35 protein-coding genes (1 of these 35 only partly in view) are annotated in these 43,277 nt (G+C 65.0%); 14 read left to right on the top strand and 21 right to left on the bottom strand.

Translation table 11 applies throughout. The annotated features are described in order from the left end of the window. Positions 1-493 precede the first annotated feature (493 nt). The 5 genes from LJ737_RS24920 (at position 494) to LJ737_RS24900 (ending at position 5,962) form a co-directional block, all read left to right on the top strand. On the top strand, positions 494-2,536 hold the full coding sequence (locus LJ737_RS24920) for a BatA domain-containing protein (protein ID WP_227769485.1): 2,043 nt from the start codon (positions 494-496) through the stop codon (positions 2,534-2,536). Positions 2,537-2,607: 71 nt separating this feature from the next. Further along, entirely contained in the window at positions 2,608-3,117 is a 510-nt protein-coding gene (locus LJ737_RS24915) for a DUF4199 domain-containing protein (protein WP_227769484.1), read from the top strand. Positions 3,118-3,150: 33 nt separating this feature from the next. Continuing rightward, entirely contained in the window at positions 3,151-3,684 is a 534-nt protein-coding gene (locus LJ737_RS24910) for a DUF4199 domain-containing protein (protein ID WP_227769483.1), read from the top strand. Then, on the top strand, positions 3,677-4,657 hold the full coding sequence (locus LJ737_RS24905) for a glycosyltransferase family 2 protein (RefSeq protein WP_227769482.1): 981 nt from the start codon (positions 3,677-3,679) through the stop codon (positions 4,655-4,657). The genes LJ737_RS24910 and LJ737_RS24905 overlap by 8 nt, the downstream gene beginning before the upstream one ends. 162 nt (positions 4,658-4,819) lie before the next feature. Continuing rightward, on the top strand, positions 4,820-5,962 hold the full coding sequence (locus LJ737_RS24900) for a glycosyltransferase (RefSeq protein ID WP_227769481.1): 1,143 nt from the start codon (positions 4,820-4,822) through the stop codon (positions 5,960-5,962). A 307-nt stretch (positions 5,963-6,269) separates the two neighbouring features. Here the strand turns inward: LJ737_RS24900 and LJ737_RS24895 are convergent, their stop codons facing one another. From LJ737_RS24895 to purB, 9 genes are all read right to left on the bottom strand, one after another. Next, on the bottom strand, positions 6,270-6,632 hold the full coding sequence (locus tag LJ737_RS24895) for a hypothetical protein (RefSeq protein WP_227769480.1): 363 nt from the start codon (positions 6,630-6,632) through the stop codon (positions 6,270-6,272). After that, a complete protein-coding gene (locus LJ737_RS24890; protein ID WP_227769479.1) occupies positions 6,632-7,732 on the bottom strand; it encodes a glycosyltransferase family 9 protein in 1,101 nt (366 codons plus the stop codon). The genes LJ737_RS24895 and LJ737_RS24890 overlap by 1 nt, the downstream gene beginning before the upstream one ends. A gap of 83 nt (positions 7,733-7,815) precedes the next feature. Then, on the bottom strand, positions 7,816-9,498 hold the full coding sequence (locus tag LJ737_RS24885) for a T9SS type A sorting domain-containing protein (protein ID WP_227769478.1): 1,683 nt from the start codon (positions 9,496-9,498) through the stop codon (positions 7,816-7,818). A gap of 86 nt (positions 9,499-9,584) precedes the next feature. After that, positions 9,585-11,291, bottom strand: coding sequence for a T9SS type A sorting domain-containing protein (locus LJ737_RS24880; protein ID WP_227769477.1), 1,707 nt, complete (start codon positions 11,289-11,291; stop codon positions 9,585-9,587). A gap of 219 nt (positions 11,292-11,510) precedes the next feature. Beyond that, complete coding sequence (locus tag LJ737_RS24875; RefSeq protein ID WP_227769476.1) at positions 11,511-11,723, bottom strand: PID-CTERM protein-sorting domain-containing protein; 213 nt, start codon at positions 11,721-11,723, stop codon at positions 11,511-11,513. A 65-nt stretch (positions 11,724-11,788) separates the two neighbouring features. Then, positions 11,789-18,370 (bottom strand): DUF8693 domain-containing protein, encoded by a 6,582-nt coding sequence (locus tag LJ737_RS27030; RefSeq protein WP_262908035.1) that lies wholly within the window; start codon positions 18,368-18,370, stop codon positions 11,789-11,791. Between the two features lie 106 nt (positions 18,371-18,476). Next, a complete protein-coding gene (locus LJ737_RS24860; protein WP_227769475.1) occupies positions 18,477-19,211 on the bottom strand; it encodes a helix-turn-helix transcriptional regulator in 735 nt (244 codons plus the stop codon). A 579-nt stretch (positions 19,212-19,790) separates the two neighbouring features. Beyond that, positions 19,791-21,407, bottom strand: coding sequence for a T9SS type A sorting domain-containing protein (locus LJ737_RS24855; protein ID WP_227769474.1), 1,617 nt, complete (start codon positions 21,405-21,407; stop codon positions 19,791-19,793). A gap of 87 nt (positions 21,408-21,494) precedes the next feature. Then, positions 21,495-22,847: an adenylosuccinate lyase gene (gene purB, locus LJ737_RS24850; RefSeq protein WP_227769473.1), complete on the bottom strand. Its 1,353-nt coding sequence runs from the start codon at positions 22,845-22,847 to the stop codon at positions 21,495-21,497. A gap of 239 nt (positions 22,848-23,086) precedes the next feature. Here purB and LJ737_RS27225 point away from each other — a divergent pair, with 239 nt between their 5' ends. Then, positions 23,087-25,267, top strand: coding sequence for a transglycosylase domain-containing protein (locus tag LJ737_RS27225; RefSeq protein WP_227769472.1), 2,181 nt, complete (start codon positions 23,087-23,089; stop codon positions 25,265-25,267). Between the two features lie 110 nt (positions 25,268-25,377). Here the strand turns inward: LJ737_RS27225 and LJ737_RS24840 are convergent, their stop codons facing one another. The 5 genes from LJ737_RS24840 to hemG all read right to left on the bottom strand — a co-directional run bounded on the left by LJ737_RS24840 (position 25,378) and on the right by hemG (position 30,679). After that, positions 25,378-26,535 carry an FAD-dependent oxidoreductase gene (locus LJ737_RS24840; RefSeq protein ID WP_227769471.1) on the bottom strand — a complete coding sequence of 386 codons (1,158 nt, stop codon included), beginning with the start codon at positions 26,533-26,535 and terminating at the stop codon, positions 25,378-25,380. A 33-nt stretch (positions 26,536-26,568) separates the two neighbouring features. Then, a complete protein-coding gene (locus LJ737_RS24835; RefSeq protein WP_227769470.1) occupies positions 26,569-27,321 on the bottom strand; it encodes a helix-turn-helix domain-containing protein in 753 nt (250 codons plus the stop codon). 136 nt (positions 27,322-27,457) lie between these two features. Next, positions 27,458-28,402, bottom strand: coding sequence for a TerC family protein (locus LJ737_RS24830; RefSeq protein ID WP_227769469.1), 945 nt, complete (start codon positions 28,400-28,402; stop codon positions 27,458-27,460). Between the two features lie 49 nt (positions 28,403-28,451). Next, complete coding sequence (locus LJ737_RS24825; RefSeq protein WP_227769468.1) at positions 28,452-29,249, bottom strand: polyprenol monophosphomannose synthase; 798 nt, start codon at positions 29,247-29,249, stop codon at positions 28,452-28,454. A 98-nt stretch (positions 29,250-29,347) separates the two neighbouring features. Continuing rightward, positions 29,348-30,679 carry a protoporphyrinogen oxidase gene (gene hemG / locus LJ737_RS24820; RefSeq protein ID WP_227769467.1) on the bottom strand — a complete coding sequence of 444 codons (1,332 nt, stop codon included), beginning with the start codon at positions 30,677-30,679 and terminating at the stop codon, positions 29,348-29,350. A gap of 112 nt (positions 30,680-30,791) precedes the next feature. Between hemG and LJ737_RS24815 the strand changes: the two genes are divergently transcribed. Continuing rightward, positions 30,792-31,415, top strand: a complete 624-nt coding sequence (locus tag LJ737_RS24815) for a D-glycero-alpha-D-manno-heptose-1,7-bisphosphate 7-phosphatase (protein ID WP_410779967.1) — start codon at positions 30,792-30,794, stop codon at positions 31,413-31,415. A gap of 120 nt (positions 31,416-31,535) precedes the next feature. Here the strand turns inward: LJ737_RS24815 and LJ737_RS24810 are convergent, their stop codons facing one another. The 3 genes from LJ737_RS24810 to LJ737_RS24800 all read right to left on the bottom strand — a co-directional run bounded on the left by LJ737_RS24810 (position 31,536) and on the right by LJ737_RS24800 (position 33,632). Beyond that, positions 31,536-31,688: a hypothetical protein gene (locus LJ737_RS24810; protein ID WP_227769466.1), complete on the bottom strand. Its 153-nt coding sequence runs from the start codon at positions 31,686-31,688 to the stop codon at positions 31,536-31,538. A gap of 221 nt (positions 31,689-31,909) precedes the next feature. Further along, on the bottom strand, positions 31,910-32,056 hold the full coding sequence (locus tag LJ737_RS24805) for a hypothetical protein (protein ID WP_227769465.1): 147 nt from the start codon (positions 32,054-32,056) through the stop codon (positions 31,910-31,912). Positions 32,057-32,231: 175 nt separating this feature from the next. Further along, positions 32,232-33,632 (bottom strand): type III PLP-dependent enzyme domain-containing protein, encoded by a 1,401-nt coding sequence (locus LJ737_RS24800; RefSeq protein WP_227769464.1) that lies wholly within the window; start codon positions 33,630-33,632, stop codon positions 32,232-32,234. 268 nt (positions 33,633-33,900) lie between these two features. On the opposite strand from LJ737_RS24800, the gene LJ737_RS24795 reads away from it, so the two are divergent. From LJ737_RS24795 to LJ737_RS24770, 6 genes are all read left to right on the top strand, one after another. Then, positions 33,901-34,875 (top strand): arginase, encoded by a 975-nt coding sequence (locus LJ737_RS24795; RefSeq protein ID WP_227769463.1) that lies wholly within the window; start codon positions 33,901-33,903, stop codon positions 34,873-34,875. A gap of 135 nt (positions 34,876-35,010) precedes the next feature. After that, positions 35,011-35,445: a YbaY family lipoprotein gene (locus LJ737_RS24790; RefSeq protein WP_227769462.1), complete on the top strand. Its 435-nt coding sequence runs from the start codon at positions 35,011-35,013 to the stop codon at positions 35,443-35,445. Between the two features lie 276 nt (positions 35,446-35,721). Continuing rightward, on the top strand, positions 35,722-37,512 hold the full coding sequence (gene argS, locus LJ737_RS24785) for an arginine--tRNA ligase (RefSeq protein WP_227769461.1): 1,791 nt from the start codon (positions 35,722-35,724) through the stop codon (positions 37,510-37,512). An 86-nt stretch (positions 37,513-37,598) separates the two neighbouring features. Beyond that, a complete protein-coding gene (locus tag LJ737_RS24780) occupies positions 37,599-38,180 on the top strand; it encodes an LOG family protein (protein WP_227769460.1) in 582 nt (193 codons plus the stop codon). Between the two features lie 86 nt (positions 38,181-38,266). After that, positions 38,267-38,860, top strand: coding sequence for a glutathione peroxidase (locus LJ737_RS24775; protein ID WP_227769459.1), 594 nt, complete (start codon positions 38,267-38,269; stop codon positions 38,858-38,860). Between the two features lie 143 nt (positions 38,861-39,003). After that, positions 39,004-39,939 carry a 1,4-dihydroxy-2-naphthoate polyprenyltransferase gene (locus LJ737_RS24770; protein ID WP_227769458.1) on the top strand — a complete coding sequence of 312 codons (936 nt, stop codon included), beginning with the start codon at positions 39,004-39,006 and terminating at the stop codon, positions 39,937-39,939. Between the two features lie 86 nt (positions 39,940-40,025). Here LJ737_RS24770 and LJ737_RS24765 read toward each other — a convergent pair whose 3' ends face one another. Beyond that, entirely contained in the window at positions 40,026-40,469 is a 444-nt protein-coding gene (locus LJ737_RS24765) for a hypothetical protein (RefSeq protein ID WP_227769457.1), read from the bottom strand. Positions 40,470-40,706: 237 nt separating this feature from the next. Between LJ737_RS24765 and LJ737_RS24760 the strand changes: the two genes are divergently transcribed. Further along, on the top strand, positions 40,707-41,108 hold the full coding sequence (locus LJ737_RS24760; RefSeq protein WP_227769456.1) for a hypothetical protein: 402 nt from the start codon (positions 40,707-40,709) through the stop codon (positions 41,106-41,108). Between the two features lie 21 nt (positions 41,109-41,129). Here LJ737_RS24760 and LJ737_RS27220 read toward each other — a convergent pair whose 3' ends face one another. The 3 genes in view from LJ737_RS27220 to LJ737_RS24745 are tightly spaced (at most 16 nt apart) and all read right to left on the bottom strand, a layout consistent with a single transcriptional unit that may run on beyond the window. Further along, positions 41,130-42,257 carry an ATP-binding protein gene (locus tag LJ737_RS27220; RefSeq protein WP_227769455.1) on the bottom strand — a complete coding sequence of 376 codons (1,128 nt, stop codon included), beginning with the start codon at positions 42,255-42,257 and terminating at the stop codon, positions 41,130-41,132. Between the two features lie 16 nt (positions 42,258-42,273). Beyond that, complete coding sequence (locus LJ737_RS24750) at positions 42,274-42,720, bottom strand: response regulator (protein WP_227769454.1); 447 nt, start codon at positions 42,718-42,720, stop codon at positions 42,274-42,276. Continuing rightward, positions 42,721-43,277 carry the end of an ATP-binding protein gene (locus LJ737_RS24745; RefSeq protein ID WP_227769453.1) on the bottom strand. Its footprint extends 1,759 nt past the window's final position, so the window shows 557 of its 2,316 coding nt (coding positions 1,760-2,316); its start codon lies beyond the right edge, outside the window; it ends in the stop codon at positions 42,721-42,723. It abuts the gene before it with no gap.

Here is a 43,277-nt window from a genome sequence, read left to right as displayed (position 1 = left end):
GGCTCAGGCGCACTCCTCGCGCGTGAGCTGCTCGTTGCAGCTGATGCCCGCCTGCGCCCCCTCCGCCGCCGCCACCAACGCCTGCTGCGCCGCCGGCGTCGTGTCGCCCGCCGCGTACACGCCAACGACGGACGTTTGAACGCGCTGGTGAAGACGAAGACAATATTGGTTATTGATGAAACCGTTTTCCGGTCAAGCCATAACGAACTAGATAAGCTCATGACATGGGTTGACGATTAACTACTTCAGGAATAGTGTTTTGAGTTGGTAAGGAATAGATTTTTGGTTTAGCTGTGCTTGAGAAAGAGCCTAATGGATACGCTGTATTAGTTGACTATCGACGTACCACATACTCCTGATACAGGAAGCATTTGGGATGAGTTATAAGTGGTCGATGTCACACCGCGATATTTAGTCTCTTGAAGGAGATAGGGGCGTCTTTTCTTATGGTTTCGCGTTATTTGATGTATCAGGTGATATCCTGAACAGGTTTATGACGCTAACGCATCCTTGGTTTTTGCTGGGTCTGTTGTCTTTGGCAGTACCGGTACTACTACATCTGTTTGAGCTGCGCAGGCCGCAGCGAGTATTATTTACCAACGTTGAGTTTATCCGAGAAGTAAAGCTATTGACCGCCAAGCAGCGTCGGCTGCAGCATTTGTTGGTACTAGCGTTGCGCCTGGGCTTTCTGACATTGTTGGTATTGTTGTTTTGTCAGCCTTTTATCCCTGCTCCCCACCAAAGCACACACGCGGATGTCGAAGCGAATGTGGTAATGGATGATTCGCCTAGTATGGCGGTGGAAACTGGTAGTGGCAAGCCGATGCTGGAGCAGAGCGTGAATGAAATGCAGCGGATTGTGCATGCTTTCCCCAAAACGGCGCAGTATCGGTTATGGGCTGGCCGTACGCCGCAAGCCAGCCTTTCGGCTAATAAATTGGTGGAAGAGCTCAGCCAGCTGAATCCTTCGGCTGCTAGTGCTGGCGTGCGGACAACATTGCGGCAGTTGGAAAATCGGGGTGGAAATGCCAAGCAGACTACGTTTGTCACTTCTGATTTCCAAAAGTCAAGCTTTGCCGCGGCCGACATACAGGGGCTTAGAAGTGCTGGAGAGGTATTTTTGCTGCCCTTGACGACGCGCGCAACCGCAAATGCTTACGTGGACAGCGTTTTCTTAACGGAAGAATTTGTACGCACTGGGGTGGATTTGCCCTTGCATATACGTCTGCGTAACGGCGGAGCTAAAGAAGCCACTCAGGTACAGGTGCGCGTATTCATAGGCCCGCGGCAGGTGGCAACTTATACCAGCAATGTGGCGGCTGGCAATACCGTTGAGAATATCGTGCGTATTCGGCTCGCGGAGGCGCAGACGCAGTTTGGGCGGGTTGAATTGGAGGAGCAGCCGGTTACGTATGACAACACTTACTATTTCACCCTAAAGCCCTCGGGGCGCATTCGCGTAGTGGATGTGAGCAGCGGAGGAACTGCTACGCAAAAACTGTATCCCAACGAAGCGGTGTTTGCTTATAGCCCTCTTCGGCCGGAAAGTAGTCCGGGGACACTCGAGGGAGCCGACTTGTTGATTGTGCAAGGCAACAGCAGGCTTACGCCTGGTTGGCAATCAGCGGCGGCCAAGTTTGTGGAACGGGGCGGAACGCTGGTGGTAATTCCACCCTCGGCAGCTGGTCTGCGGGCGGGGTATGATCAGCTATGGGCGTCGTTGGGGCTGACGTCGATGCGTTGGGCCACCGGGAGTACGGCGCAGGAACTGGCTGTACCCAATCAGCAGAACCCGTTCTTTAAGGATGTGTTTGCGCAGCAAACCCGGCAGCCAGACATGCCCCGCGCGACGCCCGTGCTCAGCTGGGGCCGGTCTACTACCGACGTGCTGCAGTTCCGGGATGGGCAACCATTCTTATCCGGATTCCGCAGCGGGCAGGGCATGGTATACGTATTTGCCTCGCCCTTGCAGGCTGGTCTTTCCACGTTTGCCGAACACCCGCTGTTCGTGCCGGTAATGTACCGGTTGGCGACACTAAGCAAATCCAGCGAGCAGCTGCCGGCGTATCGACTGACCAATCGGGCGGTGGTGCTGCGGCCGCTGGGGGCCCCAACCAGTGGCGCGGAGCAGGTATACAAGCTGCGCAACGACAGCAACTCGTACGTGCCGGCGCAGCAGCTGCGCAACGGGCGGCTGTACCTGCAGCTGCCTGCGCCGATGCGCCAGCCGGGATACTACCAGCTGACGCTGAACGATAAGGTGCTCACGACGCTGGCCTTCAATGTCGATAAGAAAGAATCAGAACTGGCGCAGTACTCGGCCGAGGAGCTGCGGCAACTGACCGCGGCTTACCCCAACGTGCACGTGTACGAAGCGGGCGGGGAGCGGAGCGCCGCCCAGCAGCTGGCCGAGGAGCGCAACGGGACGCCGCTGTGGCGCTATTGCCTGGTGGGGGCGCTGCTGTGCCTGCTGGGCGAAGTACTGGTGCTGCGCTTTGGGCAGCGCCGGGAGCGACTGGAGCCGCAAGCTGCATAAGCAGAGGGCTAGGCGTTGGCAAAAAGACGCCTAACTTGCCGCTTCGGTATGCAAGCAAGCCGGTAGGGAACATGAATAATCAAGCGGTAATCCGGACGGCGTTGCGCGTGGGCGTCATTGCCGGTATCATCTGCGTGGGGTGGATTGTGTTGTTGTACGCCACGGGCCAAAACCCTTTCGGGCCGAAACGGCTGATGAGCTTCTTTGTGTCGCCGGCGGCGGCGGTATGGGCCGAGTGGCAACTGCGGCAACGGCACCGCGACCTAGCCAACCTGGGCCGGCAGCTGCTGGTGGGCGTGGTGACGGTGGGCATGACGGCATTGCTGGCGGGCACGGGCATGTACGGGGTGGCCCGCGTGGCCGGTCCCGGCGCCATTGAGCGCAACCGCCGCGAGATGGAGCAGGTGGTGCGCGCCGAGCGGGCCCGGTTTCTGAAAGAAAAAGGCGGCAAAGAGCAGTACGAGCGCACCTTGGCCGGCATTGCTACCACGCCGCAGGGCTTGGCCACGGATGAATTCAGCAAAAAGCTAATATTAGGGCTGTTGCTTGCCGTGCCCGGAGCTATTTTCTTACGGCGCTAACTTCCAACTCCACTCAACCCCAACGCCTACCCCATGGAAAACACGACTACCTCCACCGTAACCACCACCGCTGCCGGCCTGCGCTACGGCGTGCTCACGGGCATTGTCAGCATCATTTACGCTTTCATTTTGATGATGACGGGCATGGAGCAGAACTCCGGCATGAGCATCATCACGTTCCTCATTCTGATCGGGGGCATTGTGCTGGCCCATCGGTATTACAAGGAACATAACGCCGGCTTTATGTCCTACGGCCAAGGCCTGGGCATTGCCGCCGTGTTGGGAGCTGTTACCGGGCTGCTGAGCGGCATCTTCCGCTACATCTACATCACGTTCATCGATCCGCAGTACATGGAAAACACGATGAACGCGATGCGCGCCAAGCTGGAAACCGAGGGCAAGTTGAGCGACGAGCAGATTGATCAGGCCGTGCAAATGGCGCAGAAGTTTAGCGGCTCCGGGCCCATCGGTATTTTGTTTGCGGTGCTGGGCACGGCCCTGTTTGCCCTTCTTCTCGCGCTGATTATTTCGGCCATCACCAAGCGTAACCGCCCCGAGTTTGAGTAACCCCGCTTCGAAATCATTTCCCGTCGAGCTGTCCATCGTCATTCCGCTGCTCAACGAGGCCGAATCCTTACCGGAGTTGACGCAGTGGATTCGGCGGGTGCTGCAGGCCCGCGGGCTCACGTACGAAGTCATCTTGGTCGACGACGGCTCAACGGACAACTCCTGGGAAGTCATCGAGGAGCTGGCGGCCACGGATACGGCCCTGCGCGGCATTCGCTTCAACCGCAACTACGGCAAATCGGCGGCGCTGGACACGGGCTTCCGGGCCACGCGCGGCCGGGTGGTGTGCACCATGGACGCCGACCTGCAGGATTCGCCCGAGGAATTGCCCGAGCTCTACCGCCTCATCACCGAGGAGCAGTACGATTTGATCAGCGGCTGGAAGAAAAAGCGCTTCGACCCGCTCTCGAAAACCATTCCGACCAAGCTGTTCAACGGCGTGACGCGCTGGATTTCGGGCATTCAGCTGCACGACTTCAACTGCGGCCTCAAAGCTTATAATCACCGCGTGGTGAAGAGCATCGAGGTGTACGGCGAGATGCACCGCTACATCCCCGTCATTGCCAAGTGGGCCGGGTTTCGGCGCATCGGCGAGAAGGTGGTGCAGCACCAGGAGCGCAAGTACGGCGTGACTAAGTTCGGCTTGGAGCGCTTCGTCTACGGCTTTCTGGACTTGCTGAGCATCACCTTCGTGAGCCGTTTCCGGCGGCGGCCCATGCACTTTTTCGGTACCATGGGCGTGCTGGCCTTTTTCATCGGGACCATCATTGCCCTGTGGCTGACGGGGGAGAAGTTCTGGCTGTCGATGCACAACCTGCGCGCCCGCTCGGTAACGGACCAGCCGCTGTTCTTCTTCGCGCTGGTGGCGGTGATTATCGGCGTGCAGCTGTTTCTGGTTGGGTTCCTGGCCGAAATGGTGCAGCTGAACGGGCAGCGCGAGTACTTGGTGCGCGAGCGACTGAATTTAGATTAACCGCTTTATTTGTCATCCTGAGCCTGAGCGAAGGACCTTTCTCGAGCCCCGCACCAACGTCACAGTCTTAGCCAAGACTCAACCGGCGGTGCAGGCAAGGAGGAAGGTCCTTCGCTCAAGCTCAGGATGACGTTTTGTTTTCCCTTCCATACCGATTCACCCATGCGCGTAGTCATCATCGGGCCGGCGTACCCGCTGCGGGGCGGGCTGGCCACTTACAACGAGCGGCTGGCGCGGGCCTTCCGCGAAGCCGGTGACGAGGCGCGCATCGTCACGTTTAGCCTGCAGTACCCCGAGTTTCTGTTTCCGGGCACCACGCAGTACAGCACCGACCCGGCGCCCACGGACCTCGACATCCAAGCCAGCATCAACTCGGTGAACCCGCTGAGCTGGTGGCGGGTGGGGCGGCAGCTGCGCCGCGAACGGCCCGATTTGGTGATTTTCCGCTTCTGGTTGCCGTTTATGGGCCCCGCGCTGGGCACCATTGCCCGCTTGGTGCGCGGCAACCGGCACACGCGCCTGGTGACCATCACCGACAACGCCATTCCGCACGAAAAGCGCCCCGGCGACCGGCCGCTGACGCGCTATTTCCTGCCCCAGAACCACGGTTTCGTGACCATGAGCCGGGCCGTGCTGGCCGATCTGCGCCGCCTGGGGCTCAAGCAGCCCGCCCGCTACCAGGCGCATCCGCTCTACGACAACTTCGGTCCCATCGTGCCCAAAGCCGAGGCCTTGCGCCGCCTGGGACTCGACCCGCAGTTCCGCTACCTGCTGTTTTTCGGGTTTATCCGGGCTTACAAGGGCCTCGACGTGCTGCTGCAGGCCTTTGCCGACGAGCGGCTGCGCCAGCTGCCGGTGAAGCTCATTGTTGCCGGCGAGTTCTACGAGGACGCCGCGCTCTACGAAGAACTGATTCGCACGCACCACCTGGAAAGCCGGTTGGTGCGCGCCACCGACTTCATCCCGAACGAGCGGGTGGCCGACTACTTCTCGGCCGCCGATATGGTGGTGCAGCCCTACAAGCACGCCACTCAGAGCGGCGTGTCGCAGATTGCCTACCACTTCGAGCGCCCCATGCTGGTAACCGACGTGGGGGGCCTCGCGGAGCTTATTCCGGACGGCGAAGTGGGCTACGTGGTGGAGCCCACCCCCAAAGCCATTGCCGACGCGCTACTGGATTTCGCGACGCACCCTGAAAAAGAGGCCGTGTTCGAAGCCGGTACGCGCCACTACAAGCAGCAATTCTCGTGGAGCGAAATGGTGAAGGCGCTCAAGGCCGTAGCTCAGCCGGAAGGTAAGCTCTAAGCGTGGCCGTCTGACGCCGCTGCGGAGCCTGGTCGTCAGTCCTAGCTACACAAAAACAATGGTTTCCGGGCACCAGGAACGTTCCTGGTGCCCGGAAACCATTGTTTTTGCATGCACGGGACGTTCCATGCGCCTGGAAACCATCGATTTCGAGCACTTGGGAGTTTCTACGTGCCCAAAAACAATGGTTTTTGCCCATGTAGGGAATCCCATGAGGCCCCAAACCATCGGTTCCGGGCACATGGGACGTCCCATGTGCCCGGAACCGATGGTTTGGAGTGAGGTGTCATGCGGCTGGCCGGCAACCTCAGTCAATGTTGGCGGGCGGGTACCAATCGACCACGAACAGCCAGCCGGCCAGCAGCAGCGGCCAGAGTAACCACAGCAGCCAAGCTACGCGGACCCGGCGGTCGGTGCGCCGCTGCTGACGTCGGGCCAGCCCGTAAATCAGCAGCGGCAGCAGGGCCAGCCGCAGTACGTGCCAGATAACGTAGCCGGCCGTGCGAATCTTGGATACGGGGTGGTAGCCCACCACGGCGTGAATGTGGCCGTTGGTTTCGTCGTACTCGGCGCTGCCGGGCGGGTAGGCCGTGAAGCACATGCCCACAACCAGCAGCGCTAGCAGCAGGCCGCCGAGCAGGGCCCGGGTGTTGCCGTCGGGCCGGGGCATTAGGTCGGCAGGCTTTCCTGCACCGCCCGGAAGACTTTGTCGGCCGGCAGCTCTTCCATGCAGCTGGTGCCCAAGCGGCAGCTGCCGCGGTAGAAGCACACGCAGGGGCGGTCGGGCTGCACGATCTGGCCGCGGCCGTAGAGGTCGAATTCGTAGGGGTTGAAGATGTTGTTCATCAGCACCGTGGGCTTGCGCAGGGCAATGCTGATGTGCATGGCCATGGTCACCTGCGTCACGATGAGGTCCATCTGATCGAGCAGGTTGATGAACTGGGGCAGCGAGAAGTAGCCGGGGTAGGTGGCGCCGGTGGCCGCGTGCAGGCGCTGGTTGCGCTCATCCTCGGCTTGGCCGCCGAGCAGCACGGGCTGGTAGCCGGCCGCGCGCAGTTGCTGAATCAGCGCAATCCACTTCTCGTCGGACCAGAGGCGGGTGGTCCACCGGTCGCCGCAGCCGGTGTTGAGGCCCACGCGGCGGCCAGCCGGGGGCAGCAGGGGCCAGCGGTAGCCCTTGTCGGCGTGGGTGTCGAACACGTACTCCTCGCCGCGGAACTCGAAGCCGCAGAGCTCGAAGATTTCCTGCACGTAGGGCTTCTGGTTTTGCAGGCTCAGCTCGTCGAATACACCAGTGAGGTACTTGTGCTCGGCCAGCTCGTTCTGGGGCCACACCACGCCGTCGTAGGGGCGCAGGGCGTAGCCGAACTTCTGCCGGGCCTTGATCGAGTTCAGCAGCGCGCCGGCTTCCTTGTCCTTGTCGAGGTTGTAGACGATGTCAAACTCCCGACCCTGCAGCTGCACAATGCTGCTCAGCTCAAACTTGAGCACCTCGTCGGGGCCGTCGTGGGCGGGCAGAATGGCGGGCGTGTGGGTGAGCCAGGTGATGTAGCACTGCGGAAACTCCTGGCGCAGGCGGCGCAGCAGCGGGGTAGTGCGAATCACGTCGCCGATGGCGCCGAGCTTGATGATGAGCAGGCGCTGCTGCACCGGGGCGTACACCGGGCAACCGCCGCACTGGTAGCCGTGCTCTTTGTTGGGGCGGCAGGGCAAATCACCGCGAAAGTGGCGGCAGTCGGGATGAACGGTGATGCCGTGGAGGTCGGGCATGAAGCGGGGCAGAGTGAAAAAGCGGAGGCTAAAATTAGCAGCCGCCAAGGAAAGCGACGCGCTACGCCGCCGCACGCGCTGGATTATTCCACCAGCAAGCGGGCCGTTGCGCGCCCGCTGCGCAGCAGGTATACGCCCGGGGCCAGGCCAACCAAGGGCAAGACCGCCTGCGTGGCCGCCGCCCCGACGTCCCAGCGCCGCACTTCCCGCCCCAGGCCGTCCAGCAGCTGCACGCCGGGCGCGTGCGGGCCGCGCCCAAACGTGAGCCGCACCTGCTGGCTGGCCGGGTTGGGCGCGAGACTGAACGCGGACTCCACGGCCGCTGCCTGGGCCGCCGTGACGGTGGCATCGGTCCGCAGAACGAACGGGGCCGCGTGCAGGACCGGGTCCGCACTGGCGTTGGCCAGGGCCTGCGCCCCCGCCGCCAGGGTCGAGCTGCCGAACCCGCCGACCACGGCGCAGCGGCCCTGCGCGTCGGCGGCCATGCCCGCGGGCAAGTCGTCCCCGCCGCCCCCGGCCTGCAGGATGTACTGCCAGGTGCCGGCCGCCGACAAGCCCGCCACGAACACGTCGGCGTTGTTGTTGAATTGGTTGAAATTCGTGAGGAGGGCGGTGCCGCCGTACAACCACTTGCTGCGCGTAAAGCCGGCTACCAGCACGGTGTTCTGATTGTCGACGGCCAGGCCCACCACCTTGTCTTCGTTGTCGCCGCTGAGGCGGGTGGCTTGCACCCACGTATTCGTGGCCGTGTCGAGGTGGGCGACGAAAATTTCCTCGTAGGGCGCGTTCGAATTGTAGAGCGTGGGCAGGCTGCTCAGGTTGATGCTGTACTGGTACACGCCGGCCACCACCAAGCGGCCCTGGCGGTCCAGCGTGACGGCGTCGGCGCGGTCAACGCCCGCGCTGCCGATGGCGAGGGCGCGCGTCCAGCGCCCCGTGGGCAACATGCTGGCGACGAACCCCTCACTACGGTACGCCAGGCTGGTATTGACCACTTGCTTGGTGCCGAAGTTGACGCGCGGGCTTTCGTAGCTCCCGACCACGGTGGCCGTCCCTTGCGCATCCAGCGTCACGCCGAAGGCCCGCTCGTACTGCGTCCCGCCAATGCTCTGCGCCTGCGACCAAACGCCGGTCGGATTGAGGCGGGCCACAAACAGGTCGGTGGTGGTGCCCGTGGGGTCGGCGTTAGGCAGCGTAAACGCCCCAAGGGCCAGTGCTGGGCCGTCGAAATGCCCCACCACCGTGGCCGTGCCGGCTGCATCCACCGCCAGCGAGGTTGGTTCGGTGTTGTACCCCGAGCCGAACTGCGCGGCTTGCGTCCATGCTCCCGCGGCACTTAGCCGGGCCACGAAGCCGTCTTTGCTGCCCAGAGAGCGGGTCAGCGTAGCGGCGCCAAACGTCACGCTCAGCGTGAAATTACCGGTAATCGTGATGTTGCCCTGCGCGTCGATGGCTAGGTCGCTGGGGAATACGGCGTCGCCGGGCGCCTGCACCAGTTGGGTGCACACACCGGCGCTGGTAAAGCGGGCCACGTACAAGCCCGGGCCGGTCAGTGGCGCAAAGGGCGGCAGGGTAAGGCTGCCCTCAAAATAACCCGCCACCACCGTGCTGCCGTTGCGCACATCCACGGCCGAGGCCCGGCCGCCCATCTGGCTGCCGCCGCGCGCCCATTGCCAGTTTTGGGCGTGGGCGGGCGGGGCCAGCAGCCAGATGGGCAGCCACATAAGGAACGTCAGCAACCGGTGAACGGCCGAAAATGTGCGCATAGCTATAAAGATGAACGCGCAAGTTACAGCCCAAGGCGCGGCCCGAAAAGGGCGCGCGGGAGCCGCCGGGAAGCTGGCGGCGCAGGCTACTCCACTACCAGCCGGCCGCCGGCGGCGCCGCAGCGCACCCCGTACACGCCCGCCGGTAGGCCCCGTACGTCGAGCATGGCAGTGCTGGCGTGCGCAGGCACGGCCACGCGGCGCACCGGCCGGCCCAGCGCATCGGTTACCACCACCTCCGGGCCGGCCGCGGCGCCGAGGTGCAGCCGCACCAGCTCGCGCGCGGGGTTCGGTGCCAGGCTCAGCGGCTCCCGCACGCGCGGGCCTGTCGTGGCGTTGACCAAGCCGCCCAAGCGGCCCACAAAACAAGTGGTGGAGGAGGCATCGACGGGCAGCGAGCCAAACCCGAACGGGCCGCTGGCAGTGGCGCCAATAAAGCCCGATACGATGGCCGAGGTGCCCGTCAAGATGACGTTATTGGCCCCGTCAGTAGCGTTGCCGCCGGCGCGCACGCCGTAGGTCCAAACGCCGGCTGTGCTGAGGCGGGCCACAAAGACGTCGACGCCGGTTGAGTTGGGGTGGTCCAGCGCCACGGTGCCGAACTGCGCCGTGGGGCCAGCCAGCTGGCCCGCAATGGTGGCGTTGCCGTCGGTATCGAGGGCTACGGTGGTGGGGTAGCACAGGCTCGACGAGGTGGCACGCACGGCCTGCGTCCAGGTGCCGCCGGCGCTCAGCCGGGCCACCAGCGGGTCATAGTTGACGCCCGGGGCGGGGGCACTGAGCGTAGTGGTGCCGATGGTGGAGGCGCCGCCTTGGTAGAGTCCGGTCACCACCACGTTGCCATTGCCGTCGACGGCCAGGGCGTTGAACTGGTCGTTGCTCTGGGCGCCCCCGGCGCGCACGGCCTGCGTCCAAGTGCCGCCGGTGCCGGCCGCGCCGCCCAGCGTGAGCTTGGCCACGAAGGCGTCAAAGGTCACGCGGCTAGCGTCGGCATTGGTAAGGGTGGTCGGGCCGAAGGCCACGCTGGCGCTGGTGAAGATGCCCGCAACGTACGCCGTGCCGGCGGCGTCTTGCACCAAGTCCAAAATGTTGTCGTGGTCGATGCCGCCGGCGCGCACGGCTTCGGTCCACTGCCCCGCGGCCGAGAGGCGGGCCACGAAAATATCCGCGCTCAGGCCGGCGGCGCTGGCGTTGGTCAGCGTGAGCGAACCGAGCGTGAGCGTGGGGCTCAGAAAGAAGCCCGCCACGGTGGCTCGGCCGGCGGCGTCCAGGGCCAGGCCCCGCGGCTCGTCGTTGCCGGGGCCGCCCACGCCGATGGCCTGCGTCCACTGCCCGGCGGCGTTCAGGCAGGCCACGAAAATGTCGTTGGTGGTGCTGGGGCCGGCGTTGGTGAGCGTGAAGGCGGTGCCAAAATCCAGCGTGGGGCTGGCAAAGCGCCCGGTCACCACGATGTTGCCCATATTGTCGACGGCCACCTTGGTGGGGTAGTCGCTGGCTGCGCCGCCCGCGCTAGCCGCCTGCAGCCAAGTGCCGCTGGGGCTGAGCCGGCCCACAAACAGGTCCTGCCCGCCGGCGCTGGTCAGCAAGGTAGTACCCAGCACGACGGTGCCGGAAATCGTGCCCGCTACCACGATGTTGCCGCTGGCATCCAGGGCCGAGGCCGTAATCTGGGAGGTGCCGCCGGTGCGGGGCTGGGTGGTGAGCCACTGCCAGGTTTGGGCTTGCAGGCCGAGCGGCGCGGCCAGCAGGGCGCACAACGCGGCGCCGAAGCCTTGGGTAAGAATGCGTTTCATATCGGATGAGAAAACAACAATGCGGTGGCAAGATAGGTAGCCTAGTGCGGGTGCTGACCGGTAAAATGGGCCTGCAGCGCAACTGATTGTCTGCCCGGCCTGCAAAAAAGGAAAACCGGGAGGCGGCCGCGGAAGCAGACGGTGGACCTGGCCGCCCGCAAAAAAAGCCGCCTCCCAGCGGGAAGCGGCTTTTGCCAAGGCCGAGGTGCATCCTCGTTACTAGCTCGTCCGGCGGCGCAGAGCCCGAAGGCCTACGCCGGCCCCGGCCAGCAGCAGCAAGGAGGCCCCGCCGTCGAGGGGCACGGCCGTGGGGTCGGCGGCCGGCGTGCCGGGCGTGGGCCCGCCCGAGCCGGGCGTCTGGGCCAAGGAAGCGGGGCCGGTCAGCAGCAGTAATAGCAGCAGCGCAGCCCCACTACCCAAGCCGGTGGTCAACTTGCGTATGTGAGCGGAGAAAGGAGAACGGGAAACGGCAATTGGGGAAGCGAACGAAGAAGTCATCATTGCTTGATAAGACGTTTGGTAAGGAAGGTGCCATCGGCCAGCGTCAGGCGCAGGGTGTACACGCCCACCGGCAGCCCGGCAGCGCTGAATTCGGCCTGCAGCCCGGTCGCCAGCACCGATACCGGCTGGCGGCGTACCACTTGGCCCAGCGCATTGTACAGCGTGGCGTCGGCCTGCTGGCCAGGCACCGCGGCCGCGAGGCGCAGCGTAAACGAGCCCGTCGTCGGGTTGGGGAATACGCTGAGCTGGTCGGCCTGCCGGGCGCTGGCCGTGGCCGTCACGCCGCTGGGGCGGAACATCAGGCTGAAGCGGCCGGTGGCCGCTAGGCCGTCGTGTACGAAGGAGTAGCTGGTCAGCGGCTGCAGGCTGACGTCTTGACCGGTGAGGGCATCGTGCAGGTACACCTGAGTGCCGGACGCAAGGTTCAGCAGCTGGGCGGCTTGCAGCGCGTAGGTGCCGGCGCGGGGCACGGCCACGTGCAGCGGCACCACGGTAGCCCCCGTCAGCAGCGGCAGGCCCGATATGGCCAGCGGACGGCTGCCCGCCAGGGAGGCGAGGCTCAGGCCGGTGCTGTTCGGCAGCTTGAGCGCGTCGTACTCGGCGTCGACGCCGCTGGTGGCGCCGGCTTCAACGTACACGTAGGTCGCATCGGCCGTGCCGGCCCCCAGCAGCTGCAGTTCGAGCTGCGGACGCAGGTCGGCCGTGCCGCGCAGCAGGGGCGTGGCGTCGGGGGCGGTCAGGCGGTGCCCGTCGCGCAGCGTGAGGCGGCCCGTGGCTGCGGAGTCAGCAACGCGCACGAAGAAGCCCTGGCCCAGCGGTACGATGGGGTTGCCCACGCCGTTGACGTAGCTGCGGTAGCGGCCCACGTACGGACCGGTGCTTTCAAACACGTGCATGGCCCCGGTCAGGCCGCTGCGGTCGGCAGACGGCACGCGGCTCCAGTCGAGCGGGGCGGGGTAGGGGTTGCCCACCAGCTGCCAGCCGGCGTCGGCCCCGGCGCCGCGCGCGAAGCTCAGCGGCAGGGTGCCGGTGTTGAGCTGGCCCACGAAGTCGACGGTTTGCGCCGCCGGCAGGTTCACGGTGTAGCCGCGGCCCGGCTGCAGCGCATCGGTCAGCGTCGCGGGCGACACCCAGCCTTTGTCGAAGGTGCTGTACCCGGTGGCGGGGCTGGTGGCCTGCCGCGCCGGGTCGTAGCCGAATACCGTCGGGAAGGGCGTCACCTGGTTGGGCGTAGCCGAGGTGTTGTAGGCCGGGTTCACCACGGGCGCAAACCCGCTGGTGGCCAGGTCCGCCACCGTGGTGCTGGCCACCGGGGCCGCGAGGTGGCGGTAGCCGGTGCCCGGGTTCAGGGCCGGGCTGATGTAGCGCTGCACGGTAGCCGTACCGTTGACCACGCCGTTGGTATTGACCACCAGGGCCGTGCTGGCCGCCGAGGAAAGCAGAGTCAGCGCCTGGCCGTTGGTGTTCAGGTTGCCGGTGGTCAGCGTCAGCACCTGGCTTAGGCCGAGCGGCTGGCTCAAGGTTACGCCGGCGGCGTTGTTGACCGTCAGGTTGCGCACCTGAGCGGGCAGGCCGCTGCCGGTTACTTGCGCCACCGAGCCGTTGTACACGTAGCTGGCGTCGGAGCTAAAGGAGCGGGTGCCCGTCAGCTGCACGGCGCCCGTGGCGCCCGAAAGGGTGATGCCGGCCGCGTCGCAGATGCTGAGCGTGGCGCCCGCCGGCAGGGCGAAGCTGCCGCTGCCGGTCAGGGCCTGGCAGTTGGTGGTGAGCACGCCGCCGCTCTGCACCGTCAGCGTGCCACTCACCGCGAGCGGGCCGCTGAGCGTGGCGGCGCCCGTGCCGGTGATGGTCACGTTGTTGTACGAGCCGCTGATGTTCTGCGCGGTGCTGACGGTCAAGTCGGCCAGCGAAGACGTTACCTGCACCGGGGCCGAGGTGACAGTGCAACCGCTGCCGTAGCTGGCCGTGGCCGTATAGCTCCCCGCCTGCGTCACCGTGAGCGTGGGGCCGGTGGTGTTGCCGGGCGTCCAGGTGTAGGTGGCGCCGGCAACGGGCGTGGCGGCAGTGTTCCGACTGCCATCGGCGTTGAGGGCGAACAGGTAATCGGGCGTAGCGGCGTTGCCGTTGTAGGCCGTGAAAAAGCCTCCTACTAGTACTCTGCCACTGGTCAGCAGGTCCAGCGCGTACACGTAGTTATCCAAGCCGCCGTTTGAGCCGTTGAAACTCACGTCGCGGCTTCCGTCCGCATTCAGTCGAACGAGGTGGTCGGGTACCGGCTGCGTGGGGGTCGTTTCTTCGACTTTGTTGTAATCTCTAAACGCCCCACCCACCAGCACTTTGCCATCGGCCTGCAACGCCAGCGCAAACACTTGGCCAACCGCTACCTGTCCAGGGGTCATCGTGAAACCAGCGGTACCTACATTGGCGCCGTTGAAGCTTGCATCGTAGCTGCCGTTGGCATTGAGGCGCACGAGGCCATCGGGTACGTCGGCGTTGTTGTAAATAGAAAATGCACCGCCGACCAACACTTTCCCATCGGGCTGCAACGCCAGCGAAATCACATCGCGGTTGAACCCGGCGTTTACCCCGATATAAGCGTTGAAGGTAGCATCGCGGCTGCCGTTAGGGTTAAGCCGGATAAGCCCGTTGGGCACCTGTTCAATGATGGTACCGGATGGTTCTTCGCCGTTGTAGTCGAAGATAATCCCGCCGATCAGGATTTTGCCATCGGGCTGCACGGCCAACGTGTTCACCGTTCCACCATTAACGCCGGAGTTGCTGCCGTTGAAAGAAGTGTCGCGGCTACCGTCAGTGTTCAGCCGGACCACGCCGCGCGGTACGCTCACCGCGTTGTAGGTGATAAAGTTACCGCCCACCAATACTTTGCCATCCGACTGCAAGGCTACACTTAGTACGTTTCCACCAGCCACATTGAACCCGGCATTGGAGCCGTTGAAGCCGGTGTCGCGGCTTCCATCGTCGTTAAGACGGATGACGCCCCAGGGCGTAGCAGCGTTGTTATACGAGTTTATATCTCCGGCCACCAGTATTTTGCCGTCTGCCTGAACCGCTATGCTCCGCACAATCCCGTTGTCAAAACCGGAGTTGGTCCCGTTGAAGCTCAGGTCCCGGCTTCCATCGGCATTGAGGCGGATAAGACCCCGCGGCACGTTCACGCCGTTGTAGGCCTGGAAGCTTCCGCCTACCAGCACCTGCCCGTTGGGCAGCCGTAGCGCGGCATAAACCAACCCAGTAAAGCCGGCCGCGTTGAAAGCCGGCTCCACAGCTTGCGCCGTGAGCGTGACGCTGCCCCCGCCGGGCAAGCTCACCGGTCCGGTCGGCGTTACCGTGACCTGGGCCGTGCAGGGCACGGGCAGCGTCACTACGAAGCTACCAGCGGTGCTGGCCGTGCCGCTAGGCGTGCTTAGGCTGATAGCACCCGTGGTGGCGCCCGTGGGCACACTCACGGTAATCTGCGTATCCGAATTAACGGTAAAGCCGCTGGCAGCCGTACCGTTGAAGCTCACGGTTGTAGCACCCGTGAAGCCCGTACCAGTAAGCACTACGCTGGTGCCCACCGAGCCGCTGGCCGGGGTGAAGCTGGTGATGGTGGGCGTGGTGCCCACCCGGATCTGGCCCAGAAAATTGATTTCGATGCCCGTAGGGTTCGTCAGCGAGCTGCTGCCGAAGGTGGTCGGGGCGGTGGTGCTAGGCATGACCTCGCCGACTACGTACACGTAGCTGCCGCCCACGGCCACTGCGCGTCCCGCATCCATGCCCGGGCCGCCGCCGCTCACCGCGCCGCCGTCGGTGGCGGTGGCGCCCGCGTCGACGTACTTCGCCAGGAACACGTCGTCGCTGAAGTTTTCGTAGTTGTAGGGGCTGGACGAGCCGGCCAGCGCCGTACCCGCAATGGTGGCGCTGGTGTTGCTGCTGAAACGGCCCGTCACGTACACGTTGCTGCCGCTGACAGCCACGGCCAGGGCACCGTCGTCGTCGGTGCCGCCGCCGGTTTTCAGCCAGGTGCCGCTGCCCGTAGCGCCGTTGTCGGTGTACTTGGCCACGAACATCTGGTGGTTACCCGCGTTGGGAATAGCAGTGCCCGCAATGGTGGCGTTGCTGCTGGCCCACACCTGCCCCACCGCGTACACGGCGCTGCCGCTGGCGGCAATGCCCGTGCCCGCGTCGGCGTTCGGGCCGCCACCGCTGGCGGCCCAGCCGGCCGCGGCGCTGCTGCCGTTGTCGGTAAATTTGGCCACGAACATATCCGTGCCGCCGGCGCCCGCCAGTGCCGTGCCGGCAATGCTGGCGCCGGTAGCACTGGTAAAGCTGCCCGTCAGGTACACGCTGGAGCCATTCACGGCTACTGCGGCGCCCGCGTCGGTGCCGGTGCCGCCGCCGGCCACGGCCCAGCCGGCCGCGGCGCTGCTGCCGTTGTCGGTCCATTTGGCCACGAAGGCATCGGTGCCGCCGGCGCCGGCCAGGGGCGTGCCCGCAATGGTGGCGCTGGTGTTGCTGGTGAAGCTGCCCGATACGTAGAGGGCGCTGCCGCTGGCGGCAATGCCCGTGCCCGCGTCGGCGCCGGTACCGCCACCGGCCACGGCCCAGTTGCCGGTAGCCGTGCTGCCGTTGTCGGTGTACTTGGCCACGAATACATCGGTGCCGCCGGCGCTGGTTAGGGCCGTGCCGGCCATTGTGGCCGGACTGGTGGCGGTGCCTTCAAACGAGCCGGTTACGTACACGTTGTTGCCGCTCACGGCAAGACCAGTGGCCACATCAAGGCCCAAGCCGCCGCCGCGTACCGCCCACGCCCAGGTGTTGGTGCTGGGGCTCCACTTGGCCAGGAAGATATCGGAGCCCGAGCTACCCGAACCCAGCGCCGACAATACCGTGCTGCCGAAGCCCATGCTGCCGCTGAAGCTGCCGGTTACGAACACGTTGCCGGCGGCATCGGTAGCCGTGGCCCGCGTAATGGAGCGCCCGCCCGACAGCGGAAACTCGGCCCGCTGCCAGCTACCGTCGCTTGTGGCCAGCTGGCCCAGCACGCCCACGAGCCTAGGCGTCAAGGTTACCGGCGTGGTGTTGAAAGTGCCGTTATTCTCGATGTAAAGGCCGGCAAATACGCTGTTGCCGCTCACAGCCACGCCGTTGCCACGGTCCCCGTTGCCGCTGCCGCTGCTGCCGGCGCTTTTCACCCAACCCTCGCTGCCGCTGGCCGTGTACTTAACCACGAACGCGTCGTCGGCGCCGTTGCCGCCCGTGCTGGGTAGGTTGGTGGAGCCGATTTGGGCCGTCGTGCCGTAATACTCACCCACCACGTACACGTCGCCGCCGCTGGTGGTGATGGCGTTGCCGGAGGCATTGGCGCTGGAGTTGGGGTTGCTTGCGGAGCCGGAGCTACTGCTCACGCGCAGCCAGTTGCTGGTCGTGCCGGCACCGTTGTCGGTGAACTTGGCCACGAACAGCTGGCTGGAGCCGCCAAAGCCGGGCGCGGGCATGGCCATGCCGCCGATAACGGAGGCATTGTTGACGCTAGTGCCGACGCTGTGGATGTATTCACCCGTGATGTACACGCTGCTGCCGTCCACGGCCACGCCGTTGCCGGTGTCGTAGTAGTCGCCCCCGCCGCGCAGGCCCCACGCGCCCGTAGCCGAGGAGCCGTTGTCGGTGTACTTGGCCAGGATAATATCGGTCGCAGAGCCCGACTGGCCCTGCTGGCCGGTTCGCAGCAGGGTGCCACCCGCCACGATGTCGCCCGCGGCTTCGCCCGTGATGTACACGTTGCTGCCGCTGACGGCAATGGCCTTGCCTTTGGCAACGCCCGGCTTAGCACTGGAAGCCCCGCTGGAGGCGGCCGCCCAGTTGCCCGTTGCGGTTGCGCCGTTGTCGGTGTATTTGGCCGTGAACAGGGCCTCGTTTGTGTAGGACGGCGTCAGGGTGGTGCCCGCTACCGTAAAAGGGCTGCCCAGGGTGGAGAAACTGCCCGTCACGTACACGCTGCTGCCGCTCACGGCAATGCCATTGCCTTGGTCTTGGCCGGAGCTGGTGCCCTGGTAGGCCCAGTTGCCGGTGGCGCTGCTGCCGTTGTCGGTCCACTTGGCCACGAAAAACTCGTTCGAGGACTGGGTGGACGTGCTGGGGTTGGTGAGCGTGGTGGCGCCGAAGGTGCAGGTAGCTCCTTGGTAGAAGCCCGTCACGTACACGCTGCTGCCGCTCACGGCAATGGCCTGCGGCCAGGCGTCGCTGCTACGGATGGCCCACACCCAGCTGTTGGTAAGGGTGCTCCACTTCGCCAGAAACATAACGTTGCCACCAGATGAAGGCAGTCGAATGCTGCCGAACGTGGCGTCGCCGGAGACGCGGCCCACCACGTAGATGTTGCCCGCCCCGTCGGCGGCCGTAGCTCTGATTTCCGAATTGGCTTCGTAGCTGGTCGGCTGTAAAGCGTTGCCGCTGAACGCCTGCTGCCAGGTCGGCGCTGTTTGAGCCGCGGCCGGCACGGCCAGTAGCCACGGGGCAAATAACGCGGGCCATAACGGCACGCCGGTACGGCGCACTATCCGGGTAAAGTTGTACATAGGCGGTGGAAAAGTGAGGATACGAAACCTCAAAGTTCCTACCGATTCCTGTCATAGCACAATACCTGGAAGTAGGTATTTCCGGGCCGCCACCAGCGGACCATGCCTAGATCAGGTCGAAGGCCCGTGCGTACTGGCTGAGCTCAAATACCGAATCCGCGCCGAGCTTCTGGCGCAAATTGCGCCGGTGCGTTTCGGCCGTTTGCGGAGAAATGTGCAGCGTCGCCGCAATTTCGGGCGCGCTGTGGCCCAGGGCCAATAAGCGCAGCACTTCCCGCTCGCGGGCGGTGAGCGTGGCAAAGCGCGGGGCGTTCTGGCGCAGAAAATTGTTTTCTTCCAGCAGCCGGCTCACCTTGTGGGTGACGTGGTGCAGCGGGTCGATGGGCACGGAAGACGTGACCAGCAGCAGCGGCTGGCCAGTAGGCTCGTCGCGCAGCAGCACCCGCGTGGCGCTCAGGTGCCACACGTAGCCGCCGTCCGGAGCGGTGCGCACCTGCTGAAAGATGCTCACCGAGGCCCACGGGTCCGGGTTCTGAATCATCTCGTACACCTTGGGCAACAGGTCCGCGGAGTCGGTGGGGTTGAAGTACTTTTCCCAGTAGCCGGGGCCCAGTGCCTGCAGCTCGGGCAGGGTGGTCCGCAGTTCCGTCAGGCCGCGCCGCGACATGTATTCCACGCGGTCGACCAACAGATTGGCAATGATGATAACGCCGGGATGCAAGTCAGCCGTAGCCGCAATTTCTGCCACGGCGGCGGCCATGCGCGCCTGCTGTTGGGCCGTAGCAGGGTGCTGCTCGGTAGGGGGCACGAGCAGGGGAGCGGAAGAATCGGAATGGGACATAAGGAGGGGAAGCAACAAAAACGAGGTGTGGTTTTGTAGCTGAGATGCACAACGTCGTACCTGGGCGTAGGCGGAATGACCGGCACCGGCGGACGCAGCCCCACTTGCGGCAAGGAGTGGTAGTCGCAGACTGTCCCAATCTTCATGATTAAATTAGGTATACCAAATGTTCTAACTAAATTCTGTCTTAAAAACAATATAATTTATTGGATTTTTTCCATAGAAGCGGCCCTTAGTGATTCAGCACTAGGGTTATACAAATCATGCGCCCCGCTCGGCAGTAACGGGGCATTTGGAAAAGGAAGAAGCGCCAATTAACTCCAACTTCCACGCAATCCAGAGCGTGCTACCGTACAGCTCCGCTTGCACCGCTTCGCTACGGGCCGTCCCTCCGCAAACGCGCTGCAGCGGAACAAACACCGAGCAGCTGCCGCACTGGCGGCCGTACTTTGAGTTGGCAAAGCGCAGGTCAAGGTCCAGACCATCTGGCAATGAGCCTCAAGCGGAGGCGAGATGAGCGGCCGCAAAAAAGCCGCTTCCCAGCGCGGAAAGCGGCTTCAAGCAGGAGGTAAGTACGAATTACTCCACCAGCAAGCGGCTGTTGGCGTCGCCGCACCGGACCAGGTAGAACCCCGGCGCCAGGCCCTGCACGCCGAGCGTCGCGCTGGTAGCACCGGCCGCGACGGGTTGCTGCCGCACGGTACGACCGTAGGCATCGAGCAGCAGCAGGGTGCGGGGCGTTGTTGCGGCTGCCAGCGTCAGGTGAGCGGTGGTATGGGCCGGGTTGGGGGCCAGCCCCAGTGCCGGCTGGCCGCTGCGCGCGGGCAGCGCCTGCCCCGACAGCCGCGCCAGAAACCCCGCCGAAAACATACCGGGCATCGGCAACGTGGTGCTGCCGAACACCGCCGCGCCGGTATAATCGCCGGCCAGGAGTAAGTCGCCGCCGGGCAGCAGTTGTACTTTAAAGCCGTACTCCACGCCCGGTCCGCCCGCGCCCACCGCCTGCGTCCACTGCCCGGCCGCGTTCAGGCGGGCCACGAACAAGTCGTCGGTATTTGGGGCGGCGTTGGGGAGCGTGGCCGGGCCGAAGCTGGCCGTAGGCCCCCGGAAGGAGCCGGCCACAAAGGCGTTGCCGTTGCCATCGACTGCTACCGCCAAGGCGTTGTCGTCGTTGGTGCTGCCGCCGCCGGCCGCTTGCGTCCAGACGCCAGCCGGGCTCAAACGCGCCACAAACACGTCGGCCAGCCCAGTGGTGGTCAGGGTGGTGGCGCCGAAGGTGGAGCTGGGGGCTTGGTAGGAACCCGCCACGGTGGCCGTGCCGCCGGCGTCGACGGCCAGTGCCAGGGGCGACTCGGAGCCTGAGCCGCCGCCGCGCACAGCCTGCGTCCATTGGCCCGCGGCGTTCAGACGGGCTACGAAGACGTCGTATTGGAAGCTAAAGCCGCTGAGCGGCGGCAGGCTGGTGAGGGTAATGGCGCCAAATGCGATGCTGGGGCTGTTGAAGGCGCCCAGTACGGTGGCCGTGCCCGCCGCGTCGACGTGCAAGCCACGAACCACTTTGGACCCCGAGCCGCCGCCCGATACCGCCTGCGTCCACTGACCAGCGGCGTTCAGGCGGGCCACGAATACATCCTCGGCGCCGTTGCTGGCCAACGAGAAGGACCCGAAAACGGCGGGCGAGTTGTCGAGCCCGAAGGAGCCTGCTACCACCGCATTGCCGCTGGCGTCCAGGGCGAGGCCCGCAATGGTTTCCGCGCCGCTACCGCCGGCGCGCACCGCCTGCGTCCACTGACCGGCCGGGCTTAGGCGGGCCACGAAAAGGTCTGGGGTGTTCGGTTGGCCGGCGTTCGGCAAGGTGAACGGCCCGAACGTGGTGCTGCTCGCATTCGAAAAAGTGCCGGCAATGATGATGTTGCCGGCCGCATCGAGGGCCAGGCCAGCCGGCGCCTCGTGCCCGGGCCCGCCGGCCTGGTAGGCCCGCAACCATTGGCCGCTGGGGCTGCGCCGCGCCACGAACACGTCCCGGTCGCCCGGGGTGCGCAGCGTGTCCGAACCCAGAATCAGCGTGCCGGCGAAACGCCCGGCCACCACCAGATTACCGGCCGCGTCGAGGGCCGTCAGGCTCAGGCCGGGAATGGCGCTTGGCGCAGGCGCTTCGGCCCATTGCCAGGTCTGAGCCGCCAGCAGCCGGGGCATAGCAAGCAAGAGCGCCAGGATAGCTTGGCGCCAAGGAGTAACTATTGCGCGGAGCATGCAAGGAGCTAATTGTAAATGTAGTGAGGCTTATGCTCCGGTGTAATTCCAGGGCGTGATGCCGCGCAGCTCGGCCTTCACGGCCTCGCTTACGTCCAGGTCGTCCACAAACGCGCCGATGGTGGCGGCCGAAATGGCGCCGCCGGTGCGGGTGAGGGCTTTGAGGGCGTTGTAGGGGTCGGGGTACCGCTCCCGGCGCAGGATGGTCTGGATGGCCTCGGCCACCACGGCCCAGTTGGCTTCCAGGTCGCGGCGCAGAGCGGTTTCGTCGAGGGCCAGCTTGCCCAGGCCGCGCTGCAGGGCCGTGAGCGAAATCAGGATGTGGCCCAGCGGCACGCCCAGGTTGCGCAGCACGGTGGAGTCGGTCAGGTCGCGCTGCAGGCGCGAAATCGGCAGCTTGGCCGCCAGGTGCTCCAGCACGGCGTTGGCCAGGCCCAGGTTACCCTCGGCGTTTTCGAAGTCGATGGGGTTGACTTTGTGCGGCATGGCCGAGGAGCCCACTTCGCCGGCCTTCACCTGCTGGCGGAAGTAGCCCAGCGAAATGTACTGCCACACGTCGCGCGCCAGGTCGATGAGGATGGTGTTGAGGCGCTTGAGCCCGTCGCAGGTGGCGGCCAGGTGGTCGTAGTGCTCGATCTGGGTGGTGGGGTAGGAGCGCGAAAGGCCCAGCTGCTCGTTCACAAACTGATTGCCGAACTCGTGCCAGTCGATGCCGGGGTAGGCCACGTGGTGGGCGTTGAAGTTGCCGGTGGCCCCGCCGAACTTGGCTCCGTACGGCACTTGCTTGAGCAGGCCGAGCTGGGCTTCGAGGCGCGCCACGAACACGTCCAGCTCCTTGCCCAGGCGGGTGGGCGAGGCGGGCTGCCCGTGGGTGCGGGCCAGCATGGGCACCTCCTGCCACTGCGCCACGAAGGCGCGCAGCTGATCGGCCAGCTGCTCGTAGGCGGGCAGAATTTCGCGCTGCAGGGCCTCGCGCAGGCTCAGCGGCACGGCGGTGTTGTTCACGTCCTGCGAGGTCAGCCCGAAGTGAATGAACTCCAGGTACTCGTCCAGCCCCAGCCCCGTGAACTGGTCGCGCAGCCAGTATTCCACGGCTTTCACGTCGTGGTTGGTCACGCGCTCGTGGGCCTTGATGGCTTCCGCATCGGCCTCGGCGAAGTCCTGGTAGAGGCGGCGCAGCGGTTCGTACACCTCCTGCTCGACGCCCGCCAGCTGGGGCAGGGGCAGCTCGCAGAGGGCAATGAAGTACTCCACTTCCACCAGCACGCGGTAGCGGATCAGGGCCAGCTCGGAGAAATAGGCGGCGAGCGGGGCGGTCTGGCGGCGGTAGCGGCCGTCGAGGGGCGAGAGGGCGGAGAGCGGGGTCAGCGCGTCGTGCAGCATGGAGGGCGGAACTGCGGAGCCCGCGGCCGGGGTTACAGGCGCTGAAGCACTGGCTTCGGCCCGCCGGCGCGGCGCTCCGGCTCGATTCACGGGCGAAGGTAGCGAGGCCCGGCGGCCCCGGCAACGCAAAGAAGCTCGGCGCGTAGGGGCAGTTTATGGTACTTTTGTTTCGGCGGCCTGCCGGCTCCGGCACGAAAGTGGCCTGAGTCGCCGCCCAATACCCTCTCTCGACCCCACGCGTGAAGCCGAAGACCAAGAAAATATTGTACTGGAGCCTGGGCTCGGTAGCGGCCCTGCTGCTCATCGGGCTGGGCATTTTTCTGCTCAAGCGCGAGCAGTTGCTGCGCTACGCCCTGGGCGAAGTCAAAACCAAGGTGGAGCGCAAGTACCCCGTGACGCTGGGCCTGGGCCCGGCCGCCTTCACCGACCTGAACACGGTGCAGATCAACGGCGTGAGCCTGGTGCCCAAGGAAGGCCTGCGCGACACGCTGCTCACCGCCCAGCGCATCACGGCCAGCATTTCGCTGCGCTCCTTGTTTGCCCGCCGCCCGGTATTCAGCGACCTGCAGATTCACCAGGCCCGGCTGCGCGCCCGCAAAACCGCCGGCGGCCAGGACAACTACGGCTTTCTGCTCAAAAAGCGCGGGGCCGCCACCGCCGTCAAGCGCGACACGACCAAGGGCACCAACTACGGGGCCGTGCTCAACCAGCTGCTCGACGCGGGCCTCGACAACATTCCCGGCCAGGCCGATTTCCGCGACTTTCTCGTCACTTACCAGAGCCCGCGCCACACGGCCCAGCTCACCATGCCCCAGCTGGCCATTGAAGACGGCGACCTGACCGGGCAACTCACCGTGGTGCTCGACTCGGTCACGAACCGCATCGGCCTGACCGGCCACGTGGAGCAGGGCGACGAAGACCTCGACGTGCAGGTGTTCGGCCAGAACCGGCAGCCGGTGGTGCTGCCCTTGCTGCAGCGCCGCTTCGGGGCGCGGGTGCAGTTCGATACCCTGCACCTGAGCCTCGCGGGCAAGGAATTCGACGACGAGCAGCTGACCGTGCGCGGGGCCGCCGCCGCCAGCAACTTTCGCCTGAACCACCCCAAGATTTCGGACACCGACGTGGTGGTGCGCCGCGGCGGCATCGACTTCGTGGCCACCCTGGGCCAGAACTACCTGGCCCTGGACAAGGGCACCAAGGTGCGCCTCAACAAAATCGAGGCTTACCCGCAGCTCAGCATCAAAATGCGCACGGCGGCCGACCTGAAGGGCCGCTACGACGAGAATACGCGCAACTACAGCCCGCGCCTGCGCGGCCTGCTGGTGGCGGCCAACGTGGAATCGGCCGCGACGCCGGCCACCGACTTCTTCGCCTCCTTGCCGCAGGGCGTGTTCGAGGCCGTGCAGGGCATGCAGGGCACCGGCACTCTGCAGTACCGCATGAACCTGGCCCTGGACATGCAGCAGGTCGACAGCCTCAAGTTCGACTCCTCGCTGAAGAAGAGCAACGACTTCCGCATCACGCGCTTCGGCAAAACCGACCTGCGCATGCTCAACCAGGAGTTTCCCTACACGGCCTACAACGACAAGGGCGACTCGCTCAAGACCTTTCTCGTGGGCCCCTCGAACCCCGAGTTTGTGCCCTTTGATCAGGTATCGAACTACCTGAAATACGCCATCATCACGGCCGAAGACCCGCGCTTTTTCACCCACCATGGCTTCATGGAAAAGGCCTTCGTGAAGTCGGCCATCCAGAACATCAAGGAAAAGCGCTTCGCCCGCGGCGGCAGCACCCTCTCCATGCAGCTGGTGAAAAACGTGTTTCTGACCCGCCAGAAGACCATTGCCCGCAAGGCCGAGGAAGCCCTGATGGTGTGGCTGATCGAAAACACCCGCCTGGTGAGCAAGCAGCGCATGATGGAGGTGTACCTGAACATCATCGAGTGGGGCCCCAGCAAGTACCGCTGGCCCGGCGGCGAGCGGGGCGTGTACGGGGTGGCCGAAGCCGCCAAGTTCTACTACGGCAAGGTACCCGCCGACCTCAACCTGCAGGAAAGCCTGTACCTGGCCAGCATCATTCCCAAGCCCAAGTACGCCCGCCAGTCGTTCGACGCCTACGGCGACCTGCGGCGCAGCACGCGCTACTTCTTCCGCCTGATTGCCGACATCATGGCCGCCCGCGGCTACATTCCGGAGTCCGAAGCCGATGGGCTGAGCCGCTCGGTGAACCTGACCGGGCCGGCCCGCGGCTACATGAGCTTCGCGCCGCGCCCCGACACCACCCGCGTCATTGCCACCGACAGCAGCCAGTTCGACCCCATCAACCTCATCGATCTGCTCAACACCGGCGGCGCCGCTCCCGACGCCGGCGTCAACGCCACGCAGCCCGAAGCCGCCCCGGCCACGCCGCCGAAGCAGTAAGGCTGCCGTACGCCGCCCAACGCGAAGGCCGCCCGGTTCTGCCGGGCGGCCTTCGCGTTTGTAGCCCGGGCCGAACCGAAGCAAGGCGTAGCCACGCCCGCTGCGCGTGTTTAGGCCTCGGTTAGCTGACTCATCCAAGCCATGGCGCCCGGGGAGTGCAGCTGCTGCATGGCCTCGACGGAAACGGCGGCTACGGTGCTGCCGCGCTGGCGCATTTCGGCTTCGTAGTGACCAATGGCCGCGTGCAGGTCGGCAAAGCGGCCGTCGGTCAGGCAGCGGCTCAGCTCCAGCGCGTCGAGCATGGCCATGTTCACGCCTTCGCCGGCGTAGGGCGGCATCAAGTGGGCGGCGTCGCCGAGCAGGGTGAGGGTGGGCTGGGTTTCCCACGTCTGGTCCAGGGGCATGCAGTACTGCGGGCGGGGCACCAAGTACACATGCTCGGTGGCAAACAGCTCCTGCCAAGCCGGGCTCCAGGCGGCGAAATCCTGGGCAAACCAGGCGGCTACCTGCGGCGGGTTCCGGAAGTCGAGGCCGCTGCGCTGTACCCAGTCCTCGGTGCTGGCCTGGCAGGTGTAGAAGGAGAGGCTACCGTCGCCCTTGGCGCTGAGGATGATGCTTTGGTCGTGAGCCAGGGCGAAGACCTTGCCGCCCTTGGTCAGCGCCCAGAGGCCCGGCGCGTGGCGGGCCGCGTCGTCGATGGTGCCTTCCACCAGGGTGTAGCCGGTAAAGAAAGGCGGCCGCGGCGTCACCATGGGGCGCACCTTGGAAGTGGCCCCGTCGGCCCCGATGACCACATCGGCGTAGGCCGTGCGGCCATCTTGGAAGTGCAGGTGCCAGCCTGCGCCCGCCCGCGTCAGCTCGCGCAGCTGGCTGTTCCACGCCACGGTGCCCGGCCGCAGCGCGTCGAGCAGCAACTCGCGCAGGGGGGCGCGGTCGATTTCGGGGCGGAAATGCTCGTGACCGAACGAGAGTTCCTCGGCCTGCTCGTGCTGGTCGAACAGAATGCGGGCCTGTCCGTCGGCGAGGCGCAGCCGGTCGGCGCCGGGGCGGTAGTGCCGGCGAAAGGCGTCGAGCAGCCCGGCCTCGGTGAGGGCGCGCAGCCCCGAGTCGGCGTGTAGGTCGAGGGTGGCGCCCTGCTGCCGGGCCGTGCGGTCCAGGTCGCGTTCGTACACCGTGACGACGGCGCCTTGCAGTTGCAGCAGGCGGGCCAGCGTCAGGCCGCCGGGGCCGCCGCCGATGATGGCGGTTTGTTTGTGGGTGAGTAGCATGGTCCTCGTAGCGAATGGGTTACGAAGGCAAAGCTAGGGCACGGGCCAGGCGGAAAATTGAATAAATCGGTCATTCTCGTTGCGCGCCAGATCCTTGGGGCGCACGCCCGCCAGCCGGCGCACCTCCCGGATAAAATGAGCCTGATCGGCAAACTGCTGCTCCGGAAACAGTCGCCCTGCCTTGAGCTGCGGAAACGCCGCCCGAAACCGCAAAATGCCGCTGTACGCCTTAAGCGGCAGGCCGAGGTAGTGCTGAAAGTAGCGGTTGATCTGCCGGCTGCCCCAGCCCACTTGCGCCGCCAACTCCCGCACCGGCAGCCCGCCATCGGCGGCGTAGAGCAGCTCCGACAGCCGGCGTTTGCGCGGGTCGAGCGCGGGCGCGAGCAGGGTGGGAAGCAAGGCGTCGAGCCGGGCGCAGCAGGCATCGAAGTCGTCGAGGTCGGCCGGGGCAAAGCCCCAGAAGTCGGCCGGCAGCGGGCGCACGCCGTTGAGCAGGTCGGCCACCGGGGTGCGTAGCAGGTATTCGGGCGCCAGCAGCCGCAGGCTCACCCCGATGATGTGCGCGTCGGCGGCCAGCGGCGCCGCTTCGGCTTCGGTGCCCAGGCCCATGAGCGTGACGTGGCAGGGCTCGACCCGGGCGCGGGAAAAGAGCACGTCGATGCGGCCGTCGGGCAACAGCCAGACGGGCCGCGCGGGGCCGGGGTTGCGCAGCAGCCAGTAGCTTTCGACCACGGCCGCCAGGGCCGGCGTCGGCGCGGCCGTGCGGTAAGTCAGCTCGTTGTTCATTGGGAAAAGCGGCCGGGGATGCGGCTCCGGTCGGCATGTTCCCGGGTCGACGCAGCAGCGCGCGGTTTACTTTACGAGGTGCGAAAGGCGGCCCGCCGGCAAGGTCCTCTGGCAGCTGCCCCGTCCTCGGAGCGGGCTACAGCTCGTCGGGCATGTCCACCGGCACTTCCTTTTTCGGCAGCAGCAGCGACACCACCACCGACAAGGCCAGCAGCGCGGCCACCACGCCCAGCGCCCACTCCGTCGGCACCACGAAGAAGTCGTGCAGCAGCAGCTTGCCGCCGATAAACACGAGAATCAGGGCCAAGCCGTAGTGCAGGTAGTGAAACAGCGTCATCAGCCCGGCCAGGGCGAAATACAGGGCGCGCAGCCCAAGCAGGGCAAACACGTTGGAGGTGTAGACGATGAACTTGTCCTGAGTAACGGCCAGAATAGCCGGAATGGAGTCGGCGGCGAAGACCACGTCGGTGGTTTCGACCATTACCAGCACCACAAACAGCGGCGTGGCAAACAGCAGCTTTTCGCGCCGCACGAAGAATTTGCCGCCCTCGTAGCGGTTGGTGATGGGCAGGTGCCGGCTCAGGAACTTCACCACCGGGTTGTTTTCCGGGTCGATGTCCGGGTCGCCGCTGCTGCTGGCCATTTTCACGCCGGTGTACACCAAGAAGGCCCCGAGCAGGTAGAGCGTCCAGCTAAACTTGCTGATGAGCGCCGCCCCGAGCACGATAAACGCGGCCCGCAGCACCAAGGCCCCGAGCACGCCCCAGAACAGAATGCGGTGCTGGTATTGCGGCGGCACTTTGAAGTAGGTGAAGATGAGCAGGAACACGAACAGGTTGTCCACGCTCAGGGCCTTTTCCAGCAGGTAGCCGGTGAGGAAGTTCATGGCCGACTCGCGGCCCAGTTCCCGGTAAACCAGGTAGTTAAACGCCAAAGACAGCGCAATCCAGAAGGCGCTCCAGCTCAGCGCTTCGCGCATGCGCACCACGTGGGCTTTGCGGTTGAACACCAGCAAGTCCAGCAGCAGCATGGCCAGCACGAAGAGGTTGAATCCAACCCAAAACCAGGGAGTAATCGTCATGCAGCGCGCCCGTAAGAAGAGGACCGCCGCCGCGGTCCGTTGCCCACCCTTACCGCGTTTCCCCGGCCGGGGTTGCGGCCGTCGGGCTTGGCGCAGCGGCGGTGCTCTGCGGGCCGCGCTGCGGGAAGCGGCGGAACCAGCTGTCGACCTTCATCTGCACCACGCCCAGCAACGCTTCCTTGAAAATGCCCTTCGACATCTTCGAGGCGCCGCGGGTGCGGTCGGTGAAGATAATGGGCACTTCCTTGATGCGGAAGCCGTACTTGAAAGCCAGCCATTTCATTTCGATCTGGAAGGCGTAGCCCACGAAACGAATCTTGTTTTCCAAGATGGCGCTGAGCACGCGGGCGGTGTAGCACTTGAAGCCCGCGGTGGCGTCCATAATGGGCATGCCGGTGATGAAGCGCACGTAGGCCGAGGCAAACCACGACATAAGCACGCGGTCCATGGGCCAGTTCACCACGTTCACGCCGGTGATGTAGCGCGAGCCGATGGCCATGTCGTGGCCTTCCACGGCGCAGGCTTCGTAGAGGCGGATCAGGTCGTCGGGGTTGTGCGAGAAGTCGGCGTCCATCTCGAAGATGTAGCCGTAGCCGTGCGCCAAGGCCCAGCGAAACCCGTGGATGTAGGCCGTGCCCAGGCCCAGCTTGCCCCGACGCTCCTCCAAGTGCAGGCGCCCCTGAAACTCGTGCTGCAACCCGCGCACTACGTCGGCGGTGCCGTCGGGCGAGCCGTCATCGATGATGAGCACATCGAATAGCTTCGGCAGCGAAAACACTTTGCGGATGATCAGCTCGGCGTTTTCCCGTTCGTTGTAGGTCGGTATGATGACGAGCGAATCGTTCATTAGGCCAAAGGTAAGAATTCGGCCAACGCGTAGCCAAGTAAGCCACCGAGCCGAAGCTCGGCGGAAGAAAAAGAATTGCGGACGGCCCAAAAGCGCGCCTACGCGGGCGTCAGGGCCGTGGCCACTTGCTCGGCGCGGCGCAGGCAGTCGGGAATGCCCACCCCGGCCCGCCAGTTGGCCACCGTCCAGATGCCGCGGGCTGCCAGCCGGTCGGCAGCCGCGTGTGCCGGTAAGATGCCGGAATCGAACTGGGGGATGCTTCGGGGCCAGCGAAAAATGTGCTGCAGCTGCGCCGGCGCCCCCGGCCGCAGCCCGTAGAGCCGCTCATGCTCGGCGCGTACTGCCGCCAGCAGCTGCTCGTCGGGCAGTTGGGCCAAGGCCTCGTACTGCGCCCCGCCCACAAAGGAGGTCAGCAGCACCTGCCCGGCCGGCGCCCGATCCGGGAACAGCGAACTGCTCCACAACGTGCCGGCGGCCACGGGTTGTTCCGCTTTCGGGCTCAGCGCCCCGAAGCCGTTGAGCGGGTGCTGCACGTCGGCGCGGAGGTAGGCGGTGTGCACGGCCGTCATGGGCGGGTAGTGCACCGCGGCCAGCGCCTCGCCCGCGTCGGCGTCGAGCGGGGCGAGCAGCGGGGCGGCGGCGTAGGCGGGCAGGGCCAGCACCACCGCGTCGAAGATTTCGGCCAGGGCGGGCTGGCCCGCGAGGCGCAGGCGGAAGCGGCCGTCGGGCTGGGGCAGCAGGGCTTCCACCCGGGTGCGCGGGTGCACGTGGCGCAGCTGCTGCACCAGCGCATCGGTGAGGGCCTGCAGGCCGCCGCGCAGCGAGATGATGCGGCGGCGGGCCGCGCCCTTCATGGTTTTGGCAAAGCCGCGCAGCACCGAGCCGTGCTGCTGCTCCAGGGCCGGCAGCTGCGGAAACGTCTGGTGCACCAGCAGCCGGGTCGGGTCGCCGGCGTAGATGCCCGACACGAACGGATTGACCGCGTAATCGACGATTTCCTGGCCGAAGCGGCGTCGGAAGAAGTGGGCAATGGTTTCCTGCGGGTCGGCGGGCTGAGCGGGGCGGCGCAGCTCGCGCAGCACGTTGAGCTTGGCGCCGAGCGAGAAAAAGCCGCTCAGCAGCAGTTGCTGGGGCTTGGCGGGCAGCTCGCGCACCCGCCCGTCGCGCACCACGTAGCGGCGGCTGCTCACGGCTTCGGGCTCCTGAATCTGGTCTTCCAGGCCGAGGCCCTTGAGAAGTTCCGCCAGCTCGGGGCTGAGCTGCAGGGAGTTGGGTCCCAGCTCCACCACGTAGCCGCCGGGCAGGTGCCGGCTGCGCATGTTGCCGCCTACTTCGCCCGCCTCGTACACGTGGGCCGTAGCGCCGCGCCGCTGCAGGTGCCAGGCCGTAACCAACCCCGTAATTCCCCCGCCGATAACTGCTATGTTCATGGTAGTGCCTCTGCCGCCCGAAACCGCAAAAATAGCCCACCGCCGCCGGTAATGCCGCATCGGCGCGGCTGAAGTACGTCAGGACAAGCGGCGCGGCGGTTACCTCGGGGCGTTGACGGCAAGCACAACCGGATGCCCGCCGTCCCACCGGGGCTTCTTTCCCCGGCATGCGTACTGCGGCCGGCTGGCTATTTTTGCCCGCATGACTACCCCTGCCGCGGCCAAGGCCGTGTTTCTCGACCGGGACGGCGTGCTCAACGCCGAAATTGGCCACTACGTGTGGCGCCTCGACGAATTCCGGGTGCTGCCCGAAGTGCCCGCCGCCCTGCAGCGCCTGCACGCGGCCGGCTACCGCCTCATCGTCGTCACCAACCAGGCCGGCATTGCCAAGGGCCTCTACACCCGCGCCGACATGGACGCCTGCCACCAAAAGCTGCAGCAGGCCTGCGGCGGGCTGATCGATGCCTTCTACTTCGCGCCCGGCCACCCCTCGGTGTCGGAGTCGTTGTCGCGCAAGCCCGGCTCCCTGATGCTGGAGAAGGCCCTGGCCCGCTTTCGCCTCGACCCGGCCCGGTGCTGGCTGGTTGGCGACCGGGCCCGCGACCTGGAGGCGGCGCACCGGGTGGGCGTGCGGGCCATTCTCGTTGGCCCCGAGGAAACGCTGGCTTACGAGCCGCGCACCGCCAACCTGGCCACTGCCGCCGACTTGATTCTGGCCGCTGAGCAGCCGGGATAAGGGGCAAAAGAACGGGACGGACTGCCCCAAAAAGGTGGCGTCCCGGCCGGGCAGCTCCGTAGCGAAGCGCTGCCTGCCGGGACGCCCAGGTTGCGCCCCTAACGCAACCTTATGGGGTAATTACTGCCGTTCGACGGCGGGCTGAGCCGCGCTAGCCGTCACGGCTACGGATTGCCGGTTTGGGGCCTTGTGGGTGTAGGCGGGGCACTTGGTTTGGCAGGAGCCAAGCCCGGCAACCAACGCTACCAAGGCCAGCGGTGCAAGCTTTTTCATGCAAAAGTTCAAAAGAGGTAAGCGGTATTAGTTGCGCAAATGCCTCAGTAGAACGGCGTGATATCAACCTTTAGTTTGTGGGGGTATTAGAAATTTTTTATTTGTAATTATCCCGTAGTCAAATTGACCAGCGCGGCGCGGTGGTGCTATGTGGCCCTAAAAAAAGCCCGCCGGGCGCCCCTTGCGAGGCGCCCGGCGGGCTCGTGGCAACTCAGTACGGATTACTGACGGGCTTGCGGGGCAGCCGCCGAAGCCACCGGCTCGGCCGTTTGGTTGTCGGCTTTCGAGTAAGCCGGGCAGGTCGTCTTGTTGCAGGCGCCCAGGGCCAGCGAAGCGGCGGCCGTCAGCAGGAGTACAGCTTTTTTCATGGTAGGGGAGATGCTAATGGAATGTGAGCTTTACAAACTTACGACTTCCCCGCCCTACACTCCAACCAAGTGGGCAAATTTCACGGCAACAAGCAGATATAGCGCAGCTTGCGGGGCCGCGGCAACAAAAAGCCCGCCCTGCCGAAGCAGGGCGGGCCGGATCGGGCCGCCGACCTTATTCGGTGTAGCCCAGAATGCGCATCATCGACTCCGGGTCCTGCTCCGGGGCAAACTCCCAGTCGCGCAGGGTGCCGTCCTCGTTCACGTCGAGGATGACGTGTTTGGGCGCGGGGATGAGGCAGTGCTTGATGCCGCCGTAGCCGGAGAGCTGCTCCTGGTAGGCGCCGGTGTGGAAGAAGCCCACGTACAGCGGCTTTTGCGGGCTTTGCTCGGGCAAGAACACCTGGTAGATGTGCTTTTCGGCGTTGTAGTAGTCCTGCGAGTCGCAGGTCATGCCGCCGAGCTGAATCTTCTTGTAGCTCCGCTCCCAGCCGTTCAGGGCCAGCATGATGAAGCGCTGGTTCAGGGCCCAGGTGTCGGGCAGGTTGGTGATGAAGGAGCCGTCAATCATGTACCACAGTTCCTTGTCGTTCTGCAGCTTCTCGTCGAGGATGTGGTAGATGTGCGCGCCGGACTCGCCCACCGTGAAAATGCCGAATTCGGTGAAGATGTGTGGCTCGGGCACGCCTTCCTCGCGGCAGATGCGCTGAATCGTGCGCAACACTTCCTCCACCATGTAGGCGTAGTCGTACTCGGGCTGAATGGAGGTCTGAATGGGCAGGCCGCCGCCGATGTCGATGGTGTGCAGGGTGGGGCACACCTTGCGCAGCTCGCAGTACTTGTGCACGAAGCGGCGCAGCTCCGACCAGTAGTAGGAGGTATCCTTGATGCCCGTGTTGATGAAGTAGTGCAGCATCGTCAGCTCGAAGCGCGGGTCCTCCTTGATCTTCTCCTCGTAGAGCGGAATGGCGTCGGCGTAGCGCACGCCGAGGCGCGAGGTGTAGAACTGGAAGCGCGGTTCCTCGTCCGAGGCTAGGCGGATGCCCAGGTTGGCGCGCACGTCCTCGCGCACGTGCTCCTTGTAGTAGTCGATTTCGTTGAGGTTGTCGAGAATCGGCATGCAGTTCACGAAGCCGTCGTTCATGAACTCGGTCAGGTAGCGCTTGTACCGCTCGCGCTTGAAGCCGTTGGCAATGATGTAGGTGTCCTTCTTGATCTTGCCTTTGGCGTGCAGGGCGCGCACGATGTGCATGTCGTAGCCCGACGACGTCTCGATGTGGATGTCGTTTTTCAGGGCTTCCTCCACCACGAAGGCGAAGTGCGAGGCCTTGGTGCAGTAGCAGTAGGTGTACGAGCCCTGGTAGCCAATTTTCTCGATGCCCTGCTGAAACCACTGCTTGGCGCGCTGGATGTTCTGGCTGATTTTGGGCAGGAAGGTCAGGCGCAGCGGCGTGCCGTGCTTCTCGATGAGCGGCATCAGGGGGAAGCCGTGGAAGTACAGCTCGTTGCCGTCGACGGTAAACTCCTGGGAGGGAAAATCGAAGGTTTGGCTGATCAGGTCGTGGTACGTGTCCATGGGCATTAGCTGGGGTGCCCGCGCGAAGGCCGGCGGGCTCGGAAAAGCAGCGAAGAATGGGTAAATTATGGGACAGCAGCCGGAAGCGCGGCTTTTTCGCGAACTTCAGGCCCGCAAAGATACCCCTGCCGGGGTGTTTTGGTTGTTGATTGTACGTCGGAGAATAACAGAGTGGAAAGTCCGCTCGCTCCGAGCCTGGTTGAGTGCCCATTCCCACCCACCAATCGGCAAACAACACCTTTTAACCTTTCTGCCCATGTAAGACTGTATGCGACGCATCAAACTGATCGAAGTCCGATCCGAACTCGGCGCTGGCACCCGCGGGGCCAGCCTGGGCGTTGACGCCCTTAAAGTGGCCTGCCTCAACAAAGGCTCCGACTATTTCCGCCGCTTCAACTCGGTGGCAGTGCCCGACCAAAACCAGGTGCTGTTCGACAAAAACCACTTCCCCTACGCCAAGCACATCGACTCCATTTACACCGTGCTCAAGGGCATCAGCAGCACGGTGGAGCAGACGCTGCGCTTCGGGGAGTTTCCGCTGGTCCTGGCCGGCGACCACAGCAACGCGGCGGGCACCATTGCCGGCATCAAGGCCGCCTACCCGCACAAGACCCTGGGCGTCGTCTGGATCGACGCCCACGCCGACATTCACTCGCCCTACACCACGCCCTCCGGCAACGTGCACGGCATGCCCCTGGCCATGAGCCTGGGCGCCGACCACCGCGAGCTGCAGCGCAACGAGGTGGAGCCGGAAACCGAGTTTTTCTGGCGCAAAATCAAAAACTTGGGCGAGGAAGGTGCCAAAATCACGCCCGAGCACCTCGTGTACGTGGTCGTGCGCGACACCGAGCCGGAGGAAGACGCCATCATCGAGCAGCACCAGATCCGCAACTTCAAGCTCGACGAGTTTCGCGCCAAGGGCGCCCGGCAGGTGGCCCGCGAGATTTACGAGCAGCTGCGCTTCTGCGACCTGGTCTACATCTCGTTCGACGTCGACTCGCTCGATTCGCGCTTCTCCAAGGGCACCGGCACGCCGGTGGAGCTGGGCCTCGACGTGGGCGAAGCCATGAGCCTGTGCCGCTACCTGCTCGAAAACGACCGGGTGGTGTGCTTTGAAATGGTGGAAATCAACCCCACGCTCGACTCGGAAAACACCATGGCCAGCAACGCCTTCGACATTCTAGAAGTAGCCACCGACGCCATTCAGGAGCGGCTGCGACTGGATACCGTAACCGGGCGCTGACGACCGAGCCGTCGGGAATCGGAGGCCTGCTGTCCGTAAAAAAGAATATTCGCTAGCAGAAATAGTGCAACCGCGGCGAAATCGGCTACATTCGTGAGTATCAGTCACGTTTGAGCCGGTTTTGCCGCTGTTGCCATGAAAACCACCGTTCTGCCTGCTGTGTTGCTGCTGTTACTGGCCGCCTGCGCCAAGCCCACCGCCCGCACCAGCGCGGCCGCCCGCGCCGTGGCCGCGGTGCAGGACTCCATCACCGGCACCGTGACCTACCGCGAGCGGCTGGCCCTGCCGCCCGGCGCCGTGCTGAACGTGCAGCTGCAGGACGTATCCCGCCCCGGCGCGCCCGCCACGGTGGTAGCCGAAGCCACCGTGCTGGTCCGCGGCGGGCAGGTGCCCCTGGCCTTCAGCCTGCCCTACGACACGCTGCGCATCGACCCGACCAACACCTACGCCGTGCAAGCCCGCATCGGAGCCGAAGGTCAGCCCCTGCTGGCCAACGCGGCGGCGTACCCGGTCATCACCCGCGGCAACGCCAAGCGCGTGCAGATGATGCTGCGCCGCGTGGCGCCGTAGCCCGCGGTTTTTCGGGGGCGGGGCTGGCATGTCCGGCCCGGCTGCCTACCTTTGCGGCCGTGAAACCGCTGCCTTTCTTTGTTTTGATACCGGTGGTGCGGTCGTTGCGGAGCCGCAACGAGCGACGAATGTAGCGTAAGCCTGCCGCCGACGCAGCAACGGGTGTTGCCGCGGGCGAGGTTTACGCCATAGTCTGCTTTTTAGCTCCCTAACCCCATTGTTTTTCAGCGCGCCCGCGGCGTTTGGCCCGGCGCGGCTACGTAAAATTCGCACCCCGTGCAACAACTCGAACAAGACCTCAAAGCGGCCCTGAGCGCGGCCATTCAGCAAGTGTTTGGCGCCGCCGTGCCGGCCGAGCAACTCACCATTCAGCCCACCCGCAAGGACTTCGCGGGCACGTTTACCCTCGTTACGTTTCCCTTGACCAAAGCCCTGGGCAAAGGCCCGGAGCAAATCGGGCAGGCGCTGGGGGAGTGGCTGACCCAACACGAGCCCCGTGTGAGCGGCTTCAACGTGGTGAAGGGCTTTTTGAACCTGGAGCTGGCCGACGCCGAGTGGCTGCGGCTGCTGCGCGAGCTGCGCAGCCAGGACATTGCCGCCCCGGTGCAGACCGGTGGGCCGCAGCGCGTGGTGGTGGAGTACTCCTCGCCCAACACCAACAAGCCCCTGCACCTGGGCCACCTGCGCAACAACTTCCTCGGCTACTCGGTGGCCGAAATCCTGAAGGCCACCGGCGCCGAAGTCACCAAGGCCAACCTGGTCAACGACCGCGGCATTCACATCTGCAAGTCCATGCTGGCCTACCAGGAGTACGGCCACGGCGAAACGCCCGAGTCGGCGGGCATGAAGGGGGACCACCTCATCGGCAAGTACTACGTGCTGTTTGAGAAGCACTACCGCGAGCAAATCAAGCAGCTCGAAGCCGAGGGCGTGTCCAACGAAGTGGCCAAACGCGAGGCCCCGCTGATGCGCCACGCCCAGGACATGCTGCGCGACTGGGAAGCCGGCGACGAGGAAGTGGTGAGCTTGTGGCGGCAGATGAACGGCTGGGTGTACGAGGGATTTAATGACACCTACCAGCGCATCGGGGTGGATTTCGACAAGTTCTACTACGAGTCGGAAACCTACCTGCTGGGCAAGGAGCGGGTGGAAGAAGGCCTCGCGAAAGGCGTGTTCTTCCGCAAGGAGGACGGCTCGGTGTGGGTGGACCTCACCGACGAAGGCCTCGACCAGAAGCTGCTGCTGCGCGCCGACGGCACCTCCGTGTACATGACCCAGGACCTGGGCACGGCCGAGCTGAAGTACCAGGATTTCGGCTACGACTCCTCGGTTTACGTCATTGCTGACGAGCAGAACTACCACATGCAGGTGCTCAAGCTCGTGCTCAAAAAGCTGGGCAAGCCCTACGCTGACGCCATCTACCACCTGAGCTACGGCATGGTGGACCTGCCCTCGGGCAAGATGAAAAGCCGCGAAGGCACCGTGGTGGATGCCGACGAGCTGGTGGTGGAAGTAACCGAAGCTGCCAAGGAAGCCACCCTGGCCAAGGGCAAAACCGAGGGCCTGAGCGACGCGGAGCTGGACCAGCTCTACCACATGCTGGGCCTGGGTGCGCTGAAGTACTATCTGTTGAAGGTGGACCCGAAGAAGCGCATGCTCTTCAACCCCGAGGAATCGGTGAAGCTCGACGGCGACACCGGCCCCTTCATCCAGTACACCCACGCCCGCATTGCCCAGCTGCGGCGCAAGGCGGCCGAAATGGGCGTGCAGCCCGAGCTGAGCGCCGACGCCACCGCCCTGCACGCCACTGAGCGCGACCTGGTGCAGGCCCTGGCCTCGTATCCCACGGCCGTGACCGATGCGGCCCGGGCTTACTCGCCGGCCGTCATTGCCCAGTACGCTTACGACCTGGCCAAAACCTACAACCGTTTCTACAACGACGTGCAAGTGCTGGCCGAGCCCGACGCGGCCAAGCGCAGCCTGCGGGTGGCGCTGTCGGCCCAGGTGGCCGACACGCTGCGGCAGAGCCTGAAGCTGCTCGGCATTCAGGCGCCGGAGCGGATGTAACGGCCTTTCCAGAACGCGCTTCGGCGCGTTCTGCTTTTTAACCACTTTGCGAGGCTGGCCTGCCGCCGGGCCTTACCCGAATCCAGATGAAATCAATTGCAGTGTACTGTGGCTCCAGCGCCGGCACCGACGAACGATACCGCCAGCACGCCACGCAGGTAGGAGAGACGCTGGCCCGGCTGGGCATTACCCTGGTGTATGGCGGCGGCAACGTGGGCCTGATGGGCGCCGTGGCCGATGCCACCATGAACGCCGGCGGCCAGGCCATCGGCGTGATTCCCGGTTTTCTGAAAGACAAGGAAGTGGCGCACCTGGGGCTGACTTCGCTGGAAGTCGTGGACAACATGCACCAGCGCAAGCTGCGCATGGCCGAGCTGGCCGAGGGCTTCATTGCCATGCCCGGCGGCTTCGGCACCCTGGAAGAGCTGTTTGAGGTGCTGACCTGGGGCCAGCTGGGCCTGCACCGCAAGCCGGTGGGCCTGCTCAACGTAGCCGGCTTCTACGACGCGCTCATCACTCTGCTCGACCACATGACCGCGCAGGGCCTGCTGCGCGCCGAAAACCGCGGGCAGCTGCTGGTAGCCGACAACATCGGCGGGCTGCTGGCGCTGATGCAGGCCTGGCGGCCCTCGAACGTCGAAAAGTGGCTCACGCCGAGCCGCAGCTAAGACCCCCGCGGCCAACAAACCGTACTTGCTCCGGGTTAGCTGCTTGCCTGCGGCTACCTTGCTCCACGTTCTCACCACCGTTAGTCATGAAAGCCCTTTTTCTCTACGCCGCGGCCGCGGCGCTGGCCGCTTGCGGTGCGCGCTCGGCCTCCGGCCCTAACGACCCCGCTATGCCCCAAACCACCGCTTCCGCCCCCGCCGCCCGCGGCTCCGTCTACGACTTTACCGTCAACGATATTACCGGCAAGCCCGTCAAGCTGAGCCAGTTTGCCGGCAAAAAACTGCTCATCGTCAACACCGCTTCGGAGTGCGGCTACACCCCGCAGTACAAGGAGCTGGAGGAGCTCTACCGCAAGCACGGCGACCGGGTGACGGTGCTGGGCTTTCCGGCCAACAACTTCGGCGGGCAGGAGCCGGGCACCAACCAGCAGATTGCCGCTTTTTGCGAGAAAAACTACGGCGTGAGCTTTCCGCTCTTCGAGAAAGTCTCGGTGCAGGGCGCCGATACGGCCCCGCTCTACCAGTTTTTGGGCAACAAGGCGCAAAACGGCGTGACCGACGAAAAGCCCGATTGGAACTTCTGCAAGTACCTCATCAACGAGCAAGGCCAGGTGGTGGGCTTTTACAAATCGAAAGTGAAGCCCATGAGCGACGAGCTGGTGGCCGCCATCATGAAATAACACGGCCCGCCGCCGTGCCCGACCAGGTGGCCTCATCCTGAGCACCGCCAAGAACCTTGTCGCGGCCGGTTGCGCCGCCCGGGCGCCTGCTGCTGCCGCAGTGGCCCCTTGGTGGTGCTCAGGCCGATAGATTGCGTTTTGCTTTGACTACTTCTCCCGAACTAACCCCGCAGAAACCCAGCCTCGTCGGGGCCTGGGTGTCGGCGTTTCGGCCGCGCACGCTGCCGTTGGCGCTGGCCAGCATCCTGATGGGCGGCTTTCTGGCCGCCAGCCGCCACGAGTTCAACGGCCTGGTCCTCGGCCTGGCCGCCCTGACCACGGTGCTGCTGCAGGTGCTCAGCAACCTGGCCAACGACTACGGCGACTCGCAGAACGGGGCCGACAGCGTGCACCGCGAGGGGCCGCAGCGGGCCGTGCAGAGCGGGGCCATCAGCCCCCAGCAGATGAAGCAGGGTATGGTGGTGTTCGGGGCCGCGTCGCTCGTGGCCGGCTTGGGGCTGCTGTGGGCTGCGCTGGGCTCGGGCGGGCTGTGGCTGTTTATGGGCTTTCTGCTGCTGGGACTGGCCGCCATCTGGGCCGCCGTCAACTACACCGCCGGCGCCCGGCCCTACGGCTACGCCGGCCTCGGCGACGTGTCGGTGTTTCTCTTCTTCGGCTTGGTGGGCGTGTGCGGCAGCTACTTTCTGCAGACGCGCACCCTGCCCTACGACGTGCTGCTGCCGGCCGTGAGCCTGGGCTGCTTTTCGGCCGCGGTGCTGAACGTGAACAACATCCGCGACATGCGCTCCGACGAGCTGGCCGGCAAAATCACCGTGCCGGTGCGCCTGGGCCCGCGCCGCGCCCGCCTCTACCACTGGCTGCTGCTGTTGCTGGGCCTGGGCGCGGCCGTGACGTACGTGGTGCAGAATTACCATTCGCCCTGGCAATGGCTGTTCCTAGGCGCGGCCCCGCTACTCGTCTTCAACGGCGTGCAGGTGTGGCAGCGGCAGGAGTCGATGCGCCTGGACCCGCTGCTCAAGCAGATGGCCATGAGCACCCTGCTGTTCGTGCTGCTGTTCGGCATCGGGCAGCTGCTGTAGCGCACCGGCTACACTTCGTATTGGGTCGGGCTGGCGTTGGGTTGTCAGGGGCCAGCCGGGGAGGGCTGTCAGCCGCCGCTTGTCCATTACCGGTGTTCCTGCAAGGCCCGGCGCCGATCTAGCCAGGCCAGCGCGGGCGCCTCGTCGGTGAACCAGCCCATATGGACCCCGTGGGAAAAGTCGTTCAGCGGCTGCTCGTAGCCCTGGGCCACCAGCCCAGCCCAGACGAACGGCGGCACCAGGAACGCAATGCAGGGGGGCTTGGCCAGTTCGCGGCGCACCCGAGGGAAATACTCTTCGCGCATCCAATCGTGCAGCTCCCGCGGCTGCTCGCCTTGGTGAGAGCGGCCATCCAGCAGCCAATAGGAGCACTCATAGCGCTGCGCCGTAGCCAGCAGCAATTCACAGGTTTCGGTAATTTCTTCGGCGCTCAGCGGGCGGGTATCGCGCCCGCGCAGCAGGGGCGGGTGTGCCGAATACTCAACCGCGTAAAACGTAGTCGTTTCAGTGAATAGCTGGCTGTGCTCCATATATCACAAGGTAGAAATAAAGCCCTGTTAATTTGCACGAATTGCAGGGAGGGTACGAGGGTCGAGGCAGCTGCAAATGCCCGTCGGCTCACTCCGGACGGCTTGGACACTAACCGAGCTCGTTACGGCCGAGCTAGCGCGTGCTGTCTATCTTGCCGGGGTATCTACCCTGGCCTGCGGTGCCCTGGCGGCAAGTAGGACGAAGAGGATACGCCCGTTGCTGCTCTTTCCACTGCCATGCACCTACTTGCCAATTACCCTTTTTTGCGCCTGTACCTGCTGCAGGCGGGTGAACGACGCGCCCTGGAAGCCGAATGGCTGGGCCACGCCAGTAGCGAACAACGCCGCGCCGCGCTCAATGAAGCCCTGCAACTGGCGCGGGAGCACCGCGTCGGGGCCTGGGTGGCCGACGACAGGCTGCTCGGCCACGTACCGGCGGCCGACCTGGAGTGGGCGGCTTCCGTGCTGATGTCCTCGTTTGTGGAGTGCGGGATCAAGCGCATGGCCGTGGTGGAGGCCGTCACGCCGCTTAGCCAGCGGCTGATTCACGATTCTATGAACCAAGTAATGCCCACACTGCCGATTGCCCTACGGCGCTTTACCGAGCTGATTGCCGCCCGCCACTGGGCCCTGCAGTAAGGCTGGCGGCCCGGCGGGAACCTACCCCCGCAGGTGCACCCGGAACGTGGTGCCTTGGCCCTCTTCCGATTCCACCTCGATGCGGCCGCCGTGGGCCTGCACCAGCCGGTTCACCAGAAACAGCCCTACGCCTGTGCCCTCGCCCGCGTGGGGGTGAAAGCGGCGAAACAGCTGAAACAGCTCCGGGCCGTGGCGCTCCAGGTCCATGCCCAGGCCGTTGTCCTGTACCTCCAGCACCGGCTGGTTGGCCCGCACGGTGGTGCGCAGGGCCACGCGCGGGGCGCGGTCGGGGTGGCGGTATTTGACGGCGTTGCTGAGCAGGTTCAGCAGGATGGTGCGCAGGTTGCTGCGCACGTATTCCAGCTCCGGCAGCTCCTCGAAGTCCGTCTCCACGTCGGCCTGCACGGCCTGCAGCTGCGGGTGCAGGGTTTGCAGCACGTCGGCGGTGAGGTCGGCCAGGGCCACGGGCTCGGTGGTTTGCTCGCCTTCGGGGCGGGCCATTTGCACCACCGCGGCCAGGTCGGTGATGGTGGTCGACAGCGCGTCGAGCGAGGCGTCGACCATGCCGAGGATAACGGCTTGGTCGGGGTCGTCGAAAGAGGCGCTGCGGCGCAGCTCGTCGAAAAGGCCGCGCAGGTTATTGACCGGCTGGCGCAAGTCGTGCGAGGCGGCGTACACGAAGTTGTCCAGGTCGCGGTTGGTACGGGCCAGCTGCTGGTTGACGGCCTGCAGTTGCTGGTGGTGCTCGGCCACGCGCTGCCGCCACTCGTTTTTCTCGATGGCGTGCATCACCGTCTTGAACAGCAGTTCGTGGTCGAAGTGCTGCTTCACCAAGTAGTCGAGCGCGCCGTTGTTGAGGGCCTTCACGGCCAGGGCTTCGCTGCCGCCGCCGGTTATCATCACCACGCACAGCGAATCGTCCGGGGCCAGCTGCTTCAGGTCGAGCAGCAGCTCCAGGCCGTCGGTGTCTGGCAGGTTGTAATCGAGCAGGACGCAGTCGGGGCGGTGCGCGGCAAACTGCACGCGGGCCATTTCGCCCGAGTCAGCTTCGAATACCTGAAATTCCTGGTGCTCAGCCTGCTTGCGCAGCAGGCGGCGGTACAGCATCCGGTCGTGCTCGTTGTCGTCGACAAGGAGGATTTTCTTCACGCAGAACGGGCGGGGGCTAGCTTACGGGGGGCAGCTCGGAGGTGGCGAGCCAGTAACGGACCAGCGTGGCGGTTTTCTCCTCCAGGGCCGAAAACTCGATGGGCTTGGTCAGGTAGCTGTTGGCGCCGAGCCGGTAGCACTCCTCGATGTCGCGCGAGTTGGTGGAGGTGCTGAAAATGATAACCGGGATGGACTGCAGGTGCGGGTCTTGCTTGACCTTGCTGAGCACGGCGCGCCCGTCGGTGCCGGGCAGGTTCAGGTCGAGCAGCACGAAGGCGGGCAGCTGGGCGGGCCAGCCGGCGTGCTTGCCGTAGCCCTGCAGGTATTCCAGGGCCTGGTCGCCGTCTTCGCAGCGCAGCACGGGGTTGGGCAGCGCGTGTTTGCGGAAGGCCCGGCCCAGGGCCGTAAAGTCTTCCACGCTGTCTTCTACCACCAGGATGGGTTTGTGAGCGGAGGGTATCACTTACAAGTGCTTTGAAAGAGAGAAGAAAAACGTTGTGCCCTGACCAGGCTCCGACTCTAACCACAATTCCCCCTCGTGGCGTTCCACCATCTTGCGGGCAATGGGCAGGCCGGCGCCCGTGCCGCCGCCGTACTTGTCCTGCGCGTGCAGGCGCTTGAAGATCTTAAAGACGGTTTCGTGGTGGCGGGCGTCGATGCCGATGCCGTTGTCGCGCACGTAGAACACGTAATAATCGTCGGGTTGGCCGGTGCCGCGCGGACCGCGCACCCCGGCCGGGGCCAATCCCACTTCTACGTGCGGCGTGGGTTTGTCGTTGTATTTGAGCGCGTTGGTGAGCAAGTTCGCGAAGACCTCGCGCAGCCGCACCGCGTCGCAGCGCAGCGTGGGCAGCGGCCCGTGCACCGTTACCAGCTGAGCAATACGCTGGTAGCTGAGCTGCAGCACGTCGAGCACGTCTTCGAGCACCGCATTCAGGTCGGTCGGGGCTACCACCAACTCCTGCCGGCCCACGCGCGAGAGCTGCAGCAGCGACTCGATCAGGGCCTCCATGCGCCGGC

The sequence above is a fragment of the Hymenobacter sp. 15J16-1T3B genome (genome assembly GCF_020711235.1).
Taxonomy (GTDB): domain Bacteria; phylum Bacteroidota; class Bacteroidia; order Cytophagales; family Hymenobacteraceae; genus Solirubrum.
This window is presented reverse-complemented; position numbering and strand designations above follow the sequence as displayed.

Coding starts and splice junctions, on each gene's coding strand:
- LJ737_RS24795 (WP_227769463.1), top strand. CDS start 33,901: ATGCGACGCATCAAACTGATCGAAGTCCGATCCGAACTCGGCGCTGGC.
- purB (WP_227769473.1), bottom strand. CDS start 22,847: ATGCTGCACGACGCGCTGACCCCGCTCTCCGCCCTCTCGCCCCTCGAC.
- LJ737_RS24775 (WP_227769459.1), top strand. CDS start 38,267: ATGAAAGCCCTTTTTCTCTACGCCGCGGCCGCGGCGCTGGCCGCTTGC.
- LJ737_RS24835 (WP_227769470.1), bottom strand. CDS start 27,321: ATGAACAACGAGCTGACTTACCGCACGGCCGCGCCGACGCCGGCCCTG.
- LJ737_RS24810 (WP_227769466.1), bottom strand. CDS start 31,688: ATGAAAAAGCTTGCACCGCTGGCCTTGGTAGCGTTGGTTGCCGGGCTT.
- LJ737_RS24920 (WP_227769485.1), top strand. CDS start 494: ATGACGCTAACGCATCCTTGGTTTTTGCTGGGTCTGTTGTCTTTGGCA.
- LJ737_RS27030 (WP_262908035.1), bottom strand. CDS start 18,370: ATGTACAACTTTACCCGGATAGTGCGCCGTACCGGCGTGCCGTTATGG.
- LJ737_RS24915 (WP_227769484.1), top strand. CDS start 2,608: ATGAATAATCAAGCGGTAATCCGGACGGCGTTGCGCGTGGGCGTCATT.
- LJ737_RS24840 (WP_227769471.1), bottom strand. CDS start 26,535: ATGCTACTCACCCACAAACAAACCGCCATCATCGGCGGCGGCCCCGGC.
- LJ737_RS24860 (WP_227769475.1), bottom strand. CDS start 19,211: ATGTCCCATTCCGATTCTTCCGCTCCCCTGCTCGTGCCCCCTACCGAG.
- LJ737_RS24760 (WP_227769456.1), top strand. CDS start 40,707: ATGCACCTACTTGCCAATTACCCTTTTTTGCGCCTGTACCTGCTGCAG.
- LJ737_RS24765 (WP_227769457.1), bottom strand. CDS start 40,469: ATGGAGCACAGCCAGCTATTCACTGAAACGACTACGTTTTACGCGGTT.
- LJ737_RS24895 (WP_227769480.1), bottom strand. CDS start 6,632: ATGCCCCGGCCCGACGGCAACACCCGGGCCCTGCTCGGCGGCCTGCTG.
- LJ737_RS24910 (WP_227769483.1), top strand. CDS start 3,151: ATGGAAAACACGACTACCTCCACCGTAACCACCACCGCTGCCGGCCTG.
- LJ737_RS24825 (WP_227769468.1), bottom strand. CDS start 29,249: ATGAACGATTCGCTCGTCATCATACCGACCTACAACGAACGGGAAAAC.
- LJ737_RS24830 (WP_227769469.1), bottom strand. CDS start 28,402: ATGACGATTACTCCCTGGTTTTGGGTTGGATTCAACCTCTTCGTGCTG.
- LJ737_RS24880 (WP_227769477.1), bottom strand. CDS start 11,291: ATGAAACGCATTCTTACCCAAGGCTTCGGCGCCGCGTTGTGCGCCCTG.
- LJ737_RS24800 (WP_227769464.1), bottom strand. CDS start 33,632: ATGGACACGTACCACGACCTGATCAGCCAAACCTTCGATTTTCCCTCC.
- LJ737_RS24780 (WP_227769460.1), top strand. CDS start 37,599: ATGAAATCAATTGCAGTGTACTGTGGCTCCAGCGCCGGCACCGACGAA.
- LJ737_RS24900 (WP_227769481.1), top strand. CDS start 4,820: ATGCGCGTAGTCATCATCGGGCCGGCGTACCCGCTGCGGGGCGGGCTG.
- LJ737_RS24805 (WP_227769465.1), bottom strand. CDS start 32,056: ATGAAAAAAGCTGTACTCCTGCTGACGGCCGCCGCTTCGCTGGCCCTG.
- LJ737_RS24790 (WP_227769462.1), top strand. CDS start 35,011: ATGAAAACCACCGTTCTGCCTGCTGTGTTGCTGCTGTTACTGGCCGCC.
- LJ737_RS24855 (WP_227769474.1), bottom strand. CDS start 21,407: ATGCCCCGGCTGCTGGCGGCTCAGACCTGGCAATGGGCCGAAGCGCCT.
- LJ737_RS24885 (WP_227769478.1), bottom strand. CDS start 9,498: ATGCGCACATTTTCGGCCGTTCACCGGTTGCTGACGTTCCTTATGTGG.
- hemG (WP_227769467.1), bottom strand. CDS start 30,679: ATGAACATAGCAGTTATCGGCGGGGGAATTACGGGGTTGGTTACGGCC.
- LJ737_RS24890 (WP_227769479.1), bottom strand. CDS start 7,732: ATGCCCGACCTCCACGGCATCACCGTTCATCCCGACTGCCGCCACTTT.